Source organism: Kitasatospora sp. NPDC032150 (genome assembly GCF_055579945.1).
Genome location: NZ_JBVIMH010000003.1, coordinates 311438 through 368630 on the forward strand (window position 1 = coordinate 311438; position 57193 = coordinate 368630).

Here is a 57193-nt window from a genome sequence, read left to right on the forward strand (position 1 = left end):
CCCGCGAACTGGGCGCGTATCGCCCGCTGGACGCGCAGTTGGACACCCGCTCCGAGGTGCCGCTTGATGACCGCGTCGACCCCGCCGTCCATCCGGCCCCGGGAGTTGGTGGGGCTGACCCAGGCATCGACGTTCTCATCGAGGATCGAGCCCTTGCGGATCTCGATCTCCGGGGTGTCGGCGAAGGCCGCTCGCCACGCCTCCACCACCGTCGCGTTGATGTCGGTCAGCACCACCTTGAGCGGCGACTGCACGCGGTCGTTGGTCATGGTGCACTCCAATCGAGATACCGTCTCTCTGCTGGTCAGGAAGCTACCGGCGCCCACTGACAAGGCAGGCACGGCCGGCAGGCGCTGATCCGCACCGAATCCGGCGGCGGGAGTTCGTCGCCCGGCTCACCAGGCCGTGCCGGTGGCTGTCAGACCCGGGCGATATGACTACGGGGTCCGCCAGGCAAGCTGACGGGCTCTCATCAGCACGGTTCAATCTGGAGTCCCGCCACAATGAGCGATGCCAACGCCCCCGCCCAGCCCGACCCGACCGACCCGCTGGCGCTCGCGGAACTCTTCAAGGGCGGCGGTGAACCGTGGCTTCCGCTGCTGAAGCCGGTCATCGAGGCGCAGCCCGAAGCGGCCGCGTTCATCGGCCCGGGCCGCAGCCCGGAGGTCGTCCCGGTCCGCGAACTGACCTTCCAGGCGCTCAAGCCCAATGCGCCGCACAAGTGGAAGGTCGTCATCTTCGGCCAGAACCCGTACCCGCGGCCGGAGAGCGCCACCGGCATCGCCATGTTCGACAACACCTTCCACGACTGGAAGGACAGCCAGTTCGGCAGGGTCGTCAGCATCCGCTGCATCATCAAGGCGGCGGCGATGTGGAAGTACGGGATTCCCAAGAAGACCCCGATCGCCGACATACGCGCGCTACTGAAGAAGCAGGACACCGTCCAGCCGCCGGAGTGGTTCCAGGCGATGCTCACGCAGGGTGTGCTGCTGCTGAACGCGGCACTCACAGCCAGCAGCGACGGGGCGACGGGAACCGACCGGCACACCGCGTTCTGGCGTCCGGCGGCCGAGCGGATCGTCGAGGAGATCCTCAAGGCCAAGCAGAACGCAGACGAGGAGGACCGTGGTGTGGTCTTCGCGTGGTGGGGGGCCCACGCGCGGAATCTGAAGAAGGTCGTCCTCCAGCTCCAGAAGAAGTACCCCGAGGTCGAGGTCCGGCATATCGACCACGCCAATCCCGCGGCGCAGGGCGACATCTTCTGCGACGGCGACCACTTCGGGATGGTGAACGACGCCCTCGCATCGCTGGGCGCCGATGAGATCGACTGGCTGCCGAGCAAGGGGTGGAACGCGCACGGGGCGGAGACCGGTGGGACGGACGGCGACCTCGCCGAGCGCATGGGCGCGTTCATCGCGTCCACCATGGAGCTGCACCAGCTGTATCTCGAGCGACTCGCCGGCGTCAAGGACGAGGGGCTCGCCCTCCCCGCGATCACCGGTGTGTTCGACACCCCGCTCATGGAGTTCCGCGACGCCGTGAGCCCGGTCGCCGAGCTGCTGTCCGGTCTGGACGGGCATGTCCAGCGGTCGCACGAGTTCGGCAGGAGGCGGGCGGACGAAGTGGCGGGCGGCCTGTCCGCCGACGCGATTTCCGCCCTCTACCTCTACACCTGCCAGTCCGCGTTCTACCGGGAGATCAACGCGATCCTGCGCTCCCCGGACCGGACCAAGCTCGTCCCGTACCTCCCGTACCTGCGACTGCTGTTCTCGGCGGTCTCGCAGCTTCCCGCCCGCACGGAGCCGCTGTGGCGCGGGGTGCCGCTGGACCTGCGTGCGCAGTACCCGCTCGGACGGACCGTGACCTGGTGGGGCGTGTCCTCGTGCACGTCCGAGCTTGGCGTGGCACGGGCGTTCCTCGGCAGCCGCGGCAAGCGGACGCTCTTCGAGGTGCGTCCCATCCGGGCCACGGGCATCCGCAGCTTCTCCGCGTTCACCGACGAGGAGGAGTTCATCCTCCTGCCGGGCACGCAGCTCAAGGTGACGGACGTGAAGACCGAGCGCGGCGGCCTGTGCACCGTGACGCTGGAGGAACTGGAGGAGCAGACCCTGGTGTCCTGACGAAGCGCCGGCACGGCCGGTCCGCGGCGGAACCTCGCCGGGCGACCACCACGCACCGCGGCATCCGGTAGGGCCCGTAAAAGCCGGGCCGGCCGCCTCGGGGTGACCTGAGAAAACGCCTGGCGCCGATCCGGCCGGAGCGGGACGGTAGTGCCATGCTGATTACCGAATGTCGACAAGCCGATGTCGCGCTGCTCGAGGAGCATCTGCCGTCGCCGGGCCGGACTTCGTTCCACGCACAGCGCTTCGCCCGCCAGGGATCCGGTACCGGCACCTACCTGGTGGCCTGGCTGGAGGACCGCCCGGTCGGAAACGCCGAGATCCGCTGGAACGGGTGCGCGGCCGCCGAGGTACGGCAGGCCGTGCCCGACTGCCCCGAGATCAACGGCCTTTCCATCGCCGAACCACTGCGCGGCGGCGGCATCGGCACCGCGCTGATCCGTCGCGCCGAGCGGCTGGCAGCCGGACGCGGCGTGCGGCGGATCGGCCTCGGCGTCGACGAGGACGGCAACCCGCGGGCCGCGGCGCTCTACGCGCGGCTCGGGTACCGGCCCCTGGTCCGCTACCTCGACCGGTGGTCCTACACCGACCACGCCGGTGAGGTCCACGACATCGAAGACCCCTGCGTCTTTCTGGCGAAGGAGCTTGGCGTCTCCGCTCCGGAACCCGGCCTCGGGGTACGTCCACGGTGATACGGGTGGCGCCGCGGGCGCGCGGCATGGCGGAAGCCGACGCGATGCCGGGCAGCGGTTGTCGGCTGTGCCAACTGTCACGATCTGTAGGGCGGTGAACGCGCGGGTGAGCCGCTCGGGGTCGGTCTCGCCCTGCCAGTCGGCCTGCTCCGTCTCGCGCGAGCAGGCCCAGGCGGACAGGACCCAGTGCCGTTCCCCGGGTTCCCGGCCGGCCGCGATCCCGGCAAGCCGGGGAAGTGCCGCGAAACTTGCCGAGAACGCGGTGTCGAGCTGGGGGCACAGCCGAGACACCCGGAGGATCCGCCTCGAACCGCTCCAGCAGGGCTGGGACGCCTTCGGCGGTGCCGTGCGCGTCGCTGAGCTTCGACCAATCCGTCATGCCCAGATCCAAGCAGACTGCCGGCGCTCACCGATGGGGGTGACTTCGGGGCGCCGCGGAGACGTTCAGCCGCTTGACGGCCTCGCCGAGCTCGATCCGGCTCCTGGGCGCCGAGGATTTCGAGCGGCCTCGTCGCTGTTGGTGCGTTCCCATCACCACTTCTCAGCCGTGCCGTCAGATGTTGGGCCTCGCACGCGAATCTCCCGTCGTGCAGACGTGCTCGATCCGGCGCCGCAGTATTGCTCACAGTTGATCGATATCGCTATAAAGAGATCAGCTTCGAGCAGGCGGCTGGCAGTATTGTGCGCACAGGAGGGTCCGTCATGAGCCACGTCGAGCGGTTCGATCCGGCCGCTGCCGGCATCGCGGTGCCGGGCACCGCCGACGGCGGGGCGGGAAGCTCGGTGCTCGACGCCGATCTCGGCCGGCGGCGGTTACCGGTCCGACGCCAACTCGCCGGACCCCCGGGCCGCCGGGGCGCCTTCGGCCACGACGTCCGCTCCGGCGGTCGGGGTGTGGCGCTGCCTGCCCAGGACCCGCTGAACGGGGAGACCCGAGCGTGATCCTCACCGTCACGCTCAATGCCGCGCTCGACGTCACCTACCGCGTGGACCGACTGCGCCGGCACGACGGCAACCGGGTCCGCGCCGTGGCGGAACGGGCCGGTGGCAAGGGCGTCAACGTCTCCCGGGTCCTGCGCGCGCTCGGACGGCCCACCGTCGTGACCGGCCTGGCCGGCGGCCTCACCGGTGCCGCGCTGCGCCGCGACCTCAGCGAAGCCGGGCTGGCCGACCAGCTGCTGCCGATCGAGGGGGAGAGCCGCCGCACGGTGGCCGTGGTGGAGGAGCAGGCCGGCGACACCACGATCCTGCTGGAGCCCGGGCCGGTGGTCCGGCCCGGGGAATGGGCGCGCTTCCTGGAGCACCTCGACGCGCTGCTGCCCGGTACGGCGGCGGTGGTGTACTCCGGCAGCCTGCCGCGCGGCGTACCCGAGGACGCGTACGCCGTCCTGGTCCGCCGAGCGCACGCCCACGGGGTGCCTGCGGTGGTGGACGCCGACGGCGATGCCCTGCGCGCCGCGCTGCCCGCCGGGCCGGCGCTGATCAAGCCGAACGCGGGAGAGCTGGTCGCCGTCACCGGCCTTGCCGATCCGGTCGCCGCCGCCCGTGCCCTGCGCGCCGCCGGTGCCGGGGCAGTGGTCGCCTCGCTAGGCCCCGGCGGCCTCATCGCCCTTACGCCGCACGGCGGTTGGCGCGCCGAGCCGCCCGAGCTGCTGGCCGGCAATCCGACCGGCGCCGGGGACGCCGCGGTGGCCGCCCTCACCCTCGGGCTGGTCGCCGGTGCTCGCTGGCCGGACCTGCTGGCCGAGGCGGTGGCGCTCTCCACGGCCGCCGTCGCCGCGCCGCTGGCCGGCGAGTTCGACCCCGCCGTCCACCGGCGCCTTCGATCCCTGGTGGACGTCCGCCCCTTTCGTACCTGAGGAGTTCCCCATGCCCCTGACCGGTACCGGCGCCATCGTCACCCCCGCCGCGAGCGCCGCGCGCGGGGTCGGCGCGTTCAACGTCATCCAGCTCGAACACGCCCAGGCCATCGTGGCCGGTGCCGAGACCGCCGGATCGCCGGTGGTGCTGCAGCTGAGCGAGAACGCCGTCCGCTACCACGGCGCGCTCACCCCCGTCGGCTCCGCGGTGCTGGCCGTCGCCCGCGCCGCCGAGGTGCCGGTGGCCGTCCACCTCGACCACGCGACCCGCCCGGAACTCGCGCACCAGGCCGTGGAACTGGGGTTCTCCTCGGTCATGTTCGACGCCTCCGCGCTGGACTACGAGGAGAACGTCCGCACCACCGCCGAGGTGGTCGCGCACTGCCACGCCGCGGGTGTCTGGGTGGAGGCCGAACTCGGGAAGGTCGGCGGCAAGGACGGTGTGCACGCGCCGGGCGTCCGGACCGACCCGGGCGAGGCCGCGGCCTTCGTCGCCGCCACCGGAGTCGACGCACTCGCCGTGGCCGTCGGCACCTCGCACGCCATGCTCACCCGCGACGCCGCGCTCGACTTCGAGCTCATCGCCGTGCTGCGCAAGGCCGTTCCGGTGCCGCTGGTCCTGCACGGATCCTCCGGAGTGGCCGACGAGCACCTGAGCCGCGCCATCGAGCACGGCATGACCAAAGTCAACATCGCCACCCACCTGAACAAGGTCTTCACCACCGCCGTCCGGCGGGCCCTCGCCGAGAACGCGGAACTGGTCGACACCCGCCGGTACCTCGGGGCCGGACGAACGGCCATGGCGGGTGAGGTCACCCGGCTGCTCGGCGTACTGAAGGCGGTGCCTTCCACGCCCTGAGGCTGGTTGGAACACCAGGGGACCGGACACCGGCAGGCCCGGCGGCGCGACGCCGACCTGCCGGTCGATCACCCCGCCGCGTCGCGGTACTTGCGCACCGACAGCCAGGAGAACAGCCCCAGGATCAGCAGCGACCAGAGCGTGGACGCCGCGACCGGATGCCGCATCGGCCAGACGGGCGCGCCGTCGGCCCCGGGGTTGCCGAACAGGTTCCGGCACGCCTGGACGGTGGCGCTGAACGGGTTCCAGTAGGCGATCGCCTGCAGCCAGCCCGGCATGGTGTTCACCGGCACGAAGGCGTTGGAGAGAAAGGTGAGCGGGAAGAGCCAGATCAGGCCCGCCGAGGTGGCGGCCTCCGGGCTGCGCACCGACAGGCCGATCAGCGCCCCGATCCAGGAGAAGGCGTAGCCGAGCAGGAGCAGCAGCAGGAAGGCACCCAGCGCCGCGAGCACCCCGTGGTGCGCCCGCCAGCCGACCAGCAGCGCCACGACAGCCAGCACCAGCAGGATGAAGGCACTCTGCACCACGTCGGCCAGGGTCCGCCCGGCGAGCACCGCCGAGCGCGCCATGGGCAGCGAGCGGAAGCGGTCGACCAGGCCCTTGGTCATGTCCTCCGCGATGCCGGCGGAGGCCCCCGCCACCGCGAAGGTGACCGTCTGGGCGAAGATCCCCGCCATCAGGAACTCCCGGTAGCCGCCGCCCGGTACCTTGATCGCGCCGCCCATCACGTACGAGAAGAGAAGTACGAACATCACCGGCTGCAGCAGCCCGAAGACCACGATCTCGGGAATCCGGGTCATCCGGCGCAGGTTGCGCTTCGCGACCACCCAGGAGTCGCGCGCCATCTGGACGAGTCCGCCGCGCGGCTGCGGGATCCCTTGTCCCCCCGCTCCGTCGGTGACGACCGCCATGGTCACGCGTCCTTTCCGGGGCCGGTCTCCTCGGCCGCGTGGCCGGTGAGGAAGAGGAAGACGTCGTCGAGGGTGGGCCTGCCCAGGCCGATGTCGTCGATGAGGATGTCCCGCCCGTCCAGCTCGCGGATGACGGCGGCGAGCACCCTGGCGCCCCCGCGCACCGGTACGGTGATCCGCCGGGTGTGCTGCTCCACACTGAGCCGGCCCGTCCCGTACGGGGTGAGCGCCGCGACGGCCGCACCGATCAGCTCGCGCTCGTGGACCACCACTTCCACCCGCTCGCCGCCGATCCTGGCCTTGAGGTCGTCGGCGCAGCCGCGTGCGATCACCCGGCCGTGGTCGACCACGGCGATGTCGTGCGCCAGCCGGTCGGCCTCCTCGAGGTACTGGGTGGTGAGCAGCAGGGTGGTGCCCTCGGTCACCAGCGCTTCGATGACCTTCCAGAGCGCCAGCCGGTTGCGCGGATCCAGGCCGGTGGTGGGTTCGTCGAGGAACATCACCGGGGGCCGCACCACCAGTGCGGCCGCCAGGTCGAGCCGGCGGCGCATACCGCCGGAGTAGGTCTTGGCCAGCCGGTCAGCCGCCTCGGCGAGGTCGAACGACTCCAGCAGCTCCCGGGCGCGCGCCTTGGCGTCCCTGGTCCGCATCTGGTAGAGCTCGCCGACCATCTGGAGGTTCTCCCGGCCGGTGAGGTACTCGTCGACCGCCGCGTACTGACCGCAGAGACCCATCAGGCTGCGGACCCGGCCGGGGTGTCTGAGCACGTCCACCCCCGCCACCTGGGCGCGGCCCGCGTCGGGCCGCAACAGGGTGGTGAGCACCCGCACCGCGGTGCTCTTGCCGGCGCCGTTGGGGCCGAGCAGACCCAGCACCGTCCCCTCCGGCACGTCCAGGTCGACCCCGTCCAGGGCCCGTACGTCGCCGAAGGTCTTCACCAGGCCCTCGGCTCGGATGGCTGCCCTCATGTGCCTCTTCCTTCTCCTGGTGAACCACCTGACGGTCAGGGCCTGTCCTCGCACCTGGCAGGACCTCTCATTGTGCTTTCCGGCGGGGGAACGGCCCGGTAGCCCACGCGTCCCGTCGGCCACCCCGGCCGATGACCGGCGGTCCGCTCCCACCGAGCACCCGGGAGGCGGAAGCACCCCGTCCTCGCCCCCCGCCCGGATGCGAGCCACCCGGGTGTGATGAAAGGTTGGAAGAGGACCGGTCCCTGCCCCGGACGAGCCACGGGTCCTCGACGGCCCGGCGCACCGGCCGAGGGCGATGGAGGACCCGCACACAGCGGTGGCGCCGGCGCGGCGCCCGGCCGGAGGTCACCCCGTCGGCCCGTCCTTCTCCGCACCACGTCAACACCGGATGCGTTCCCTGCCGAATCGAGGCGGTACCAGTGGATCTCAGGATGTCGGTCGAAGACCGGGAGGAGTTCCTCGCCGGCCTGCACGTGGGGATCCTGGGAGTGGACGATCCGCGCCACGGCGGTGGGCCGTTGCTGGTACCGCTCTGGTACTCCTACCGGCCCGGTGGGCTGGTGACGATCCAGACCGGGCGGGAAACGCAGAAGGCGCGGCTCATCCACGGCGCGGGTCGGTTCAGCCTCTGCGCGCAGGACGAGACGGCACCCTACCGCTACGTCAGCGTGGAGGGTCCGGTGGTGGCCGTCGAGGACCCGCTGCCGCCGGCCGAACGCGAGGAGCTGGCCCGCCGGTACCTGGACCCGGACACGGCGGAGGCGTACCTGGCGGCCAATCAAGGGCAACTGGCCGACGACATCCTCATCCGCATGAGACCCCGGAGATGGCGGACCGCCGACTTCGCCGCCTTCGCCGAGGAGTTCGAACCGTAGCTTCCCGTGCCAGGTGGTCCGTGCGCGGCAGAGAGCGTGATCTTCCGATGGACACTCAGACACTGACGCATCAGTCGGCGGCCCAGCAGGCCGGGACGGGGTGCTATCCACGCGACCGCTGTCTGCACGAGCTGTTCGACGCCCGGGCGGCGCGCCGCCCGCAGGACACCGCCTCCGTACAGCACGGTCGCAGCATCAGCTACGGCGAACTCAAGATCCGCTCCGATGCGCTGGCCGCCCGGCTGCACGACTCCGGTGTGCGGCACGGTGACAAGGTCGGCGTGTGCGGAGGCCGGTCGCCGGAAGCACTGGTCGCCTTCCTGGGCATCCTCAAGGCCGGCGCGGCGTACGTTCCGCTCGACGACACCTCACCGCCCGCGCGCCTGCAGGCGATGGCCGAGGACGCCGGGGTGCACACCCTCGTCACGCTGCCCGGCAGCGCCCGCCGCATCCGGCGCGTGCGTGCCCGCATCGACCTGGGCGGCCTGGCGGCGACCGCGCCGGTCGCGGTACCGCAGGCCCGGGTGCACCCCGCGGACTGCGCCTATGTGATGTTCACCTCCGGCTCGACCGGTCGCCCCAAACCGGTGGCGATCCCGCACCGCGGCGTCGTCCGGCTGGCCGCCTCCGACCTGGTCGGGCAGCGGCCGCGGCCCGGTGAGCGGGTGCTGCACGCCTACGGCCTCTCCTCGGACGCCTCTTCGATCGAGATCTGGCCCGCGCTGCTGGCCGGAGCCTGCATCGTGATCGCCGAGCAGGAGGAACTGCTGTCACCGGCCGCCCTGGAGTCACTGCTGCTCACCGAGCGGGTCGGCATCGCCTACCTCACCACCGGGGTGTTCCACCACATCGCGCGCACCAGGCCGTCGGCACTGCGGTCGCTGCGGTTCGCCTCCGCCGGCGGGGAGGCGATGGACGCGGAGCTGGCCCGCGCGATACTGGCGGCCTGCCCGGACACCACCGTGGTGAACTTCTACGGTCCGACCGAGAACAGCGTGGTCTCGACCGCACACCTGGTGCACGACCTGCCTCCAGAGGTGACGGCCGTGCCGATCGGCCACCCGTTGGAGAACTCCACCTGCCATGTGCTGCGCGAGGACGGCACGCCCGCAGGCGTGGGCGAGGAAGGTGAACTCCTCGTCGGCGGAGACGGGCTCGCACTCGGGTACCTCGGCGACCCCGAGCTGACCGCCGAGCGCTTCGTCGACGACCTCGTCGAGCCCGGTACGCGGCTCTACCGCACCGGTGACCGGGTGGTCCGGCGCGCGGACGGCGTACTGGAGTACCGGGCCCGGATGGACAGGCAGATCAAACTGCGCGGGCACCGCATCGAGCCGGACGAGGTGGAGACGCGGCTGCGGGCGGACGACGCGGTGGGCGAGGCCGTCGTCGAACGGGACGGCGACGCCCTTATCGGATACGTGACACCGGCCCGCCCCGGCCAGGCGCTGCCCCTGGACCGCATCCGCAGCGCCCTCGCCGGCTGGCTGCCCGCGGCCGCGGTGCCCGCGCGGCTGGTCGAGGTCGCGCGGTTCCCGGTGACCGCGGGGGGCAAGGTCGACCGCCACCGGCTGCGCAGGCTGGCGGCGACCGAGCCGGCCGCCACCCCGGTCGCGGTGGACGGCCCCGGTCCCGGTCCGCAGGACACCCTGGCGCGGGTCTGGCAGCTGGTGCTGGGTGTGCACCCGGCGCCGGGAGACGGCTTCTTCGACATCGGCGGTGACTCCCTGCTTGCGGCCGAGGTCGTCACCCGTACGCTGACCGCCTTCGACCTCGACGCCAGGTACGGCCGCACCCTGGTCCACAGCCTGCTGCGCTACCCCACGCTGGAGGAGTTCACCGCCGCCGTCGCCACCGTCAAGGACCGGCACGGCGGCGAGAGAGCCGACACGGGCCCGGTGGACTTCCGTGCCGAAGCGCGGCTGGGCTTCACCCTGCCGCCGCAGCGCGGACCGCACCCGGACTGGCGGCATCCCGGGGAGGTGCTGCTCACCGGCGCCTCCGGATTCGTCGGCGCCTTCCTGCTGCTCGGGCTGCTGCGCCGGACCGACGCCCGGGTGCACTGCCCGGTGCGCAGCCGGGACGGTGCCCACGCCCGGCAGAAGGTGACGCGGAACCTGGCCCGCTTCGGCCTGGCCACCGCCGAAACCGCCGACCGCACCGTGTGCTTCCCCGCCGACCTCGCCGAGCCCGGCCTCGGTCTGGAACCGGGCCACGCCGAGGAGCTCGCCGACACCCTCGACCTGGTGGTCCACGCGGCCGCGCAGGTCAACTTCCTCTATCCGTACGACGCGCTGCGCCGCGCCAATGTGGAGGGCACCAGGGAGCTGGTACGGCTGGCGGCCGGACGCCGGGTGCCGGTGCACTTCCTCTCCACCGTCGCGGTGCTGGCCGGCTTCGGGACCGCCGGCGTGCGGCACGTCGACGAGGACCTGCCGCTCGACCACGCCGACTGCCTCACCATGGGCTACGCCGAGAGCAAGTGGGTCGCCGAAGAGGTGCTGCGCGACGCCGCGGGTCAGGGCCTGCCGGCGGCGGTCTACCGGCCGTACGAGATCACCGGGGACCGGCGGACCGGCGCCTGCAACACCGACACCGCGATCTGCTCGCTGTTCAAGACGATCAGCGAGACCGGGCTGGCCCCCGACATCCCGCTGCCGCTGGACTTCGTCCCGGTGGACTACCTCGCCGACGCCCTGGTGCACATCGCCACCACGCACCGCACCACCCGCCGGACCTACCACCTGACCAATCCCCGCCCGGCGAGCCTGTGCGACATGCTCGACCGGATGGACGCCGCGGGCCACCGGATCCGCCGGCTCCCCTACGAGGAGTGGGTTGGCGAACTCGTCCGCCATGTCGCACAGCACCCCACGAGCCCCACGGCCCCGTTCGTCTCACTGTGCGTGGACCGCTGCAGGCAGGCCGACATGTCCGTCAAGGAGATGTACTTCGAAGGCACCTTCCCGACCGTGGGGCGGGCCAACGTCGAGCGTGACCTGGCCGCTTCGGGTCTGCGCTGCCCTCCGGTCGACGCGGAACTGCTGGACCGCTACCTGGAGTACTTCTACGCCACCGGCTACATCGAGCGCCCGTAGCCGGAGCAGCCCCGGGAAGGGGAGCGCGCATGACCGCACAACCACCCGGTGCGCGGGGAAGCGGACCCGAGCCGGACGTCCTGGACTTCCCGCTCCCGCCGCCGGGCACCATGGGGCCGCCCGCGGAGGCCGCGTGGCTGCGCGAGAGCTGCCCGCTGGCCAAGGTCAGGATGCCGATGGACGCGACCGCCTGGTACGCCACCCGGTACGAGGACGTCCGGACGCTGCTCGCGGACCCCCGATTGATCAGGCCGACCATCAACGACTGGCCGTCGCGCCCCGGACAGCCCGCGGACGACGGGCCGCGCCTGGTCACGATCGCCGAACTCGACGGCCCCCGGCACGCGGCCCTGCGCCGGGCCCTGGCCCACCCGTTCAGCTCCCGGGCCGTGCGGGACCACCTGCCGCGCATCCGCCGGCTCGCCGAACGACTCCTGCAGGAATTCCAGGAGGACGGCCCACCCGGCGATCTGGTCGCCGGCTTCACCGACCCCTTCCCCCTGCTGGTGCTGTGCGACCTGGTGGGCATCCCCTTCGAGGACCGGGACCGGTTCCTTCCGGTGCTGGAGGCGGCCCTCGGCGGGATGGTGACCTCGCAGGAGGGGCGCCGGGTCACCGATCTGCTGCGCGGGTACGTGGCCGAACTGATCGCCCGCAAGCGGAACCGGCCCGGCGGCGACGTCCTGACGCAGCTGGTCCGCCAGTGCGACGACGGAGCGCTGACCCACGACGACGTGATGGCGTTCGGGCTGTCCATGCTCACCGTCGGCTTCGGCATCAGCAGCTTCTTCCTGGCCGACTCGGTGCACACCCTGCTGGAGCGGCCGGACCTGTGGGCCCGCCTGCGCGACGACCGGGAGTCGATGCCCGGCGCAGTGGAGGAGTTCCTGCGCTACATGCCGGTGATGAACGGCACCGTGATCCTCCTGGCGACCGAGGACATCGAGCTGCACGGGCGGACGATCCGCAAGGGGGACGCCGTCATCCCCGTGCCGGCCTCCGCCAACCGGGACGAGCGGGTCTTCGCCGACGCCGACCGGCTCGACCCGAGCCGGACCGGCGCGATCACGGGCCACGGGGGCCATCTCGCCTTCGGCCGGGGGACCCACAACTGCCTCGGCGCCCATCTGGCACGCGCCGAACTGACCGTGGGTCTGGAGGCGTTGCTCGACGTCTTCCCGCGACTTCACCTGGCCGAAGGACAGGAACCCAGCTGGGACGACGAATCCGTGACCAAGTCACCGCTGACCCTCCCGGTCAGCTGGTGAGGCCGACCCGGCCGCCTCCCACCCGCCCAGGGGAGCACCATCAGTGAGCAGCACACCGCCGGAACCCGCCGTCGAGTGGCCCGTCATCGACCTGCCCCTCCCGCCGCCGGGCACCATGGGGCCGCCCGAGCAGTACGGGTGGCTGCGCCGCCAGTGCCCACTGGCGCAGGTCCGGCTGCCGGCCGGCGCCACCGCCTGGTACGCCACCCGCTACGAGGACGTCCGGGACCTGATCGCGGACCCCCGGCTGATCAGGCCGACCATCAACGACTGGCCGCCCCGGCCCGACCGGGCCGCCGACGACGAGCCGGGCCTGATCACGATGATGGAACTGGACGGCCCCCGGCACGCGGCCCTGCGCCGGGCCCTGGCCGAGCCGTTCAGCGTCCGGTCCGTCCGGCGCCGGCTGCCGCGGCTGCGCCGGTCGGCCGACCGGCTGCTGGACGAGTTCGTGGCCGGCGGGCAGCCCGGTGACCTGGTCGGCGGCTTCCTGGAGCCCTTCCCGCTGCTGGCCATGTGTGAGATGGTGGGCATCCCCTACGAGGACCGCGAGTACTTCCTGCCCAGGGCGGACGCCGCCCTCGGGGCGATTCTCACCCTGGACGAGGGCCGCCAGGTCACCTCCCAACTGCGCGAGTACATCCGGTCGTTGCTCGAACGCAAGCGGCGCGAGCCCGCCGACGACATCCTCACCGAGCTGGTCCGCGCGTGCGGGCGCGGCAGTCTGGACGGGGAGAGCGTGGTCAACTTCGGACTCTCGATGCTGGTCGCCGGCTACCGGACGAGCACCATGTTCCTGGGGGACGCCGTGGTGGCGCTGCTGACCGTGCCCGGCCAGTACGCCCGACTGCGTGACGACCGCGGAGTGATGCCCGATGCGGTGGAGGAACTCCTGCGGTACGTACCGGTGATGAACGGTGTCGTGGTCCTCCAGGCCGTCGAGGACATCGAGTTGCACGGTAGGAGGATCCGCGCGGGCGACGCCGTACTGCCCGTCCTCGCCTCCGCCAACCGCGACGAGCGGGTGTTCGCCGCCGCCGACCGGCTGGACCTGTGCCGAGCGGACAACCCGCACCTCACCTTCGGCCGGGGCGCGCACAACTGCATCGGCGCGCACCTGGCCCGGGCCCAGATGACCGTGGGACTCCAGGCGCTGCTGGACCGCTTCCCGGACCTGCGTGTGCCCGACGGCCACCACCCCACCTGGGACGACGAATCCCCGAGCAAGTCACCGCTCACCCTCCCGGTCAGCTGGTGCGCCACCGACGCCGCCGCGTAGGAGGCAGCCCTGCGGCACGGGCTGGTACGGCCGGAATCCGGCAGATCGCCGCGACGTGTTGGTGGTCTTCGAGAGACCGGCCCTTGTGCCGAGCCCCGGCGCCGTGGCCGCACCCGAGTGGGCCGGTGCCGACGGTGATAAATATGCACAGATATCTGATCTCAGCGGGTTCGCCCGGTAGATTCCGCAGCTCGGAGCGACTGCCGACACGGTGCGGTCCCGGTGGGAGCAGGTGCAGGATGCGCAATCAATCCTTGAGCGGGGCAGGTTCGGTCATGGGGACGGAGCTCGCCCAGGTGCTCCGCTCCGGCCCCTTCGATCTGGCGCTGCGGACGGCGATCCGCGAGCAGGGCCTGAGCCTGGAGGCCGTCCAGCGCCGGTTGGCCCGCCGCGGCATCCAGGTGAGCGTGTCCAGCCTCAGCTACTGGCAGCGCGGCCGCAGCAGACCCGAGCGGGCTGCCTCGCTGGACGCCGTACGCGCGCTGGAGGAGGTCCTGGAGCTGGAGCGCCACTCGTTGATCGTGCTGCTCGGCCCGCGCCGGCCGCGCGGCCGGTGGATCGACCACGTTCCCGGCTCGCTGGACCACCGCCGGACCTACGGCGATCAGGCCGTCGAGCGGGTCCTCGCCGACCTCGACCCGCGGGCCAACACGCGGGTGGAGACTCTCCACACGCGCATCGACGTGCACATCGGGCCCGAGCGCGAGGAGCGCAGGGTCGACGTCCTGCAGATCGTGCGAGCGCTCGACCGGGGCGCGGACCGGCTGATCCTGGTAACCCGGGCCGAGTCGGAGACGTCGGCCGACGCCGATCTGTTCGGACTGGTCGGCTGCCGACTCGGCCGGCGTCGCATCGACCGCGAACACGGCATCACTGCCGCCGAGTTGCTCTTCGACCTCCCGATACCGCCGGGCGGCAGCACGATCGTCGAGTACAGCTATGCGTACCCGTCCTCGCACGTAGCCACGGAGTACGAGCGGAAGGTGTGCGTCCCCGGCCGAAACCTGGCGCTTCGGGTGAACTTCGACGTCGGCATGCTGCCGGCCGGCTGCACCGCGGCCTGGCGGCCGCACCACGACGCGCCGGCCCGGACGGTCCAGGAGGTGCGGATCTCCTCGACGGGTCAGGCGTGCCTGGTCGTCCCCGACGTCGCCCCCGGAGTGCACGGCCTGTACTGGGAGTGGGACGACACCTGCGCGGATCGGCTGGTCAGACCGAACCGGCTGATGAGTGCAGGGAGTTGAGCTCGACGATCGCTGCCGCCACCTCGTCGGCCAGGCCCGCGGCCGTCCCCGGGGGTGGTGGGCCGCCCGTCTCGGCCAGCCGCTCGATCCGACGGCACCGGGCCGCCAGTGAGCGGGCGCCGATGGTGGCCGCAGCCCCTGCCAACCGGTGCGCCGCGGCACCTAGGGCGGGCAGGTCCGCTGCCCGGACGGCGGCGGCCACCGCCTGCGCGAGTCCGGGTGCGGTGATGCCGAACGCCTCTGCCGCGGCTGGGAAGGCCCCGCACTCCGCCAGATCGGCCACCACCTCGCTGTCCCATTCGATCCGCCAGGCCGGTGGCGGAACCGGGAACGGCGAACCGCCGGCCGTCGCAGCGGTGACCGGTGCCCGGTCGCCGCGCTCCGAGGCGCCGGCGCCCCGCAGAGCCCCGACCAGCGCCGGCCAGTCGACCGGCTTGCCCACCACCGCCTGGATGCCGGCCTCCCGGCAGGCCTCGAGCACCTCCGGTTCGCGTTCCCCGGTCACCGCGACCACGGGCGGTGAGGCGTGGTGCCGTCCGGCGCGGATCGCCCGGGTGGCGGCGAGCCCGTCCAGCCCCGGCATCCGCAGGTCCATCAGCACCAGGTCATACTCGGCCCTCCGGATGGCGGCCACCGCCTGCTCACCGTCCGGTACGAGGTCGACGGTGAAGCCGGCCCCCTCCAGCACGTCCCGGGCCACCTGCCGGCAGACCTCGTCGTCATCGGCGACCAGGACGGCCCCGCCCACCGCATCCAGGAAGGGCGGCAACTCGACCCCGCCAGGCCCGGGGACCGGCGCCAGCCCGAGCGTGAACCAGAACCGGCTGCCCTGCCCGGGCGTGCTCTCCACGCCCATGCGCCCGCCCATGGCGGCGACCAGCTCCCTGCTGATGGCCAGCCCCAGTCCCGCGCCCTCCACCGCCTGTCCCGCTCCGGCGCACCGCGTGTAGTGGTCGAAGATCCGCTCCTGCTGGTCCGGCGTCAGCCCGTCCCCGGTGTCGCGGACCTCGAACCGCACCACGTACCCACCCGGCCCGGCTGCATCGGCGACCAGATCGACCAGCACGTCCACCCGCCCGAGCGGAGCGTACTTCACGGCGTTACCCACCAGGTTGACCAGCACCTGCCTGATCCGCCCGGCATCGCCGGCCAGCCGGTCCGGTACCTCGGGCGCAATCCTCGCGTCCAGCCGGAGCCCCTGCTCCGTCGCCTGCGGTGCCATCAGGTCGAGCACCTCGGCGCACAACCACTCGGGATCGAAGGCGACATGACGGAGCGTCAATCTATTTGCCTCGATCCTGGACAGGTCCAACAGGTCATCCACGATGGTGAGCAGGGCCGCGGCCGAGCTCCGAGTGGCAGCGGTATAGCGGCGTTGGAGCTCGTCCAGCCCGGTGGCCTCCAGCAGCCCCGTCATGCCGACGATGCCGTTCATCGGGGTCCTGATCTCGTGGCTCACCTCCGCCAGGAGGGTGGACTTCCGCTCGGAGAGCAGCAGTGCCTCGTCCCGGGCCGCCTGCAGGGCGTCCTCGGCCCGGCTGCGCGCCCAGGCCAGCCTGATCTGGGCGGCCAGGCCGATCAGCAGGACCGTGCCGAGCAACAGGACCGCGCCGACCACGGCCGAGCGCAGCGCGAGCAGCGGGGCCAGGGCCTGCCTCTCGGGCACCGTCGCGGTCGCGATCCAGCCGAAGCCGGGCACCGGCCGGGTCGCGGTCAGGACCTGGCCGTGACCGTCCGAGGGCCGGGCGGACGGCCGGTCGGACGCCGACGACGCGACGGGCGCGCCCGTCTGGTCGGTGATCACCAGGCCGATACCCTGTGCCGCGGCGATCTGGTCGGTGAAGGTCTGCAGCGCGTCCAGGCGATATGCGGCGGCGAGCACGGCGCCGGGCCGGCCCGTCCGGTCGCGCACGGGTGCGGCGATCACCACCGCCCGCCCGGTGCCCCGCGTCTCCGGTGCGTATCCGGCGGACAGATAGGTGCGCGGACTCGCCACCTCGGCCCGGAACCAGTCGGTCGCGGTCGGATCGCGTAGGTAGCCCAGGTCCGCCGAGTCGGCCAGCGGAAGACCGCCGAGGTCGCACAGCAGCACCTCGGCCACCCCCGGCTGGGAACTGCGCAGCTGCTTGACCTCCTGCATCGGCGACTCGCCCTCGGTGATGTGCCTCGGGTCGGACAGGTAGGCGGCCAGTGCCGGGTCGTTCGCCGAAGCGGTGACCAGATCACCGAGTGCTGACAGCCGGTCAGCGGTGACCACGGCGCTGGTGGTCGCGGTGGTGGTGAGCCCGGTGCTGACCTGGTGCCGTACTGCGTCCTGTGCCGACGACAGGCAGAACTGGGCCAGCGTCAGCAGGGGCAGCAGCCCGAACGCCACGTACAGCGCCGCCAGGCTCAGCACCGGCCGCCGGGGGCCCAGCAGCATGGCCGGGCGACCGGTTCGTCTCTCCATCCGCACCTCTCGCCAACCGGCCGGGCCGCGCCCCGTCCGGTGTCGCAGCATTATGGTGGGCCGATGCGGACCGGGCCAGGGCCGGTGGGCATGGACCTGCCAGCCGCTGACCGGCCGAGGTCGGGCTGGGTGGTGCACGTGTTCAGCAGGAGCGGGGCGGACTTGATCGCGACTCTTATCGTCGAGGACGATCCGGTGGCGTCTGCCGCCCTGACCCGCTTCGTCGCACATGTGCCCGGCTTCACCGTGGTGGGCGTCGCCGCCTCGGTTATGGCCGCCCGGGCGGTGGCCGCGCAGCGCCGACCGCAGCTGGCCCTGATCGACATCAGTCTTCCGGACGGCAACGGTCTCGACCTGGCCGCGGAGCTGCGCGGCGGCTGCACCGGCACCGACGTGATCGTGGTGACCAGCAGATCCGACCTGTACGCCGTCCGGGCCGCCATCCGCAGCGGAGCCCTTCACTATTTGGTGAAACCGGTACGGCTGGCGGCGCTGAGCCAGCTGTTGCGCCGGTACCAGGCCCTCCAACGGGACCTGGCCGTGGAAGGGCTGGTCTCGCAGCCGCAGATCGACCGGCTCTTCGGCACCCTGCACGCCCCCGCGGAGCAGTTGCCCAAGGGACTGAGCGAGCCGACCCTGGACGCGGTCCGGGAGACCCTGCGGAGCGGCCCCGACCTGTCGGCCGCCGAACTGGCCGACAGGCTCGGCATCAGCCGGCCCACCGCGGGCCGCTATCTGGAGCACCTGGTCCAGAGCGGCGTTGTCGAGGTGGAGCTGCGCTACGGGCAACGGGGCCGGCCGCAACGCCGGTATCGAGCACTGGACTGAGCGGTGTGGCCGGCCGGAGCAGGTGTCCGGAACGTCGCACGGAGGGCAGGGCGGCACCGGCGCCAACTCTGTGGATTCGCCTACCGCGTGGCGGCCGTCACCGTCCGGCCCAAGTGCTTCTGGCGAATCCACAGAATTGTTCGGCCGGCGGAGCGCCCGACCACGTCGCCGCAGGTCAGAGGATGGGCCAGCGGTTGCCGCGTTGCCAGACAACCCGCCGCTTCCGAAGTTCCGTTGACGTCAGCCCCAGCTCAGGGAACGCTCGGTGGCCAGAACCCGGCGGGTCCCTCCGGATCCCCCTGGCGGCCGGCCCGTCGAAGCCACCGCCCGCCGAAGCGCCCCCACGACAAGGAGACTTCATGCCCGTCATATCCAACTCGCCAGCTGTGCAGGCCCGGAGACCGGTCACCGCGGCCATCGCGGCCGCGGCCCTGCTGGCCCTCGGCGTACAGGTCCCGGCCGCAGCCGCAGCCACCAGCTCCGGGACGGCCGAGTACGCCGGCCGCGACTTCGCGGGTACCGTCTCCGGTAACTGGTCCGGCTACGCCTCCACCGGCTCGACGTACCACAGCGTCGCCGCGACCTGGATCCAGCCCCGGGTGACCTGCGAGCACACCGGCGCGGTGTCCATCTGGGTCGGGCTCGACGGTATGGGCACCTCCACGGTGGAACAGACCGGTACCCAGGCCGACTGCGACACCGTGAACGGCACCCCGCGCTACTTCGCCTGGTACGAGGACTATCCGGACCCGGAGTCGGCCTACCGCGACACCGTGCGGGCCGGCGACACCATGACCGCGTCGGTCGTGTTCGACGCCGCGTCCGACGACTACACCGTCAAGCTCACCGATCAGACCCTCGGTTGGAGCGAGACCCACCAGCTCGCCCACTACAGGGGCGCCACCAACGGCAGCGCCGAGGTGATCGCCGAGGCGCCCAAACGAAGGGGATCCCGCGTACCCCTGGCTGACTTCGGTAGCGTCGCCTTCACCGGCGCCAGCATCGACGGCCGCACACTCGCCGCTGCCGGCGCCAAGCCGGTGACCATGGTGCACGGCGGTGTCACCGATGCGGTCCCGGGCCCGCTCTCCAGCACCGGAAGCGCCTTCACCGACAGCTGGAAGCACTCCTGAGCAGAGGCCGGCCCGCACCGTGACCGACGGCGGGAGTCCGCACAGAACCACAACGAACACATCACCTCCCCCCCGGGGCGTTCGTCTTCCGGACCTGCCGCTGCCCCCGGCACACAAGAGGAACCCCAGCCTCGAACCACGGTCCGCTTTCCCCACAGGAGACAAGTAATGCTCAAGAAGCTCGCCATCGGCCTGATCGCCGGCACAGCCGTGTTCGCCACCGTCCTCGCCCCCGCTGCTCAGGCGTCCTCCAGCCTGCCCGGCAAGAGCCAGTGGGAGTCCGACGTCAACGCCGTCGCCAAGCCCCTCATGAGCTACGTCCAGCAGCGGCTGGCCGGGAGCAAGCCCGGCGACCACCTGGCGCTGGTCCTCGACATCGACAACACGTCCCTCGCCAGCCACTACGACCCCGGAAAGCCCGTCAAGCCCGTCCTTGCCGTCACCCAGTACGCCCATCAGCACGGCGCGGCGGTCCTGTTCGCCACCTACCGCAGCGAAAGTTCCCGCCAGTCCACCACCAAGGAGCTCCGTGACGCCGGGTACACCGTCGACGGCCTGTGCATGAAGACCAAGAGCGGCGCAGGCAAGGCCGACGTCAAGCTCTCGTGCCGAGAGTCCTTCGAGAAGCAGGGCTACACCCTCGTCGCCAACATCGGTAACAACGACACCGACTTCAAGGGCGGCCACTACGAGAAGGGCTTCGAGCTCCCCAACTACGGCGGGGCACTGAGCTGACGACCCTGCCGCCTGCCACCCCACCGGGCGGCTGCTCGTCAGCGGAATCCGACGGTGACGCGGACAGCGTGGAACCGTGAGATCCGCCGAGCCACCAGACCCTCTGACTGCCCATGGGGCCGTCAGGGGGTCCTTCTCGCGCGGCCCGAACCAGACCGGCGCCGGCCCGGCAGGGCCGGTCGACCACCGGGAGTTCGCCTCCGAAGCGACCTCGGTGATCACGGGGTTTCGCCCCTCCTCCCTGGCATCTAGGATCACGCGAGCGTGACCGAAAAGCTGGGGAGGGAAAGTGGGCCAGACGGGCTCGGAGCGATACCGGTCCATCGCCGCCGACACGACGGAGCCGCGCCAGCGGCGGACGGCGCCCGGCCGTGCGTCGCGACGAGGCAGCACTCGGCATGGGTGATCGGCTGGCGAACGTGGCCGCCTATCTCGCCTGCGGACTCGCCATCACCGGAACCGTGTTGAAAGCCCGGCTCGACCGCCACCACCGAAAGGATCCCGCGATGCGCTTCGCCGCTGCCTTCGGCCTGAGCATAGGTACGGCGATGGCGGTCACGGCCCCGGCGACGGCGATGGCGGTCCGTCACTTAGGTCCCCTGCCCGACCTACTCACGCTGGTCGGCGACCAGTTGAAGCTGGTTTCGGCGGGCTCGCTGGCGATGATGGCGCACTCCCTGAACGCCCCTGGGCGGGCGCGGACCGGAGTACGGCGCCAGACCGTGCTGCTCGGCGTCACGGTGGTGCTGGAGATCGTCGCCTACCTCTCCGCCGGCGTCACCCGGGTCGGGGACGAGGTGACGGTGCAGGACACGGGCCGGCTGATCCTGGTCGGGTACATCGTGCTGTTCACCGCGTACGGCATCTGGTGCCTGGGAGTGTTCAGCCTCCTGATCGGCCGCCGCGCGTGGGACGTGCCGCCGGGCCCGCTGCGGCTGGGGTTACTGCTGATGTCGGTGGCATCCGCGGTGGGATTGGCCTGGCTGGCCGACAACGGCCGCGACATGGCGCACGTCCTGACCACCGGTGGCGAGGACGCCGCCGAAAGCCCCTTCTCCGCCCTGGCGGCGCTCGCCTGCGTGACGGTGGGCTTCACCGGCGCGATGCTCTCGTCCTGGGTGGGCGGTCGGTCCAGTGCGGCACTGGTACCTCCCGCCGCGCAGGCCGACCACCGGCCATCCGACCGGACCGGCAGATGATCCCGAGTCGAGGGCCGGGTGGCTATCTGAATTCTCATCAGGACGGCCGTCGGAGCTCTTGGGGTTGCACGGGTGCGGCTGACCCGCATAGCCCCGGACCCACGTCCGGGCCGATGAGGCGCGGGGTTCGGGGTTCGGGGCCCTTCAGCTCAACGTGACCGACGATGACCGATGTCATCCGCCATAACGGCGGTAGCGGCGAGTCAACTTCACGCGGTGTGTACCTGTTGCCGACAACTGGTGGTGACTCGGCGGGCGGCAGGATCGACCGTGTGGTTGCGCTGCAGAGGGTGACCAACGGCGCGGGGGTGCGGATCAGAGCGGCCTATGCGTTCGTCGCGGCCGTGCGGGTGTGCCTCCTGTCCAAGCTCGAGCCGGTAAACGCTGGCAGCGGGCGGAGGATCAGGCGGTGACCCGGAGGACGAGCTTGCCGCGGGTGCGCCCGCCCTCGCCCCGGAGGTGGGCATCGGCGGCCTTCTCCAGCGGGAAGACCTCCTCGACCTCCACCGCCACCTGCCCGGCGTCGATCAGTACCGCGATCCGGCTCAGCGCGGGGCCGTCCGGCTCCACCAGGAAGGGGGTGACCCGGATCCCGCGAGCCCGTGCCGCCTCGGCCAGTTCGGGCGAGACACCGGCCGGGACGGCGACGAGCAGACCATCCGGACGCAGCACCTCCAGCGAGCGCGTCCCCGTCCTGTCGTGGGCGTCGCCGACCAGATCGACGACGACGTCGACGTCCCGCGCGACGTCCTCGAAGCGGACGGCCGTGTAGTCGATGACCTCGTCGGCGCCGAGCCGATTGAGCCACTCGTGGCGGGCACCGCTCGCGGTGGCGATCACGTACGCGCCCAGGTGCTTGGCGAACTGGACCGCGAAGTGGCCGACGCCGCCGGCGGCGGCGGTGATCAGCACCCGCTGCCCGGCGCGGAGATCGGCGGTGTCCACCAGGGCCTGCCAGGCGGTGAGCGCCGCGAGCGGTACGGCGGCGGCCTGCTCGTGGCCCACGGTGGCCGGCTTGCGGGCGAACTGGCGGGCGGGAGCGGTGACGTACTCGCCGTAGCCGCCGGCCGCGCGCGGGAACCACGGCATCCCGTACACCTCGTCGCCCACCTTCAGCGTGGTCACGCCGAAGCCCACCGCCTCCACCACGCCGGAGACGTCCCAGCCCAGCACGAAGGGCGGCTCGCCCAGCACCCCCGCCATGCCGGTCCCGCCCCGGGTCTTCCAGTCCACCGGATTGATGCCGGCCGCGTGCACGCGCACCAGCACCTCAGTCGGCAGCGGCTCGGGCCGCGGCACCTCCTGGACCCGAAGCACCTCCGGGCCGCCGAAACCGTCCTGAACCACCGCGCGCATCATGGGTGCGGACATGCGTCATCTCCTCGAATCGCACCGTACAAAAGGCCTTCGGAGGCCTTCTCGCTGACGGAGCCGAAGCTATCCCCGGGGGTGCAGTTACCATCAAGGGCTACTACTTCCCTTTGGAAAGCAACCTGGTGAGGAGAGTCCGGATGACGACCGGATGCCCGACGGGCCAGCACGCGCACCACGATGTCTACGCTGCTCAGTGCCCCTGCCGGCCCCTGCTCGATCTACTGGCCAACAAGTGGTCCGCCCTGGCCATCGGCGCACTCGAAGAGGGGCCGCAGCGGTTCGGAGAACTCCAGCGCAGACTGCAGGGCATCAGCCCGAAAGTCCTGACCCAGACCCTGCGCCGGCTCGAGGACTTCGGCCTCGTCGACCGCACCGTCTACCCCGCCGTCCCCCTCCACGTCGAGTACTCCCTCACCGCTCTCGGCAGCAGTGCCGCCGTCCCCCTCAACCTCCTGCGGACCTGGGTCGAGGAGAACCTCGACCATGCCGACCCGAGGGAGCCTGCCCCGCGGTAGACGGACGGGCGGTCGGTCGAGAAGCGGCTCCGGTCGGGCAGTCGGCTGAGCGGGGAGGCCCGGCCCGTGCCCGACACCCGCTGAGCGCGGGCCGGGCAATACGTCGCCTGCTCCGGGGCGTGGTGGATGCTGTTGCGGGCGATGCCCAGTGACCCGTACCGACCAGTCCACAGACGGAGATGCCGACCGTGTTGCGAATCCCTGTCCTCGCCGCGTTCCTGGGCCTCGCCTGAATGTGGGGGTTCTTCACCCGGCACCCGCTCAACCGCCCGGCACGCCCGGGCGGATGGTGACGAACGGAGCGAGGCCGCCGCTCGCGCGTTCGCCGGTCTCGTCCTTCCAACGGGGGCGGGCCGGGCCGCGTGCGCCCGGTGGGGAACACGCGGGCAAGATGGGAACCCGGGCCCCGCCCGCGCACCGCATGTTGCGCACAGGGACTTCGGAACAGGCCGGTGGCAGCTCACGGTTCACCGGAGCAGCGGGATCTCGCCCAGCTCATGGACGGAGCACGGTGGGGTAGGGCACACGGCCATCTCGAAGAGCGCCCCTGATCGGTTGCCGCTGACCGTTCTGACCCACCGCCAGCCGTAGGCGCGGTAGTAGGCGTGCAGCCCCGGGTTGTCGCTCCAGGCGTTGGCGCGGACCAGTTCGGCGCCCGCGCCTGCGGCTCGCCACCGCGTCCAGTCGGTCAGGCGTGCGCCGATGTCCCGGCCGGCGTAGCGGCGGTCGACGACGAAACGGCTGAAGTAGCGTGCGGGGTCCGCCAGCTCCCGCGGTGTCCAGAGCAGGCGGCTCCCGGTCGGCCGGTCCGTGACGGTGGCCACCGGCTCACCGTCGGGCTCCAGCAGCGCCACCACGGTGGCGCCCCGCTCGATCCAGACGAGACTGCGGGTGGCGTCGAAGGGATCGGACCACTGGCGCGAGCCGTGCTGCCGGGCGATCCAGGTGGCGGCCTCGGTGCGCAGTGCGGCCAGTCGATCCAGGTCGGTCGGTACGGCCGCGCGGACGTACAGCGGAGGCGGCGCGCTCAGCACGGCTCGAGTGTGAACTGCGCGTGCAGCGCGTCCACCAGTTGGCGTCCGCAGGAGCGGAGAGTCCTCCCGTCGGGTGTGGTCAGTGAGTAGCGGGCGACGAGGCGGGCCAGTGGTGCGCCGGGGTGCAGTACTGTGCCCGCGCTTGGCAGTTGGAGCAGGACGCAGTCGTCCGGTCCGCATTCCAGCAGGCCGAAGCCGTCGCCGCAGCGGTGCAGCTCGCCGTCCTTGAGTCGGTGCACGCCGCCGGTAGGTGCCGCCAGGACCCGGGCGGGAGCTCCGGTGTGCCGGATCACCAGCTGGCAGCCGCCGGCCGGGTCCAGGCCGGCATCGGCCCGGGTGGTGAGGCCGTACCGTTCCAGTATGTGCCGCAGCGAGCTGGGTAGCCCGTTCTCCGCCAGTTCGAGCTCACCCAGCAGCCAGGTCGACCCCTGCATGCGGCAGTTGGCCTCCAGCAGCAGCGGCTGATCCCCGCACAGGACGAAGTCCGCGCCGAACAGGCCCCGGTATCCCAGGCCGGCGAGCTGCCGGCCGATCCGCTCCACCACGTCACGGGCACGGGAGAGCGCGAGCGGGGGCAGCAGCGCGGGCGCCTCGAAGTCGCAGCCGGAGTAGGCGCCGAACGGTGCGCCGATGCCGTCGGTCCGGGTCAGCTGAACGGAGGCGCGCAGTACCGAGACCGCGTCGTCCGCCGAGACCAGCCCGTGGATGTTGACCGGGACTCCCTCGGTGTACTGGCTCACCAGCCAGGGGCCGGTGGAACCGATCCGGCCGAGGTCCTCCGCTCCGGTGACGAGGTACGTGCCCCGGCCGTTGGAACCCCTGGGCGACTGCACGACGTACCTGTGGCCGAACCGGCGGCGCAGCACCAGGTGGTCGAGGTCGCCGACGACGGTGTCGAGCGGCGTCCGCGCTCCGATCGATCGGAACCACTCACGCTGCGCGATCTTGTCGGACAGGACGCGAACGGCGGGCGGGGAGTACGGGAGCACCAGACGGGCGCCCAAGTCCTCCAGTGCGCTCTGCCAGCGCGGCTTCAGAGCCAGATAGGAGATCAGACCGAGTTCGCGTCCCCGCCAGGTGCCGCCGTCGGAGCCGGGGAGCCGGCGCAGCAGGTCGTCGATCCCCGCCGAGGTGACCGTGTTGTCACGGACCCGGGTGAGCTCCTCCAGGGAGTGGAACTCGGCGTGGAACTGGCCCTCCCAGGCCTGATCCGCCGCCTCGACGCTGAGTACGTGCGAAAGGCACCCGGCTCGCAGCAGCGGCAACAACAGGAACGGACGGGCGGCGAGGGCGAGACCGGGCCGGACGGTTAACCGGCGGATCGCTTCGTCGTAGGAGGTGATCACCAGGCGATTATGGGGACCGGCGAGGACGGCCCGTGTCCCGCGCGGTGGCGGTGGCGGCGGCATGGCTGGCGGGCGTTGGACGCAGACACGCACGGCCGTCACCCTTGGGGACACCGTGCCCTGTTGACGCCCCGGACGACGGCGCGGATCAGCGGATCCGTCGGTTGCCACCGGCTGCCGGTCCGCCGACTCCTCGGCGGGGCCCGGTGGGCACGGGACTTCACCCGCCGAGCAGCAGCCGCTCCAACGCCGAGCGGGCGCGGGCGTCGGAGCGGGCCCGGGCGGTGACGGCCGCGGCCGGCTCGCGCGTCCACTCGTTCCTCGTGGGTGGGCCCGGGAGTCGAACTCAGGAGGGGCTGCGGAGGGGTGAGAACGCCCGTGGCCCGCTCCGGTTTCACCCGGTCGGCCGCGCGGGGCGAGTACCTGGTGGCGATGGACGGCAGCTCCGACGAGACTGCCGATTGCGGGTTGACGGGCGCGCCGGCCGTCGTGGTGCGCCAGGCCGCCGGGACGACCGTCCCGCGACGGAGTGCACGGACGGCCCGGGAGTGCTGTCGCCGTACCTCAGGATCCCGGATCGACGCCGAGCGCGGCATGCCTTCGGCATCGCCGGGAGGTGCCGCCACCCCGGTCGGGTGCGGGTGGTGAGGGAACCCAGTTGAAAGGATGGCGCCGATGCATTTCGGGGTCTCGACGTTCGTCACCGACGAGGGCATCGCACCGGTCGCGCTCGGCCGTGCGCTGGAGGAACGCGGGCTGGACTCGCTGTTCCTGGCCGAGCACACCCACATCCCGGCCAGCCGGGAGACGCCGTACCCCGGTGGCGGCGAGCTGCCACGGATGTACTACGGCACGCTGGACCCGTTCCTGACCCTGGCCGCCGTCGCGGCCGTCACCAGCAGGCTGCGGTTGGGTACCGGGATCGCTCTGGTGGTCGAGCGCGACCCGATCACCACCGCCAAGGAGGTCGCCACCCTCGACCTGATCTCCGGTGGGCGGGCCGACTTCGGCATCGGCGCCGGCTGGAACCTGGAGGAGATGCGCAACCACGGCACCGATCCACACACCCGCGGCCAGCTGTTGGACGAACGGGTGCGCGCCATGCGGGAGTTGTGGACCAAGGAGGTGGCCTCCTTCGACGGAGAGCTGGTGCACATCGAACCGTCGTACTGCTGGCCCAAGCCGGTGCAGCAGCCGCACCCGCCGATCTGGGTCGGCGGGAACAGCCCGCACACCTTCCGGCGGATCGTCGAGTACGGTGTCGGCTGGCTGGTGGTCGGCCTGTCACCCGGGCAACTGGCCCAGCGGATCGCGGAGTTGCGAGACGTGGCAGGCCCCGAGAAGCAGGTGCTGGTGTACCTGACGCGACACCAGGAGGAGCAGGTCGACGAGTTCCTGAAACTCGATGTCGCAGGCGTGCTGTTCCAACTCCCGACAGTGCCCGAGGAGCAGACCATGCCGTTGCTCGACCGGTTCGCCGAGCTCGCCGCCGCGCGCCGCTGACCGGCCCGTGCCCGAACTGACGGCAGGGGAGACCCGGCGGCGCTTCGCGGCCGCCAGGGTCGCCGTGCTGGCCACCGTGGACCGGGACGGCCGTCCGCATCTGGTCCCGGTCACCTTCGCCGTCGCCGGCGACCGGGTGGTGACCGCCGTCGACCGCAAGCCCAAACGCACCCCGCGGCTGAAGCGGTTGGCGAACATCGCGGCGAACCCGGCCGTCTGCCTGCTGGTGGAGCACTGGGACGAGGACTGGCGGCTGCTGTGGTGGGCCCGGGCCGACGGCGAGGCCCGCCTGCTGCCGGACCCTGAGGCGGCCGAACACGCCGCCGCTGTCGGCCTGTTGACCGTCAGGTACCCGCAGTACGCGGACCTGCCGCCGGACGGCACCGTCATCGAGGTGGCCGTCCGGCGCTGGCTCGGCTGGTGTGCCGGCCCGGACTGAGCGGGTGCGGCCGCAGGGGGGAACTCGCAGGAGTCATGCTCCGGTGGGGGGCAGGCGATCTCGCCGGCCGTGGCGGTCTCCGCCTCGATCTCCGTCCCGATTTCCGTCCCGATCGCCACTCGCTCGTCTCGCGGTCACCGCCCCGACGCCAGGTACCGGCGGCCCGCTATCTGCTCGAAGATCAGGTTGGTCCGGGTCTGGGCCACCGCCGGGTGGGTGGTGAGGTTGTCCACGACGAAGTCGCGCAGGGCCTCGGGGCCGGCGACGCCGACGTGGAGCAGGTAGTCGTCGGATCCCGCCATGTGGAACACCGCCAGGACGCCGGGCAGCTCGGGGGCCGTGCTCCGGAAGCTCTCGTTCTGCTCCCGGGTGTGCGCCCGGAGCCGGACCGAGATCATCGCCTGCAACGGCAGTCCGATCGCGGCGGGGTCCACCTCCGCCCGGAAACCGCGGATGATCCCGCGGTCCTGCAGCGCGCGCACCCGGGCCAGGCAGGTCGAGGGGGCGATGCCCACCGCCTCGGCGAGCGCGTTGTTCGGCATCCGGGCGTTGTCGGCGAGGGCGCGGATGATCGCCCGGTCCACGTCGTCGATGGACGCCCGCCGGTTCTGCGGATTATTCGGCACGCCCCTCAGGATCCCCGCAGATACCGTCGATTTGCAAGACAACACGCGCCTGCACCGAATTTCGTTCGGAGGACCTTTCGCAGAACGTCGAGAAGTTCCATCCTTGCCGCGAGCGGCGAACGCCCCTCCGCCGTTCCACCGTGCTGTGGACCGGCCGACCAGTGACCCCGGAGTTCCGTGCCCATGAGCCCGACCGCCACCTTCGCCGCCGTGCCCGCCGTCGACCCGGGGTCCGAGCTGGACGACCGCGACTTCGAGCTCCCGGCGAGCGGCCTGGACGACGCCCAGCGGCTGCGCGCCCTCGACACGGTGGACGAGTACTTGACCCGGAAGCGCCGGCACCTGGTCGGCTACCAGGCCACCCAGGACATGCAGGGCTGCGCGCTGGATCTGGCCCGGTTCATGCCGAACAACATCAACAACCTCGGCGACCCGTTCCAGAGCGGCGGCTACAAGCCGAACACCAAGGTCATCGAGCGCTCGGTGCTCGACTACTACGCGAAGCTGTGGAACGCCGAGCGGCGGTACGACCCGGCCGACCCCGAGTCGTACTGGGGCTACATGCTGTCCATGGGCTCGACCGAGGGCAACATGTACGCGCTCTGGAACGCCCGGGACTACCTGAGCGGCAAGGCGCTGATCCAGCCGCCGACAGCCCCGTTCGACGCCCTGCGATACGTCAAGGCCCGCCCCGACCGGAGCAACCCCAACGCCCACCGCCCGGTGGCGTTCTACTCCGAGGACACCCACTACTCCTTCGCCAAGGCGGTCCGGGTGCTGGGCGTCGAGACCTTCCACGCCGTCGGTCTGGAGCTGTACCCGGACGAGTGCCCGCTGGTCGACCCCGCCACGGGGCGCCGCGAGTGGCCCACCGAGGTGCCCTCCAGCCCCGGCCCCTCGGGCTGGTCCTGGGACGGTACGGGCGAGATAGACGTCGACGCCCTCGCGGTGCTGGTCGAGTTCTTCGCCGCGAACGGGCACCCGGTCTTCGTCAACCTCAACCTCGGCAGCACCTTCAAGGGCGCCCACGACGACGTCCGCGGGGTCTGCGAGCGCCTGCTGCCGATCTTCGAGGAGCACGGCCTGATCCAGCGCGAGGTGGTCTACGGCACCGACTCGAAGACCGGTGAGCCGCTGGTGGACCTGCGCCGGGGCTTCTGGATCCACGTGGACGGCGCCCTCGGCGCCGGCTACGCGCCGTTCATGCGGATGGCCTCCCAGGACCCGGCGGCCTTCGGCTGGGCCCCCGAGGCGGAGCTGCCGCAGTACGACTTCGGCCTCACGCTGCCCACCCGGGAGTTCGGCGACCTCGACATGGTCTCCTCGATCGCGATGAGCGGCCACAAGTGGCCCGGTGCGCCGTGGCCGTGCGGCATCTACATGACGAAGGTGAAGTACCAGATCTCGCCGCCGTCCCAGCCGGACTACACGGGCGCTCCGGACACCACCTTCGCCGGCTCCAGGAACGGGTTCTCACCCCTGGTCATCTGGGACCACCTGTCCCGGCACTCCTACCAGGACCAGGTGGACCGGATCCGCAGCGCCCAGGAGCTGGCCGGCTACCTGGAACGGCGTCTGCAGGAGATGGAGCAGGAGCTGGGCGTCGAGCTCTGGCCGGCGCGCACCCCGGGCGCGATCACGGTGCGCTTCCGCAAGCCCAGCCCCGAGTTGGTGGCGAAGTGGTCGCTGTCCTCACAGGACGTGCTGATGGTCCCGGGCGACGAGTCGACCCGCCGCTCTTACGTGCACGTCTTCCTGATGTCCTCGGTCGACCGGACGAAGCTGGACGCCCTGCTGGCGGAACTCGCCGAGGACCCCGCCATCCTGGGCCTGCCCGCCTGACGGTCCTACCCCAGCGCCAGCGCCGCTTCCGCGGCCACCGCCGCGGCGACGGCCGCCAGCGCGGGCGAGTCGAGACGCCACTGCTGCCAGTGGAGCGGGACCTCGACCGTGCGGCCCGGGAGGAACTCGACCAGCGCACCGGTGCGAAGCCGGGGTTCGGCCTGGCCGCGCGGGACGAGGCCCCAGCCCAGGCCGGCCGTCACCGCGTCCGCGAAGCCCTCACTGGACGGAACGTAGTGCCGCAGAAGGCTTGCACTCTGACCGTCGGTCAGCTCGCGGGCGAAGGCGTCCTGCAGCTCGTCGCGACGGTCGAAGCAGACCACGGGGGCGTCCGGCAGCAGCAGGGCCGGGTCCCCGTCGAGCCAGCGGGCGGCGAACTGCGGTGCGGCGACCGGGAGGTAGGCCATCGCTCCGAGCCGGCGCACCGAGCAGCCGGCCACCGGATCGGGTGAGGAGGTGACCGCCGCCATCACCTCGCCGGCGCGCAGCAGGGCGGTGGTGTGCGCCTCGTCCTCGCGGCGCAGGTCGACGTGGATCCGCGCGTCCCGCGCGAGCGAGGCCAGCGCCGGTACGAACCAGGTCGCCAGCGAGTCCGCGTTGACCGCGATCGGCAGCCAGGAGGGCCCCGACGGCTCGCCGCCCTCCCCGCCCTCGGCCATCCCGAGCGCGGTACGCGCATCGCCTTCCAGACGGGTGAGCTGACGGCCGAAGCGCACCACGATCTGCCCGGACTCGGTGGCCCGGACCGGTCGGGTACGGGTCAGCAGCACCCGACCGGTGCGCTGCTCCAGCGCCTTGATCCGCTGGCTCACCGCGGAGGGCGTGACGTGCAGGGCCGCGGCGGCGGCGTCGAAGGTGCCCTCGTCGACCACCGCGAGCAGGGTCCGGACGAGGTCGTGGGGCAGCTCGCTCTTCATGGGTGCTAATGGTACGTAAAAATCTTTAGCTGGCCTTATGCAGAATCCGCTGCCTACGGTGGCGCCCATGGGAAACACGCTCACTGCCGCCGTGGCCGGATTCGGGACCGGCATGTCACTCATAGTCGCCATCGGGGCGCAGAACGCCTTCGTCCTTCGCCAGGGCGTCCGCCGGGAGGCGGTGCTGCCGGTGGTCGTGATCTGCGCGGCATCCGACGCGCTGCTGATCGCCTGCGGCGTGGCCGGACTCGGTGCACTGGTCACGGCGTGGCCGACGGGGCTGACGGCGGTGCGCGTGGTGGGCGCGGCCTTCCTGCTCTGCTACGCCGTGATCGCCGCGCGCCGCGCCCTGAGGGCCTCCACTCTGGAGGGCGGCGGACCGGCCGTCAGCTCCCGGCGCCGCGCGGTGCTCAGCTGTCTCGCGATGACCTGGCTCAACCCGCACGTCTACCTCGACACGGTGCTCCTGCTCGGTGCCGTCGCGGCCACCCACGGCACGCTGCGCTGGCAGTTCGCGCTCGGTGCCGCACTGGCCAGCCTCTGCTGGTTCGCCGCGCTGGGCTTCGGTGCCCGACTGCTCGCGGGCTTCTTCCGCAGGGCCTCCTCCTGGCGGCTCCTGGACGCCCTGGTCGCCGCGACGATGCTGTTCACCGGCCTGTCCCTGGCGGCGGGGGCCTGACGTCTCCGCGGACTCCCGGCGGCCGGGCGGCTCGGGCCGTCCGCCCGGCCACGGGGGAGAGGGAGGGCGCGGCGGCTCGCCGCGCGGTAACCGCGCCGACGGTCGTCCTGCCGTTCTCGCTGTGGGCCTGGCGCGAGTTGGGCCGGGCCGGGGTGCGCCGCAGCGCGGCAGTCGATGGGCCGTGTCCGGCCGGGCGGCGGAGAGCCGGTCGCGAGTCACCCGTCGACCGGCTCCGGCGGCTCAGACGTCCTTGCCGGCCGCTCGTGGCAGGCGGGCGGCGATGGCGTCGAGCAGCAGCTCCAGCGCGAACGGGTAGCCGCTGCGGCGCATGTCGGCGGCCAGCAGGTGGGCGGTGGCCGCGATGTTGGGGTGGGTGCTCGCCTCCAGTCGCCCGTAACTCGCCTGCCAGACCCGATCGTCGGCCGCCTGAGCCGCGGTGGGCAGGGCCAGGGCGGCCGCGTCCAGGGCCGCGAACCCGAGGCTCTGGTCCACGAAGGCGTGGTAGATCCGGACCGCGTCCGGGTCCGGGAAGCCCGCCCTGCGGAGCACGCCGAGAATCGCCTCGACGGCCCGGGCCTCGTGGGTGCGCCCCGTGGTCCGGTGGGCCGCCAGCAGCGCCGCCTGAGGGTGTGCCCGGTACCGGGTGTGGATGCGCAGTCCGATCTCGCGCAGGTCGGTGCGCCAGTCGCCGGTCGGCTGCCAGCCGTGCTGGGCACGCCCGATCAGCTCGTCGGCGAGGGCGAGCAGCAGGTCGTCGGTGTTGCGGAAGTACCGGTAGATCGCACTCGGGTCGGCGCCGAGTGCGGCGCCCAGTCGACGTACCGTCAGCGCCTCGGCGCCGTGCCGGCCGACCAGCCGCAACGCGGTCTCGACGATCAGCTCTTCGGAGAGCACGGTGCCCTGCTTGGTCGGTCTTCTGCGTCGGCGCTGCGGCTCGGTTACCACACGTTCGGCCATGGCCCATCACTTTATGACAACGCCATTGACGTGTGAAGTGCGCGAGGGCTTTCATGGCCAGCCAACCGGCCATTCGGCCGTATCTCCCCCACGAGTACGGTGGTGATCCCTTGGCAACGAGAGTCCAGGACACGGGAAGCGGCCCGAGAGCGACCACCGGGACCGGCCAGGAGGCCATGCGCAGATCGCTCGGGGTCGGCGGCGCGGTGGTGATCGCCGCGTCGAGCACGGCCGCCACGACCAGCATCGGCATCGGACTCGGGCTGATGGCCGGTGTGGTCGGCCTGCACCTGCCGGCGATCATGCTGCTGGCCTTCCTGCCGGTGCTGGCCATCGCCGGTGCGTACGGGCGCCTCAACCTCGTCGAGCCCGACGCAGGCAGCAGCTACCGGTGGGTGGGCCGCTTCCTCAGCCCCTGGCTGGGCTTTCTGACCGGCTGGCTCAACGTCGTCGGCACCGTCGTCTTCATGGCCTACACCACCACGGTGACCGGGTCCGCCGTCATCCAACTCCTCGGCGAGGCAAGCGTCCACCGCATCGGCGGCTTGGAGCTCGACCCGGACTCCACCCTCCAGTCGACCCTGATCGGACTGGCCGTCCTGATCGCCGCCGCGCTGGTCGCCGTCCGCGGACTCGACCTCGCCGCCCGGCTCCAGAAGTACCTGCTGGTCTTCGAGTACGCCGTGCTGCTCGGCTTCTGCGGCTACGGCCTGTTCGCCGGCGACCAGCCGTTCTCGGCGGAGTGGTTCGACCCCTTCGCCATCCCCTCGGCGCACGCCCTCGCCCAGGGCATGGTGCTCGCGGTGTTCTGCTACTGGGGCTTCGAGTCGGTCTTCAGCGTCGGCGAGGAGGTCCGCGACCCGCGCGACGCTTCACGTGGCGGCTTCGTCGCCCTCACGGTCATGATGGCGCTCTTCGTCTTCGCCGGAACGGCCTTCCAACGGGTCCTCCCGATGGGCGAACTGGCCGACAACGGCGCGCAGGGCCTGACCTACTTCGGCGACAAACTCTCCCACCAGCCGCTCGCGGCACTGCCGTTGGTCGCCCTGACCTTCTCGGCGGCGGCCTCGCTCCAGGCCTCCGTCATCCCCACCGCGCGCGGAATGTACGCGATGGGCCGCGACGGCACGCTCGGCCGGGTGTGGACCCGGATCCACCCCCGCTACCTGACCCCCGCGGCGGGCACCCTGCTGATCACCGCGATCGCCGTGCTGCTCGCCCTGCTCTCCCTGGCCATCCCCACCGTCAGCTCGCTGATCTCCGCATCGGTCAACGCCATCGGTATCGCCGTCGCCCTGTACTACGCCCTAACCGCCGCCGCGGCCGCCGTGCGGTTCCGCACGCTGCTGCGCAGCGCACCCGCCGAGGCGCTGCGGGTGGTGGTCGCCCCGGCGCTCGGTGCCCTCGTCCTGCTCGCCGTCGGCGGGTACCTCGCCTGGACCTTCTACCGGTCGGCCGATCACTTCGAACTCTCCGCCGACAACGGCTGGTTCGAGCTGCTGGTGGTCGCGCTGATGATCGCCACCGGCCTGGTGGCCGCCGCCTGGTCCCGCTGGCGGCGCCGCGCGCCGTACTTCACGCGGCAGTCCGGCGAGGGCACCGTGGCAATGACCGACTGACCTGCCGCCCGACACCCGTACCTCCCCGGTCCCCGCCCGGACTGCCGACCCACTCTGGAGCACCACTCTTGACTTCCTCCCCCTCGTGAACGAGGGGGATTCCCCTCAGCCTCGCGGCTGAGCCGCTGCGCGTGAGCGCTGCGGTGGGACGACTTCCTGCTTCGTCGACGACTGCCCGCCCGGAGTGTTCCGTTGAGGTCTTCCACCGTCTCCACAGGCTGCAACCGCCAGTCCGGCGGCCAGGATGTTGCGTGCCGCGTTCACGTCCCGGTCGTGGACCGCGCCGCAGTCGCACGCCCATTCACGGACGTTGAGGGGCATCTTGTCGCGGATCGCTCCGCAGGCCGAGCACAGCTTGGAGCTGGGGAACCACCGGTCGATGGTCACCAGGTCACGGCCGTACCAGCGGCACTTGTACTCCAGCATGGTCCGCAGCTCGCGCCACGAGGCGTCCGAGATGGCGCGGGACAGCTTCCGGTTCCGGAGCAGGTTGCGGACCGTCAGATCCTCGATCACGACCACTTGGTTTTCGCGGACGAGTCGAGTGGTGAGCTTGTGCAGGAAATCCCTGCGCCGGTCGGCGATCCGCGCGTGGACGCGGGCGACCTTCCTCCGGGCCTTCTCCCGATTGGCCGAACCCCCGGCCTTGCGGGACAACTCCCGCTGCGCCCTGGCCAGGCGTTCCCGGTCGCGGCGCTCGTGCTTCGGATTGGTGACCTTCTCCCCGGTGGAGAGAGTCACCAGCGAGGTGATGCCCGCATCGATGCCCACCACCGCATCCACCGGCGCAAGGGGCCTGACCGTCGCATCTTCGCACAGCATCGAGACGAACCAGCGCCCCGCACCATCCCGGGAGACGGTCACCGTAGACGGAGCCTGCCCCTGCGGGAGAGGCCGCGACCAGCGGATGTCCAGCGGCTCCGCCATCTTCGCCAGCGTCAGCGCCCCATCACGGAAACGGAACGCGGACGCGGTGTACTCGGCGGAGTCACGGGACTTCTTCCTCGCCTTGAAGCGGGGATACCCGGCCCGCTTCGCGAAGAAGTTGGTGCAGGCACCTTGCAGGTGACGCAGGGTCTGCTGGAGCGGAACGCAGGAGACCTCGTTGAGGAACGCCAACTCCTCGGTCTTCTTCCACGCCGTCAGCATCGCCGAGGTGGCGTTGTAGTTGATTCGCTCACCCCGAAGCGACCACGCCTCGGTACGGGCCTGCAATGCCAGGTTGTAGACCTTGCGCACACACCCGAACGTGCGCGACAGCTCGGCTGCCTGCGCATCGGTCGGGTAGAAGCGGAACTTGTATGCCCGCTTCACGTAAGTGGCCTGCATGGATCGCAAGATACACCGCCGACTTGTGACCTGGTGCGGGTAAACGCCATACCGCCTAGACGGCGGTCTGGCTCTCCCTGTCCCGCTACGCGGGAGCTTCGTTTCCTCCCCCGGCTGAAGCCGGGGGTATCCACGAAGGAGTCACGATGACCAAGGCCGACCTCGTCTTCACCAACGGCCCCGTCCACACCGGGGACCCCGCTCGTACCCGAGCCAGCAGCCTCGCCGTCACCGGCGAGCGGATCTCGGCCGTCGGCCACGACGAAGTCCGCGAGTCGATCGGCCCGAAGACCGAAGTGGTCGATCTAGCCGGCAAGTTGCTGCTGCCCGGCTTCCAGGACTCGCACGTCCACGCCGTCTACGGTGGCCTGGAGCTGGCCGAGTGCGACCTGACCGGAACGGTCGGCGTCGACGAGTACCTGCGGCGCATCCGGGAGTTCGCCGACAGCCACCCGGAGCGGACCTGGATCACCGGCGGCGGCTGGTCGATGGCGAGCTTCGCCGGCGGGCTGCCGACCCGCCGGCTGCTCGACTCCGTGGTCCCCGACCGCCCGGTCTACCTTCCGAACCGCGACCACCACGGCGCCTGGGTCAACAGCCGCGCGCTCGAACTGGCCGGCATCACCAGGGACACCCCCGACCCGGTCGACGGCCGGATCGAGCGGGAGGACGACGGCTCGCCGAGCGGCGTCCTCCAGGAGGGCGCCACCGGCCTGGTCGCCCGGGTGATGCCGCAGCGCACCGCCGCCGACCGGCTGGCCGGCCTACTGCGCGCCCAGCAACTGCTGCACTCCCTCGGCATCACCGGCTGGCAGGACGCCCTGCTCGGAGTCTTCAACGGCCAGGCCGACCCGTCGGACGCCTACCTGACCGCCGCCCGCGCGGGCAGCCTGACCGCTCGCGTCACCGGCGCGCTCTGGTGGGAGCGCGACCGCGGCGCCGAGCAGATCCCCGAACTGGTCGGCCGGCGCGCCGAGTTGACCCACGGCCGGTTCCGGGTAGGTGCGGTCAAGATCATGCAGGACGGCATCGCGGAGAACTTCACCGCCGCCATGACCAGCCCCTACCTGGACGCCTGCGGCTGCGCGACCAGCAACACCGGTCTGAGCTTCGTCGATCCGATGGCGCTGCGCGGCCATGTAACCCGACTCGACGCACTCGACTTCCAGGTGCACTTCCACGCCCTCGGGGACCGCGCGGTACGCGAGGCGCTGGACGCCGTCGAGGCGGCGCGCACGGCCAACGGCCGCCGCGCCACTCGGCACCACCTCGCCCACCTGCAGGTCGTCCACCCCGACGACCTGCCGAGGTTCGCCCGGCTCGGCGCCATCGCCAACATCCAGCCGCTCTGGGCCGCCCACGAGCCGCAGATGGACGAGCTGACCATCCCCTTCCTCGGCCCGGAACGCGCCGGCTGGCAGTACCCCTTCGCCTCCCTGCTCCGCGCCGGTGCCACTCTCGCGGCCGGCAGCGACTGGCCCGTCAGCAGCCCCGACCCGCTGGCCGGCCTCCACGTCGCCGTCAACCGGATGGAACCCGGAGCCACCGACGGCCGGGTCTTCCTCCCCGAGCAGCGCCTCGACCTCACCACCGCCGTCACCGCCTACACGGCCGGCTCGGCCCACGTCAACGGCCTCGACGACACCGGCACCCTCCAAGTCGGCCACCTCGCCGACCTGGTGGTCCTCGACCGCGACATCTTCACCGCCCCGCCCGAGGAGATCGGCCGGGCCGGCGTGCTCCAGACCTACGTGGGCGGAGAGCGGGTGTACGCGGCCGACTGACCCGGTGACGCACGCGTGGATGCCGTCCTGCCCGATCGGACGGGACGGCATCCCGTGTCCCGCAGTCGAGGTGATCGAGCGTCGGGAACAACCGCCGCCCCCGGGGAGCATCGGAGCGATGTGGCCCATCCGGTCTCCGGGACCACGGCCGTGTCGTCACACCTCGGTTTCGGGGCGGTCGGCTTGCGCCCAGTGGGTGTGGAAGGTGCCAGGGCGGTCGGTGCGTTGGTAGGTGTGGGCGCCGAAGTAGTCGCGCTGGCCCTGGATGAGGGCGGCGGGAAGGCGTTCGGCGCGCAGGGTGTCGTAATAGGCCAGGGCGGCCGAGAAGGCGGGTACGGGGACGCCGCGGTGGGCGGCGGAGGCGACGACCTCCCGCCAGGGAACCTGGGCATCGGCGATCTCCGCGGCGAAGGTCTCCTCCGCCAGCAGGCTCACCAGGCCGGGATTGGCGGCGTGGGCGGCCCGGATCCGGTCGAGGAAGGCGGCACGGATGATGCATCCGCCGCGCCAGATCCTGGCGACCGCGCCGAGGTCGATGTCCCAGCCGTACTCGGCGGCTGCGTCCCTGATCATCGTCCAGCCCTGGTCGTAGGCGATGACCTTGGACGCGTACAGCGCATGCTCGACCTGCGAGACGAAGCGGTCGGCCTCGTCGTGGCGCACCGGCGGGCGGGTTCCTCCGGGCATGGAGCGGTAGGCGGTGCGCAGTTCACCGCGGCTGGAGGCGACGCGGGCGAAGGTGGCCTGGGCGATGGCGGTGACCGGGGAGCCGAGGTCGAGTGCGGTCTGCACGGTCCAGCGGCCGGTGCCCTTCTGGCCGGCGGCGTCCGCGACGACGTCGATGAAGGGCTGCCCGGTGGCCGCGTCGGTGTGGGCGAGGACGTCGGCGGTGATCTCGATCAGGTAGGAGTCCAGCCGCCCCTCGTTCCAGCCGTGGAAGATCTCGGCGATCTCGGCGGGGGTGTGGTCGGTGACCTGGCGCAGCAGGTCGTACGCCTCGGAGATGAGCTGCATGTCGGCGTACTCGATGCCGTTGTGGACCATCTTGACGAAGTGGCCGGCGCCGTCGGAGCCGATGTGGGTGCAGCACGGCTCGCCGTCGACGTGCGCGCTGATGGTCTCCAGCATCGGCCCCAGGACGGCGTACGAGTCCACCGAGCCGCCGGGCATGATCGAGGGGCCGTTGAGGGCTCCCTCCTCGCCGCCGGAGACACCGGTGCCGACGAAGTGGATGCCGCGCTCGCGCAGCGCGGCCTCGCGGCGGCGGGTGTCGGCGAAGTGGGCGTTCCCGCCATCGATGATCATGTCGCCGGGTTCGAGCAGCGGGGCGAACTCGTCGATGACGGCGTCGGTCGCCTCGCCGGCCTTCACCATGATCATCATTCGCCGGGGGCGCTCCAGAGCCGCGACGAACTCCTCGATCGACTCGGCGGGAACGAAGGCCCCCTCGTGGTTGAACTCCTCGATGAGCTCCCGGGTACGGGCGGGTGTGCGGTTGTGGACGGCGACCGTGTATCCGTGGTGGGCGAAGTTCCGGGCCAGGTTACGGCCCATCACCGCCAACCCGGTGACGCCGATCTGGGCACGTGCCTGCATGGTGCCTTCTCCTCCGTCTGTGCTGCGTCGCGAGGCTCCGGGCCGGCAGGTGCGGGCGAGCTCCACGCGCTGGCCGTGTCTCCACAGTGGCTGCTCGCGGTCCGCCCCGCGACCGGGAGCCGGTGACGTCGGGCATACCCGGCCGGCCGTCCTCGGCTGTGCGTGACCGGGAGGCGGCCTTCCGTGCGGTGTGCCGCGAACCCGGCCGTCGTAGGCGGTTGCGCCGAGCCCGTGATCGCCCCGGCCCGCGCCCCCACGCCCTGTCGGCAGCCGGGGCGGCACCCGTGGCCGAGCCGACGACACCCCGCTCCGCTGGACGGGGTACGCGGTGTGAAGACCCGTGGCGGTAGCCGTCCGCAGTGCTCGCGGAGGGACTGGAAGTCGCCGTCCCCGCTCAGGAGTCCACCGCGGTGAGCCGTGCCGGCGTGGTGGTGGCGACCGCGAGGGCCGCGAAGGCGAGCAGGACGGCCGAGGCCGCCACGAAGCCGGAGCCGGCGGGGGCCAGATGGAGGGCCAGAGTGACCGCGGCGACACCGAGGGCGGTGCCCAGGCCGCGGGTCATGTTGACCATGCCGCCGCCGGTTCCGGCGGCGCTGCGCGGCAGCGCGTGCATCACCACGGCGTTGTTGGCCGGGATGAACACCCCGAGCGCCAGGCCGAGCAAAAGGAGCGGCACCGGAAGCAGCGCGGCGTCGACCGGCAGCAGGACGAGCAGCACCAGCGCCGCGACGCATCCCGCCGCGCCCGCTCGGCTGCGCCTGCGGTCGTCCCAGCCCAGTGGCAGCGCACGCTCGGCCAAGGTCGCGGCCAGTGCGAACCCGACCGGCAGGGCGGTGAGGACCAGTCCGGCGGTGATGGACGAGACCTGTCGGCGGGCGAGTTCGACGGGCACGAGCACCAGCGGTCCGAACAGCACCAGGTACCCGCACAGTCCGCCGAGCAGGCCGGATCCGACCGGGCCTCGGCGCAGCACGGCCAGGTCGATCAGCGGATCACGGTGCCGGGCCTGGCGGCGCAGGAAGGCCCAGCCGGCGACGACCGCGGCGGCGCCCAGGGCGGCGGCGGTCCATGCCGGTGTGCCGAGTCCGGAGACGACGGACAGGGCGAGCAGGGCGGAGGTGGTGGCGCCGGCCAGCAGGGCGACGCCGGCGGCGTCGGTACGGGAGATTCGGGCGCGTTCGCGGGTGCGGGGCAGCAGGTACTGCCCGGCGATCAGGGAGAGGACTCCGACCGGGACGTTGATCCAGAACACCCAGCGCCAGCCGAGGGTGGCGACGATGGCACCGCCGACGGTCGGTCCGAGGGCGAGGCCGATCGCCTGGCCGGCGGCCTGGATGCCGAGGGCGGCGCGCATCCTGCCCGGTGGGGCGCTGGTGGTGACCAGGGCGACGCTGTTGGCCTGCATGAGCGCGGCGCCGACGGCCTGCACGAGGCGGAAACCGACCAGGGTCGCCAGGGTCGGAGCCAGGCCGCAGGCGGCGGAGGCGAGGGTGAAGACGGCGAACCCGTACAGGTACATGAGCTTGCGGCCGTGCATGTCGGAGAACCGGCCGATCGGTACCAGCAGGGCGACGAGCGTGAGCAGGTAGGCGAGCGAGACCCACTGCACGGCGGCGAGCGTGGTGTGGAACTCGTCGCGCAGCGCCTGGTAGGTGAGGGTGACGATGCTGGCGTCGAGCTGGCCCATGAAGGCGCCGAAGCAGACGGTGAGCACTGCGAACCGCCACGCTCCCGCATGGCTGCGGACGGCCTCGGGCCGCGGGCGTTCGACGGTGAGAAGCGTACGGATCATCGGCGCGGTCGCTTGGGTGTCGGGGCGGCGTGAGCGGACCGCCATCGGCGTTCCTCTCGGCGAGTGCCCTGTGGGTCGGAGGTCAGGGGGCCTCGGCGGCAGCAGGCTGCCGCCGAGGCATCTCATATCCTGATATTACATCGGCGGCAGACATAATCGGAAGGGGAGGTAGTGGGGTGGGGTCGCCCTGGAGTGACGGACGCCGGGTCGGGCCGCCGCCGGAGCCTGCCGTGGCGCGGTTGCGAGCGGTCTTCGAGCCCGGCGACAGCGGTGGTGGGGACGGGCGCGGCGCCGGGGTCTGCGCGCGCCCAGGACACCGGCGCCAGGCCCGGCCGCCACATCGGTGGCGCGTCCTGCGCGCCGCGGGCCGGCGGTCCAGTCCCGGGGGCGGCCGAGCCGTGGCACGCATCGCCACCCGGGGGAACCCTGGAACCGAAGGGGCGGTACGCCGCCTGCTCGATGGCCGACGGAGGTGATCGGGGCATGAAGGCGCTGACCTATCACGGACCTGGCTGCCGCATCTGGGGCGAGGTGCCCGACCCGGTGGTCCGGGTGCCGGAGGACGCCGTCGTCCGGGTGGACGCGGTCACCATCTGCGGCACCGACCTGCACATCCTCAAGGGCGACGTCCCCGAGGTGACCGACGGCCGGATCCTCGGCCACGAAGCCGTCGGCACCGTCGTCGAGACCGGCCAGGGCGTACGGACCGTGGCCGACGGCGACCGCGTCCTGGTCTCCTGCATCTCCGCCTGCGGCCGCTGCGCCTACTGCCGCCGCGCCGTCTACGGTCAGTGCACCGGCGGTGGAGGCTGGATCCTCGGCCACCGGGTCGACGGCACCCAGGCCGAGTACGTCCGCACCCCGTTCGCCGACAACTCGCTGTACCGGCTCCCCGGCGGCGTCCCCGACGAGAGCGCACTACTGCTCGCCGACATCCTGCCCACGGCCTTCGAGGTCGGTGTCCGCAACGCCGGCGTCGAGCCGGGCGACACGGTCGTGATCGTCGGGGCCGGGCCCATCGGGCTCGCCGTGATCATCACCGCCCGTCTCTACAGCCCGGCCCGGATCATCGCCGTCGACCTCGCCCCGAGCCGCCTCGCCGCCGCCAAACGGGCCGGCGCCGACGCCACCGTGGACGCCGCCAAGGCCGACGAACGCACCATCTTGGCCCTCACCCCCGACGGACTCGGCGCGGACGCGGCCATCGAGGCCGTCGGAAATCCGGAGACCTTCGAACTCTGCACCCGGGTGGTGCGCCCCGGCGGCCGGGTCGCCAACGTGGGCGTCCACGGCAGACCGGCCACGCTCCACCTCGAAGACCTGTGGATCAGGAACATCACCATCACCACCGGACTCGTCGACACCAGCAGCACACCGCTGCTCCTCGACATGCTCGCGGGCCACCGGCTGGATGTGGCGGACCTGGTCACCCACCGCTTCGGGCTGGACGACATACAGGACGCCTACGAGATGTTCGCCGAGGCGGGGCGGCACGACGCTCTGAAGGTCGCCCTGTTCCGGACCTGACCGGCCCCTCCGCGGGGCCGGTGCCGGCTCTGCGGAGGGCCGTCGAGACGGTCGGGACGGCGGCCTCCGCCGCGAGGAGTCAGTTCCCGGAGGCCTTCCTGAGCCGCCGTCGCCGCAGCACGGAGCGGATCAGCGCGGCCTCCACCGCGCCCATCACGCCGTAGAGGACGTATGTGGCCGGGTCGGTGAGCATCGAGGTGTCGCCGGCCGCCCCCGCCACCGCGAAAGCGAGGATGACGCCCCAGACCCAGGCGGCGGCGGTGAACACCGCCAGCATGAAGCGCTGCACCTTGGTGAGGGGCGGTCCGGCCGGTGCGGCCTTCACGGCCTGAGCGGTGGCGCGCCCGGCGGTGGCCGGGCGCTGCTGACGGGGCGGCATCCGGACCAGGGCGTGGGCGGGCACGGCGGCGTCGACCATGGCGAGGGACTGCACGTCGACGTCGAAGCAGCCGGGGTCGAGCTGGATGGTGATGCCGTCGGTGCCGATCAGCCGGCGGCCGCCGTCGGGCCAGTTGAGCACGGCGGCGCAGGCGTCGTACCGCACGGTGACGGCGCCCTCGTCGTCCACCAGGCTGACTCCCTCGGCGCCGAGCACCAGGTCCGGGGCCCCCTTCTCGCGGGAGCGGTGGCGCTTGCCGGCGACGGCCACCGACGAGGTGGTCGGCGCGGCGGTGTACCCGGCCCAGTCCGCGTGACGGCCGTTCGGCACCCGCAACAGCCCTGCCGCGTGGGCCTGTTGGGCGACGGCGTGGACCTCTTCCGCGGTGGCGGACCAGAGTTCGGCGCGCAGGTCCTCGATGGTGCGCGGCGGCAGTCCGCTGAGCAGGTCGGCGGCGAGGCCGGAGAGCCGGCCGGCCTCGGCGTCGGGCTGGGTGTACTCCTCGTCGACCCGCCTGCGCAGCGCGTCGAGCTCGTGCTGCGGCACGCCCACGGCGGCGAGGCGGGCGAGCACGTCGATGAAGCCGCCGAGCACGGCGTCCTGCTGCTCGGGCAGTGCGTCGGCGAGGGCGAGCACGGTGGACCAGCCGTCGCCGCGGTGTGCCTGGGCGGCGGTGGCGGTGTACGAGTAGCCGCCCTCCTGCCGCAGGACGCGGAAGAGCTCGCGGTCGAGGCAGGCCGCGTACAGTGCGGTGGCGGTGGACCGCGGCAGGACGGTCTCGAAGAGCACCTGCCCCTTGCCACCGGAGAAGTACGCGGGCGTGACGGGAAGCGCGGAGGTGGCGGCGGGGACCGGCATCCGCCGGCCGGGCCGCAGCGGCAGGCGCAGCCCCTGGGGCAGCCGCTCGCCGGCCACCCAGAGCGCGGCGTTGCCCTGGGTGAACCAGGTGTCGGCCCAGTGCTGCACGGCCCGGTCGTCGACGCCGTGCAGCCCCCACTCCGGGTAGCTGCACAGGCCGTGGCCCTGCGCGCCGTACCGCCACTGGCCGGTGGCCTCGGCGGCGCCCGGCGAACGGCCGGCCTCCTCGGTGCGCAGGATGTCCTTCTCGGTCTCCAGACGCTCCATCGGAAGGGCGGTCAGGGACTGGCAGACGCTGAGCAGGAAGGAGCTGACGTCCGCTTCGGTGCCCTCCAGGTGGAAGTGGGTGTGCAGCGGGCCGGTGGCGCCGTTGAGGTGGTGGTCGGCGACACCGCTGCGGTACAGCGCGAGGTGCTCCACGAGGTGGGTGACGCCGTGCCGGGCCAGGGTCTCGTCGGCCCAGCCGACCCGGAAGACCAGGCCGGCGGCGAACCGTCCGGGGCGCTGGACGAAGACGGCGGGAACGCCGTCGACCTCGAACTGGTGGATCACGGTGGAGCCTCCGGCAGTGGGGAGCACGTCAGCCCTGTGCCAGGGCGCGGTCGCGGTGTTCGGTGAAGACGGCCTCGGCGTCGCCGCCGAGGAGCGCCCAGGGGTAGGTGTGGCCGTACGGGCCCATGGCGCGGAAGTGCGCCGCGGCGGCCCGCTGGTCGTCGGCGAGCGAGGCGAGCATGGCGAACATGCTGTGGGTGGTGACGAACCCGTGGCGGGCCCGGCAGGCGGGGTGCAGCACCGAGCCGGCGGCGGCTTCGGCGAGCTCCTGGCGCACCTGGGGGCGGCGCAGGTACTCGGGCCGGTCCTTGGCGGCGAAACTGCTCCACCGTTCGACGTGGTACAGCGCGACCATCGCGCCGCCCAGGCTGCCGGCCGGCGCCTCGCGGAAGCACTCCTGGGCGAAGCCGTGCGCCGCCTCCCAGCTGCCGCCCCACTTGGGCAGCAGCTGCTGGAGGCGCCTGCGCTGGCCGCCGTACGGGGAAGGGCTGGCCTTGGCGAGGTTGCGGTAGCGGCGCTCGGACTCGCTCAGGCCCAGCGAGAGGCCCATCGCGGTGGTGATCCGCAGCGTCCAGGCGAGGGCATGGCCCGGATCGTGCGCGACGACCCGGATGAGCAGCTGTTCGGCCTGGTTGAGGTGGGCGTGGAAGGCCTTCCACTGCGCCGGGGTGACGTCCTTGGCCCAGGCGGCCGTCCGGGCGTCCCAGGCGAGGTGGATGTGCCGGCCGGCGAGCAGCGTGGTGGCGAGCAGGTTGTGCGGCTGGTACTCCAGCACCCGGCCGAGCAGCTGCTCGACGCCCGCGATCTCGGTGAGGGTGTCGGCGAGGACGACGGTGCCGTAGGGGTCGGGTTCCTCGGCGAACAGGGTGTCGATGGCCTGCCAGTCACCGGCCACGGCGGCGTGCTGAAGCCGTGTGAGCTCGGGGACGACGGCAGCCGGGTCGAAGACGGGGCGCATGGCGGTGATCGTAGAGGCCCCGGCCCGAAGAATAGTTCGGATGAAATCAGGTCAGAACCGGGCAATAGCGCCGCCTTGTGTCAAGTTTTTACGGAACCGTTCCCTCCGGTTGTGTTTGGTCTGCCTACGCTTCCGACGCCTGATCGGACATCAGTGCGATCACCGACCCAAGGAACAACATGAACAACAAGCGTCGGCAGCAGCTGCTCGAGGTCGTCAACCCCCTGCTCACCGCCGGCGAGCAGGTCGAGCTGGCGACCCTCGTCAAGGTCGGCTCCGTCTCCGTGAAGCGCAAGCTCGCGACCGCCGCGGTGGTCGGCGTCCTCACCGCCGGCACGGTGATCGCGACGGCGAGCCCGCGCCCGATGTACCTGGCGATGACCGATCAGCGCATCCTCTTCTTCGAGGTGGACGGCCTGACCGGCAAGCCGAAGAAGCTGCTGATGGTCCTGCCGCGCGAGCTGGTCACCGCGACCCCGGTCGCCAAGGCGCTGCTCGGCCTCGGCCGGGCCACGCAGCTGGAGATCGACGGCCAGGAGCGGGGTCTGAAGGTGCTCTTCCCGCCGGCCACCAAGGCCGACGCCGCTGGCTTCGTCGCCGCACTCGGTACCGCGGTCTGACCCGGCCCTGCCGCGCCGCCACCGGGCGGCGCGGCGGGTCCACGGCCTGAACGCCGCCGCAGGACGGAGACGTCCAGGACCGGGGATCCCGGTGGACGGAGCCCCGTCCGCATCGGCCGCCGCGGGCCCGCACGATGCACGGGCGGACGGCGGGTGTCCGGTCGACGGATCGCCCTCGATGGCTTCGCCGCGCCGCTACGTAGCACTGCGGAAGCGAATTGGAGCTGAGATTCACGAAGTCACGGGGAATGTAATATCCGCCGGAGCTGGCCATCTTGAAGAACGGGTACTGTCTCGTGGGGTTCGTCCAGGCGATCCTGGTTCCACTCGGTGAAGACCGCGGCCAGGTCCCGGTGCAGGGCGGTCCACTCGAGGGCCGCCCCGAGTACCGACTGACCGAGGCCGGGGCCGAGTTGGAGCCGCTGGTGTGGCAGATCGGCGACTGGGCGCGGCGGCCGGGGCCGGGGCACCGGGACTGAGCGCACCCGTGGGTGAAGGCCGGTGGCCGACCGCCCGGCAGATCGGCGCCCGCTGACCACCGGCGCGGTGCCAACTGCCCGGGGGCCGCGACGGGTTCAGCCGCGGGACACCGCTCTCTTGGTCAGCTCCAAGAGCGATTCGAGGTCGTGCGATGCCTCCGCGGCACACAGGCCGGTGCGATGAGCAGGACGATCAGGGCACTTGAGGACAGCAGGTGCCCGCGGCGGCGCGAGGCGGGCTACCCGCAGGTCAGCGCGGAGAGCCAGGCCGACTACAAGAAGCAGACCACCGGCCAGGTCGACACCGTCCTCTACCTCGTGTACGCCGTGCTCGGCCTCGGCCTCGGACTGGCGTGGGGCATCGCCGGGCAGAAGGTGCTGACGCTGTACGGGATCACCGCACTCAGCATCCCCTGGACCACCATCCTCGCCGTGCTCGCCGGATCGGCGGTGGCGGGGCTCGCCGCGGCCGTCCTGCCCGCGACGAAGGCGGCCCGGATGCCGGTGCTGGAGGCCATCGCCACCTCTTGACCGGGTCGATCCCGGACGGGTGCAGCTGCCGCTGTGGCGGCCGCAGGGGCAGCTGCACCGAGGCTGGCAGGAGGTGGCTCCGGCCTACGCGGGAGTCGCGGTCAAGCGGTGACGTGAGCCCGGCCGGGCCGGGGTCCCCGTCCCCATACCCGGACCCGGACCCGGGGTCGGACGGGCGGGAGGTCGCGGTCGTCCGGGGCCCGTGGTGGGAAACGCCGTCGGTCCGGCTAGAATCGCCGTTCAGCCTGTGGAATCAAGAGGCTCGGTCCAGCAGGTATGCGGGGCTTCACCGGCCTGATACCTCCCCGCATCCGAGGAAGACGTGAGTAGCGAACAGTCCGCCCCCGTCCTGCACGTCCTTAGCGAGGCCGGCCGCCGCCGGACCTTCGCCGTGATCAGCCACCCGGACGCCGGCAAGTCCACGCTCACGGAAGCCCTGGCTCTGCACGCGCGGGCGATCACCTCGGCCGGCGCGGTCCACGCCAAGGGCGGGCGGCGCGGCGTGACCAGCGACTGGATGGAGCTGGAACGCGAGCGAGGCATCTCGGTGACCTCGGCGGCCCTCCAGTTCGACCACCGCGGCCATGTGATGAACCTGGTCGACACGCCCGGTCACGCCGACTTCTCGGAGGACACCTACCGGGTGCTGGCGGCCGTCGACTGCGCGATCATGCTCGTCGACGCAGCCAAGGGCCTCGAGGAGCAGACCCGCAAGCTCTTCGCGGTCTGCCGTCACCGTGGTGTCCCGGTGATCACCTTCATCAACAAGTGGGACCGCCGAGGCCGTGACGCCCTGACCCTGCTGGAGGACATCGAGACCCACCTGGGCATCACCCCGGTGCCGGTGGTATGGCCGGTCGGAAACGCGGGCGACCTGCGCGGTCTGGTCGAGGCTGGGAACACCGAGCAGATGCTCCGCTACACCAAGGTGCCCGCCGGGACGCACGCGGCGATCGAGGAGAAGCTCACCGCCGGGCAGGCCGCCGAGCAGGAGGGCGAGGCGTGGGAGACCGCGCTGGAGGAACTGGAGCTGGTGCTCTCCTCCGGTCCCGGCTACGACCAGCAGGCATTCGAGGAGGGCAAGATCAGCCCGGTCTTCTTCGGTGCGGCGCTGACCAACATCGGTGTGAAGCTCCTCCTGGACGCCGTGGTCGACCTGGCCCCGTCGCCCGGGCCGCGTCCGCTCGCCAACGGCGGCGTCCGCGAGGTCGGAGAGGAGTTCTCGGGCCTCGTGTTCAAGATCCAGGCGAACATGGACCCCGCGCACCGCGACCGGATCGCGTTCATCAGGGTCTGCTCCGGCGTGTTCGAGCGCGGCATGAACGTGACCCGGGCGGCCAGCGGTCGCTCCCTGACCACCAAGTACGCGCACACCGTGTTCGGGGCCGAGCGCACGGTCGTCGACAAGGCGTACCCCGGCGACGTGGTCGGCCTGATCAACGCGAGCGCGCTGCGCGTGGGTGACACCCTCTACACGGGCGGGAAGGCGGAGTTCCCCGGACTGCCGGCCTTCGCCCCCGAGTACTTCGCGGTGGCCCGTCCGAAGGACATCAGTCGCTCCAAGCAGTTCCGCAGGGGCGTCTCGCAGCTGGACGAGGAAGGCGTCGTCCAGGTGTTGGTCTCCGACCGGCGCGGTGACCAGGCGCCGGTGATGGCGGCGGTCGGTCCGATGCAGTTCGACGTCGTGCTGCACAGGATGGAGCACGAGTTCTCCTCCCCGATCACCCTCGACCACCTCCCGTACCGACTGGCCCGCGTCACCGACGCCGCCGGCTCCGACGCGCTGGCCAAGGACCGTCTCACCAACGCCGAAGTCCTCACCCGCCGCTCGGACGGCGTGCTGCTGGCCGTCTTCGCCGACAAGTGGCACCTGAACTCCTTCCAGCGCGCCAAGCCGGACATCCTGCTCCAGCCGCTCATCGCCACCGCGGACTGACCGACAGCCGCCCGCCCCAGTACGCCGTCTCCTGGTGGGTCACCGGGTGGGGCCGAATCGTGCGCGGTAGGCGTCCCAGGGAAGAACGCCGGCCCTCGGCGGTCCGATGACTCACGGACATCGGACCGCCAAGAGGCGCTGTCGTCTCCGGCGAAGTGATCCGGTCGCACACCGGGGAACCTCACGGAGCGCATGGCGTCGGTGGGATTGACCAGCTCCCAGGCGACACCGTACCCCTGGTTGGCCGTGCTGCTCCGCTTGATCACGTCGTACAGCGGGTCGTCGACTTCGATGTCCAGTGTGTGGTGCGGGATCTGTGGGGTTCGGAACGCCTCCGGAAGCCTGCGGCACTCCTTCGAGGCGTCGTTCAGTGGATCGCGGTTCGCCACTCGGGTGTAGTTCCAGTACGGGAGCGCCCAGTTCTCGGGCCCGCCGAGCTTCTTGACGACCGAGCGCACGATGTCCTCGAAGTAGTACGGCGGCGTCATCGTGACGCTCAGTTGCGTCCTCGATGGACCGTCACGCACCGCCGAGCACGGCGACCCGGGCGGTGGGGAGGCGGCTGACCCGTGCCGAGCCCTGGGCAGGGGTGGCCTTGGGACGGATGTGGTGCCGTGGGACAGCGAGCCCGACGGACGGGTCCGGACACGGTTCGGCCTGCCAACTCCATCGCCACGGCACCGAGCCGGGGCGCGGGACGGTCCGTGCGAGGGTGCTACCGCTCCAGCGGGCCGGGCACCTGCTCGCGGAACGCTGCCGTGCACGCCCCGGTGCCGGGCAGTCCGGGCGGCGAACGCGCACCCGGGCTTCGTCACCACCGACTGCGGGGCGGAGTCGGCCAGACGGTGATGGCCTCGGGGGGCAGGTGGATTCGGCAGTCGCCGGTGGCCGCGGGTACGGCCGGTGCGGTGACGGCGATGCTCAGGGAGTGTCCGTTGGCCAGTACGGCGTGCATCTCGGTGACGGCGCCGACCTGCACGGTGTCGAGGATGGTCGCGGGGTGGCCGCCGATGTCGGTGAGGCGGACGTCCTCGGGTCGGATGCACCAGGTGACGGGTGTGCCCGCGGGCAGGTCGGTGGCGGCCACGGTGATGCGGGTGCCGTCGACCATGAGGGTGCGCGGGTCGGCGAGGCGCCCGGTGTGCAGGTTGCGGATGCCGAGCAGATGCGCGGCCTCCGGGGTGGTTGGGTGGGCGAAGACCTCCCGCTGGTCTCCGGCCTGCAGCAGCCGACCGTGGGCGACGATGAGGATCTCGTCTGCGAGGAGGGCTGCGTCCTGCGGATCGTGAGTGATGATCACGGTCGTGGGAGCGGTTCCCTGCTGCAGTCGGCGCAGCTCCCAGCGCAGTTCGTCGCGCACCGGGGTGTCCAGGCCGGTGAACGGCTCGTCGAGCAGGAGCAGCCGCGGGTCCCGCGCGAGGGCGCGGGCCAGGGCGACGCGCCGGCGCTGGCCGCCGGAGAGCTCGTGGGGCAGGCGGTGCTCAAGACCGTCCAGGTGGAGCTGGCGCAGCCAGTAGACGGCCAGGGCGGGGTCCGTGTCGGGGCCGAAGGTGATCTGCTCCCAGACCGCCAGGTGTGGCAGCAGGCTGGCGTCCTGCGGCACGTAGCCGACGCCCCGGCGTTCGGGTGGCAGCGCCGTGAGGTCGTCGTCGTCGAGGCGGACATAGCCGGCCTGGGGAGTGGCGAGTCCGGCCACCAGGCGCAGCGTCAGGGACTTGCCGGCCCCCGACGGGCCGAGGATGGCCAGGTGGCGGCCCTGGGCGGCGTGTGCGATCCGCAGCTGGAAGGTCCCGGCCCGGGCGTGCAGGTCGAAGGTGAGGCGTGAGCTGGTCCGGGCGCGCGGGGCCCGGGGCGGTGGCAGCGTGGCGCTGCTGCGGCGGTGTAACCGCAGGTGCGTGGTGTAGTGGCTGACGGCCAACACGGCCAGAGCGGCGATGAGGCTCACCGCGACGGGCAGCAGGGTGGTGGTGAGCCCGGTGCTGCCGAACTGGACATAGGTGTACACCGGCAGCGAGTAGGGGTGGTAGGCGAGGACCACGGTGGCTCCGAACTCGCCGAAGGCGCGCAGCCAGGCCATCAGCAGCCCGGCCCGGATGCCCGCGGCGGCGCCGGGCAGGGCGACCCGGGCGAACCGGGAGAGGCGTCCGTGGCCGAGAGTGGCGGCCACGTCCGCGAGATCCGGGTCGAGGGCGGCGAAGGCCGAGCGCGCGGCGACGATGAGGAAGGGGGCCGCCACGAAGACCTGTGCCAGCACGATCCCGGCCGCGTGGTCGGTGAGCCGCCCGCCGAAGAGCCGTCCGAGTGGGGCGTAGGGTCCGACGACGTACAGCAGCAGGATGCCGCTCATCAGCGGTGGCAGGGCCAGTGGAAGCTGCACCGCGATCCCCAGCAGGGTGGCGAGCCGGCCGTGGACCTGGGCGAGCAGGTAGGCCAGGGGGACCCCCAGGACGGTGATGATCGCGGTGGCGATGGTCGCGGTCGCCAGTGAGACGGTCAACGCGTCGCCGATGCCGGGCGCGGTCAGCACACCGGGAGGCGCGCTGGTCGCCCGCGCGAGGAAGGCCCCCAGCGGTGCCAGCAGGTACAGCAGGAGGAGGGCGCCGAGCCAGGGGAGTGGTGTGCCCAGGAAGCGCACCTGGTCGCGGGGCTGCGTCGGTCGTGGACTCACCGTCCGGCTCCTTCCTCGGGCCCGCGCGCCGTCAGCCGGTGGTCCCCGGCTGCGCCAGTTCGGAACGCAGCGACGCCGGGACCGCCGCTCGGTCGCCGGAGACGGTGGGCGGTGAGAGGGTCACGCCGTGCGCGGCCAGGCTCGCCCTGCCCCGGTCACCCAGCAGGTACTGAACGAAGGCAGTGGCCCCCGCGGGGTCGGGCGCGCGGTGGACCACCGTCACGGTGAAGTGGGCGGCGACCTTCACCTCGCCGAGGTCGACCGCGGGTACGTGCTGCTCGACCGCTTCGTTGCTGTAGAAGAAGGCGGCGTCCAGCTGTCCCGCCTCCAGTCGTCCGTCGAGTTCTTGTTCCGGGAAGACCTGGGAGGACTTCTCCACCGAGGAGGCCAGGCCGGGATCCCGGTAGATCACGGACGCCTGCTGGAGGGCCTGTACGGCCAGCTCTCCCTTGGGGTCGAGCTCGGGGTCGGTCCGGCCCAGCCGGAAGCCCGGTGCGGTGATCACCTGGTACCAGGGTTTCGTCTTGAGCTCGGCGGCGAACGGGCTGTGCGGGTTGTAGGCGATCATCACCGGTGCGCTGCCGAACGTCACGTACCACGACACCCAGTCGCCGTTGGCCGCTCCCGTCAGGGAGTCGTTGACCTTCGGACTGGCGCTGACGAAGACGTCGGCCCGGCGCACCTTGCCCTTGATCTGGTTGGCGAGCTCGGTGGAGCCCCCGCCGACCCCCTGATACCGGTAGCCCGTCGTGGCACTGAACTTCGGGCCGAGGTCGTGTTCCATCAGGTTCTGCAGCGACCCGCAGTACAGCACCTGAACGGTGCCGTGGCCGCCCCCGGCCGCCTGGCCACCCGTCCGGTCGCCGCCGTCCCCGCTGCAGCCGGCGACCAGGGCCACGGCCGCCGCCAGCACACCCGTCATCCAGGGCCGCGTCCGCCGCCGAGCCGGCACCGCCATCCGCACGAGTCGTCACCCTCTCCGTTCACCGCGAGGGAAGAGCACGCACCGACCGGAACACGTCGGTCCGGCCGGCATGCTCCGGAAGGCGGCTGCCGGACTTGGTGACGCTGCCGCACGCCGACCAGGCTCCGGGGATCGCGCTGGAACGCGCGCTCCGCTCCATGGGTACTGGCCACCCGGACCCGCGGACCTGCGTGGGAGCCCCGGGCGCGTTTCACGTACCTCGGCCCCTGACGGCCCGAAACGGAGCCGACCAGGGAAGATCCGTCGAACACCACCCTATCCGCATCCGGGGTGGACCACCTCGTTCGGACCTGTGGACGCCGCGGCGGGCGGCCGTTGCCCGTTGTGACCGCACCGCGCCGCCCGCCGACCTGCTCGACGGCGGCTGGACCGCGCGGCTGCGCCAGGCGGGCTTCGACCCGGCCGTGCCGACGGCCTGGTTGGCCGAGGGGCTGCTGGTCTACCTGACGGCTGCGGAGGCGGCCGGGCTGCTGGCCGCGGTCGGCGAACTCTCGGCTCCGGGCAGCAGGCTCTCGACGGAGCGCGGTCGCAGTGGGCGCACCGTGGTCGACGACCCGTCCGTCGCGCACATCACCTCGCTGTGGAAGGGCGGTCTCGGACCGGGCACCGCCGACTGGCTTGCCGAGCACGGCTGGCGGACCGAGATCCATCCGCTGGGTGAAGTGGCGGCCCGGTACGGACGGGCGGTCGACGGCCCGGCCCACGCGGGTTTCCTCACGGCCGTGCGGGAGGGGAGCGCCGCCATCGGCCCGGGAACTCATCCGGGCCGGTACTCGGTGAGCAGCAGGGCGATGTCGTCGGAGCGGAGCGGCGAACGCCGGGCCTTGCGCAGCAGGTGGTCGGCGAGTTCATCGAGGCTGCCGGCGCGGGCGTGGGCGAGTGAGGCCCGCAGGTGGTCGATGCCCAGACCGACGTCGCTGCCGCGCTCCTCGACGAGCCCGTCGGTGTAGAGGGCGAGGATCGATCCAGGCGGAAGGTCCAGGCGGGTCTCGGGGTAGGTACTGGCGACGTCGACGCCGAGGAGCGGGCCGCCTGCCAGGTCCAGCACGTCGGTGCCGCCGTCGGGGCGGCGCAGCAGCGGCGGGCAGTGCCCGGCGCGGACGGCGTGGGCACGGTCGGTGCGCGGGTCGATGCGGATGTAGCAGCAGCTGGCCAGCAGCCCGGGGTCGAGGTCGGTCAGCAGTCGGTTGGTCCCGGCCAGGACGGCGCCGGGGGAGTGGCCGGCCGTGGCGAACGCCCTCACCGCGCTGCGGAGTTGGCCCATGGTGCCGGCGGCGGCCACGCTGTGGCCCTCGACGTCCCCGACGACCAGGGCGACCGTGCCCTCGGTGGGGATGACGTCGTACCAGTCGCCGCCGATGTCCATCCCGCTGGTACCGGGCAGGTAGCGGCCGGTGGTCCGGATACCGGGCAGGACGGGTAGCCGGTGCGGCAGCAGTGCGGTCTGCAGGCCGTGGGCGAGGGCGGACTTCGCGTCGTAGAGGCGGGCGCGTTCGAGTGCCTGGGCGATCAGCCCACCGAGCGCGGTGAGCAGGCTCCGGGCCTCGGGGGTGAAGCGGTGGATCTCGTCGAAGCCGAGGATGCAGGTGCCGACGGGACGGTTGGAGGCGATCAGCGGCAGGTACGCCCAGGCCCCGGCGCGGTCCAGGGAGATCGCCGGCGGGCTGCCGGTGAGATCCTGCTGCGACTCGATGAACCGGGGCAGCCCGGAGCCCGGCGTCCGCATCCCGGGCAGTGGGGCGCCGAGCGGACTGCCCTGCAGCCAGTGCAGGAAGTGCTCGTGGCGGCTGGTGTGGAAGAGCAGGCGCAGCCGGCCGTCGTCGATCACGTAGATGGCCAGGTGCTGTCCGCCGAAGGCCGGCAGGAGCTGGTCGGCGACCACATCGCACACCTCGCCGGTGGTGACCGCCTCGGTCAGCGCGCTGCCCAGCTGCAGCACGTGGTAGATGGCGCCCAGCCGCGCGGGTACGGCCTGGGTCGTCGGGGGTGGGGTGTACGCGGTGAACACGGGCGCAGGGACGGACCGGGGTTCCTCTCCGGGCACCACAGCGGGCCCGACCGGGGCCGCCGGCGGGTGGGGCGGCCCCGAGGGCGCCACTCGGCCGGTCACGCCGTTCGCGTCCGGGTGGAGGACGAAGGCGAGCCACCGGTCCGGCGGGCGGCAGGCCAGGAAGGCGGTGGGCAGCTGCGAGACCATCGCGGCCCGGTGCCGGTCCTCGAAGGCCGGATCGGACAGCCAGGGCAGGACGTCCCACAGGCAGTGGCCGAGCAGGTCCCGGCCGGTCACGCCGAGCAACTGCTCCAGGCTGTGGTTGGCGTAGGTGATCCGCCCGTCCGGGGCGAGGGCGAACAGCCCGTCCCGCAGTCGTTCCACCGCGGTGACCGCCGCACCGCCGGGCCCGGCGTCGAGTACGCCGCCGACCAGGTGGGCCCGTGCCTCCTCCCCGGGAGCCTCGGGTACCCGGCCCCAGAGCTCCACGGTGCGGTACCCGTCGCCAGCACGGATGCGCAGCCGCTGAGCGAGGACACGGCCGCACGTGACGGCCGCGCGGGCGGCGGCCCGGAGCGAGGCCCGGTCGCCGGGATGGAGCCGGGAAGCCAGCGTGTCGGCCCGCCCGTCGAAGGTGCCGGGCGCCAGCCCGAAGATCGCGCACAGCTCCTCGTCGGCGGCCACGGTCCCGGTGTCGAGCCGCCAGTCGAACAGACCGACCCGTACCGCCGGTGCGTACGGCGCCGGGATCTCGACCGGGACGGTCCTGGTGCCGCAATCGAGGGTGGCCCCGCGGGCCCGTAGCGCGGCGAGGGCGGTGCCGAGCCGGTTCGCGACGGCCCGCAGGTGGCGGAGCTGGGGTCTGGAGAGCCCCGGGTGCCCGGGTGGTGCCGCCCATACCACCGCCAGCGCTCCCAGGCTCTCCGGCCCCGCCCGCACCGGTACCGACGCCGATCCGAAGGCGTACGGCAGGGCCACCGCGAGCTGGGGGAAGCGGCGCATCGTCTCGTCTGCGTTGGCCAGGTGGACCGTCCGTCCCGACCGGTAGGCCGCCGCCACCGGGATCGGGCTGTTCACCGGGATGAGTCGCCAGCCGCCGATCAGGGAGGGCGGCGTACCGCAGGCGGCGGCCAGCACGATCGAACGGCCGTCCCGGGAGCGGAGGAAGACGCTCCCGGCGTGGGCGCCGGTCTCCCTGACCGCCTTGACGGCGGCCGCCGCCAGCACGTCCTCGCGCTCCGCCGTCATCAGCTCGGCCACCGCGGTCTCGGCAGCCCGTTCGGGACGGCGAGCACCGCTCGCGGCATCCGGGCTCGTCGCCGTACCGCTCCCGACGGGCGGGCCCACCCGCTCCGCCGGCTCGGGCCGACCCATGCTTCTTCCTCTACGTCCGGTTGCTGCCGGTGTCAAGGCGGGCCAGGGCCTGTCCGGGGTGGCGGTGCGGTCGAGGCGGCCGGTCCGGGGTACTGCAGGACAGGACCTACCAGGTCCGAGCCGGCCGCCGCCGGCCGACCGTGGCAGACGGCTGTGGGGCCCGGGCCGATGAGGCCGGCCCGCTCGGCCAGCACGCCGCCCTGGAAGCGGCTCTCGGCCCGCAGGCTCGCTCGCCGTGGCGGCGGCCGTCCGGCGACAGGCAGGCGCGCGTCCTGGCGCGGTCCATCACCGGGGAACTGCGCTGCGACGAGTTCTTCAGCTTCGACACCGGGGCCTGCCAGCGGGTCCACACGACCCTCTGATCCCATAGCGACCGAAGGTCCACGCGGGCCCATGAGCAGGCATCAAACGCTGAGGGGCCCCATCCTTGCCCGGCGGTCAGACGCCGGACCTGGTCCTCGACGGCTGCCTCAACGACGGCCGAGGACCTCGGCGATCCGGCTGAACCCGTCCGCGCCGTGGCCCAGTCCGATGGCGCGGCGGACCATGCCCTCGGCCGCGCGCATCACGCCCGCGTCGATGCCGTGGGTTTCGGAGGTGTGGACGATATGGGCCATGGACGACACCGCCGAGGTGAGCGGGTTGATCGCAGCGGCGAAGCTGCCGTTCTCCAGATCCTCCGCGTCCTGCTCGAAGAGCGTCGGGAGGATCGTGGCGATGCCCTTGGCGAACGGCGCCAGCTCCCGCGCCGTGACACCCTCCGCGCGGGCCACCGCCACGGCGTGCGCATAGCCCGCCATCGCCGTCCAGAAGACGTCGAGCAGCGCGATGTCGTACGCCGCCGCCCGGCCGATCTCCTGACCGAGGTGGGTGTGGGTGCCGCCGAGCGCCTCCAGCACGGGCCGGTGCTCCAGGTAGAGCTCCTTGGGGCCGGCGTGGATGAACACCGCCGCAGGCGTTCCGATGGTCGTGGTCGGCGTCATGATCGCACCGTCCAGGTAGCGGATGCCGTGCTCGGCCGCCCAGTTCGCCGTCTCCCGGGCCCGGCCCGGGGTGTCGGCGGTCAGGTTCACGACGGTGCGTCCCCCCAGCGCATCGGTGACGGCGTCGGGCCGCAGAACGGCGTCCGCCGCGTCGTAGTTCAGCACGCTGACCACGACCAGCCCGCTCGCGGCCACCGCCTCCGCTGCGGATCGAGCGCTGACCGCGCCCCGCTCGATCAACTCCCGGCCCCTGCCCGGCGTCCGGTTCCAGACCGTGGTCCGCAGCCCCGCGTCCAGGAACGCACCGGCCAGGGCGCGGCCCATCGGTCCCAGGCCGATCACGGTGACGGCAGAATGCTCGGAATGCATGGACATGACTCAACTCCCGTACGGGTGTGGGTAAAAAGCAATCGAAAGGACGAAAATGACGCGCAGCCGTGCCCTGGACACGAACGTCTGTGGAGTGACCGCCGCGATCGCC

At 72.1% G+C, this 57193-nt stretch carries 48 protein-coding genes and 1 pseudogene (2 of these 49 cut by a window edge); 30 read left to right on the forward strand and 19 right to left on the reverse strand.

Annotated elements, in window-relative coordinates:
• Positions 1-269 carry the beginning of a macro domain-containing protein gene (locus ACZ5ON_RS05650; protein WP_465585902.1) on the reverse strand. It extends 409 nt beyond the left edge of the window, so only the first 269 of its 678 coding nucleotides appear in the window; it begins with the start codon at positions 267-269; its stop codon lies beyond the left edge, outside the window.
• Positions 270-503: 234 nt separating this feature from the next.
• On the opposite strand from ACZ5ON_RS05650, the gene ACZ5ON_RS05655 reads away from it, so the two are divergent.
• The 5 genes from ACZ5ON_RS05655 (at position 504) to ACZ5ON_RS05675 (ending at position 5530) form a co-directional block, all read left to right on the forward strand.
• Positions 504-2120, forward strand: a complete 1617-nt coding sequence (locus tag ACZ5ON_RS05655; RefSeq protein ID WP_465585904.1) for an ADP-ribosyltransferase domain-containing protein — start codon at positions 504-506, stop codon at positions 2118-2120.
• A 155-nt stretch (positions 2121-2275) separates the two neighbouring features.
• Positions 2276-2812 carry a GNAT family N-acetyltransferase gene (locus ACZ5ON_RS05660; protein WP_465585906.1) on the forward strand — a complete coding sequence of 179 codons (537 nt, stop codon included), beginning with the start codon at positions 2276-2278 and terminating at the stop codon, positions 2810-2812.
• A 702-nt stretch (positions 2813-3514) separates the two neighbouring features.
• Positions 3515-3754 (forward strand): hypothetical protein, encoded by a 240-nt coding sequence (locus tag ACZ5ON_RS05665; RefSeq protein ID WP_465585908.1) that lies wholly within the window; start codon positions 3515-3517, stop codon positions 3752-3754.
• Complete coding sequence (locus tag ACZ5ON_RS05670; protein WP_465585910.1) at positions 3751-4671, forward strand: 1-phosphofructokinase family hexose kinase; 921 nt, start codon at positions 3751-3753, stop codon at positions 4669-4671. Before ACZ5ON_RS05665 ends, ACZ5ON_RS05670 begins: the two co-directional genes overlap by 4 nt.
• A gap of 10 nt (positions 4672-4681) precedes the next feature.
• The gene (locus ACZ5ON_RS05675; protein ID WP_465585912.1) at positions 4682-5530 is read left to right on the forward strand and encodes a class II fructose-bisphosphate aldolase; all 849 of its coding nucleotides are present in this window, start codon (positions 4682-4684) and stop codon (positions 5528-5530) included.
• A gap of 68 nt (positions 5531-5598) precedes the next feature.
• Here the strand turns inward: ACZ5ON_RS05675 and ACZ5ON_RS05680 are convergent, their stop codons facing one another.
• Both ACZ5ON_RS05680 and ACZ5ON_RS05685 read right to left on the reverse strand, forming a co-directional pair.
• Positions 5599-6441, reverse strand: coding sequence for an ABC transporter permease (locus ACZ5ON_RS05680; RefSeq protein ID WP_465585914.1), 843 nt, complete (start codon positions 6439-6441; stop codon positions 5599-5601).
• A 2-nt stretch (positions 6442-6443) separates the two neighbouring features.
• A complete protein-coding gene (locus ACZ5ON_RS05685) occupies positions 6444-7409 on the reverse strand; it encodes an ATP-binding cassette domain-containing protein (protein WP_465585916.1) in 966 nt (321 codons plus the stop codon).
• A 434-nt stretch (positions 7410-7843) separates the two neighbouring features.
• Here ACZ5ON_RS05685 and ACZ5ON_RS05690 point away from each other — a divergent pair, with 434 nt between their 5' ends.
• The 5 genes from ACZ5ON_RS05690 to ACZ5ON_RS05710 all read left to right on the forward strand — a co-directional run bounded on the left by ACZ5ON_RS05690 (position 7844) and on the right by ACZ5ON_RS05710 (position 15176).
• Positions 7844-8287 (forward strand): pyridoxamine 5'-phosphate oxidase family protein, encoded by a 444-nt coding sequence (locus tag ACZ5ON_RS05690; protein WP_465585918.1) that lies wholly within the window; start codon positions 7844-7846, stop codon positions 8285-8287.
• Positions 8288-8334: 47 nt separating this feature from the next.
• Entirely contained in the window at positions 8335-11385 is a 3051-nt protein-coding gene (locus ACZ5ON_RS05695) for an amino acid adenylation domain-containing protein (protein WP_465585920.1), read from the forward strand.
• A gap of 29 nt (positions 11386-11414) precedes the next feature.
• Entirely contained in the window at positions 11415-12653 is a 1239-nt protein-coding gene (locus tag ACZ5ON_RS05700; protein ID WP_465585923.1) for a cytochrome P450, read from the forward strand.
• 43 nt (positions 12654-12696) lie between these two features.
• Positions 12697-13932, forward strand: a complete 1236-nt coding sequence (locus tag ACZ5ON_RS05705) for a cytochrome P450 (RefSeq protein ID WP_465585925.1) — start codon at positions 12697-12699, stop codon at positions 13930-13932.
• Between the two features lie 275 nt (positions 13933-14207).
• Entirely contained in the window at positions 14208-15176 is a 969-nt protein-coding gene (locus ACZ5ON_RS05710; RefSeq protein ID WP_465585927.1) for a helix-turn-helix domain-containing protein, read from the forward strand.
• Here the strand turns inward: ACZ5ON_RS05710 and ACZ5ON_RS05715 are convergent.
• Complete coding sequence (locus tag ACZ5ON_RS05715) at positions 15142-17625, reverse strand: hybrid sensor histidine kinase/response regulator (protein ID WP_465585929.1); 2484 nt, start codon at positions 17623-17625, stop codon at positions 15142-15144. The two genes, ACZ5ON_RS05710 and ACZ5ON_RS05715, sit on opposite strands and share 35 nt — an antisense overlap.
• A 162-nt stretch (positions 17626-17787) precedes the next feature.
• Between ACZ5ON_RS05715 and ACZ5ON_RS05720 the strand changes: the two genes are divergently transcribed.
• From ACZ5ON_RS05720 to ACZ5ON_RS05740, 5 genes are all read left to right on the forward strand, one after another.
• On the forward strand, positions 17788-18453 hold the full coding sequence (locus ACZ5ON_RS05720; protein ID WP_465585932.1) for a response regulator: 666 nt from the start codon (positions 17788-17790) through the stop codon (positions 18451-18453).
• 359 nt (positions 18454-18812) lie between these two features.
• Entirely contained in the window at positions 18813-19586 is a 774-nt protein-coding gene (locus ACZ5ON_RS05725) for a G1 family glutamic endopeptidase (protein ID WP_465585935.1), read from the forward strand.
• 168 nt (positions 19587-19754) lie between these two features.
• A complete protein-coding gene (locus ACZ5ON_RS05730; RefSeq protein WP_465585937.1) occupies positions 19755-20321 on the forward strand; it encodes an HAD family acid phosphatase in 567 nt (188 codons plus the stop codon).
• A 398-nt stretch (positions 20322-20719) separates the two neighbouring features.
• Entirely contained in the window at positions 20720-21520 is an 801-nt protein-coding gene (locus ACZ5ON_RS05735) for a hypothetical protein (RefSeq protein WP_465585939.1), read from the forward strand.
• A gap of 164 nt (positions 21521-21684) precedes the next feature.
• Positions 21685-21933, forward strand: a complete 249-nt coding sequence (locus ACZ5ON_RS05740; RefSeq protein ID WP_465585940.1) for a hypothetical protein — start codon at positions 21685-21687, stop codon at positions 21931-21933.
• Here ACZ5ON_RS05740 and ACZ5ON_RS05745 read toward each other — a convergent pair.
• On the reverse strand, positions 21923-22891 hold the full coding sequence (locus ACZ5ON_RS05745; protein WP_465585942.1) for an NADP-dependent oxidoreductase: 969 nt from the start codon (positions 22889-22891) through the stop codon (positions 21923-21925). The two genes, ACZ5ON_RS05740 and ACZ5ON_RS05745, sit on opposite strands and share 11 nt — an antisense overlap.
• A gap of 140 nt (positions 22892-23031) precedes the next feature.
• Here ACZ5ON_RS05745 and ACZ5ON_RS05750 point away from each other — a divergent pair, with 140 nt between their 5' ends.
• Entirely contained in the window at positions 23032-23409 is a 378-nt protein-coding gene (locus ACZ5ON_RS05750) for a winged helix-turn-helix transcriptional regulator (protein ID WP_465585944.1), read from the forward strand.
• 467 nt (positions 23410-23876) lie between these two features.
• On the opposite strand, the gene ACZ5ON_RS05755 is transcribed toward ACZ5ON_RS05750, so the two are convergent.
• Together ACZ5ON_RS05755 and ACZ5ON_RS05760 are read right to left on the reverse strand one after the other, a co-directional pair.
• Entirely contained in the window at positions 23877-24443 is a 567-nt protein-coding gene (locus ACZ5ON_RS05755) for a GNAT family N-acetyltransferase (RefSeq protein WP_465585946.1), read from the reverse strand.
• Positions 24437-25789, reverse strand: a complete 1353-nt coding sequence (locus tag ACZ5ON_RS05760; RefSeq protein WP_465585948.1) for an ATP-grasp domain-containing protein — start codon at positions 25787-25789, stop codon at positions 24437-24439. Before ACZ5ON_RS05760 ends, ACZ5ON_RS05755 begins: the two co-directional genes overlap by 7 nt.
• Before the next feature lie 675 nt (positions 25790-26464).
• On the opposite strand from ACZ5ON_RS05760, the gene ACZ5ON_RS05765 reads away from it, so the two are divergent.
• Together ACZ5ON_RS05765 and ACZ5ON_RS05770 are read left to right on the forward strand one after the other, a co-directional pair.
• Complete coding sequence (locus tag ACZ5ON_RS05765) at positions 26465-27292, forward strand: LLM class F420-dependent oxidoreductase (protein ID WP_465585950.1); 828 nt, start codon at positions 26465-26467, stop codon at positions 27290-27292.
• Positions 27293-27299: 7 nt separating this feature from the next.
• On the forward strand, positions 27300-27731 hold the full coding sequence (locus ACZ5ON_RS05770; RefSeq protein WP_465585952.1) for a TIGR03668 family PPOX class F420-dependent oxidoreductase: 432 nt from the start codon (positions 27300-27302) through the stop codon (positions 27729-27731).
• Between the two features lie 134 nt (positions 27732-27865).
• On the opposite strand, the gene ACZ5ON_RS05775 is transcribed toward ACZ5ON_RS05770, so the two are convergent.
• Complete coding sequence (locus ACZ5ON_RS05775) at positions 27866-28357, reverse strand: Lrp/AsnC family transcriptional regulator (protein WP_465585954.1); 492 nt, start codon at positions 28355-28357, stop codon at positions 27866-27868.
• A 183-nt stretch (positions 28358-28540) separates the two neighbouring features.
• Between ACZ5ON_RS05775 and ACZ5ON_RS05780 the strand changes: the two genes are divergently transcribed.
• Complete coding sequence (locus ACZ5ON_RS05780) at positions 28541-30199, forward strand: PLP-dependent aminotransferase family protein (RefSeq protein ID WP_465585956.1); 1659 nt, start codon at positions 28541-28543, stop codon at positions 30197-30199.
• A 5-nt stretch (positions 30200-30204) separates the two neighbouring features.
• Here the strand turns inward: ACZ5ON_RS05780 and ACZ5ON_RS05785 are convergent, their stop codons facing one another.
• On the reverse strand, positions 30205-31116 hold the full coding sequence (locus ACZ5ON_RS05785) for a LysR family transcriptional regulator ArgP (RefSeq protein WP_465585958.1): 912 nt from the start codon (positions 31114-31116) through the stop codon (positions 30205-30207).
• A gap of 67 nt (positions 31117-31183) precedes the next feature.
• Between ACZ5ON_RS05785 and ACZ5ON_RS05790 the strand changes: the two genes are divergently transcribed.
• On the forward strand, positions 31184-31795 hold the full coding sequence (locus ACZ5ON_RS05790; protein WP_465585960.1) for a LysE/ArgO family amino acid transporter: 612 nt from the start codon (positions 31184-31186) through the stop codon (positions 31793-31795).
• Between the two features lie 240 nt (positions 31796-32035).
• Here the strand turns inward: ACZ5ON_RS05790 and ACZ5ON_RS05795 are convergent, their stop codons facing one another.
• Positions 32036-32752, reverse strand: coding sequence for a TetR/AcrR family transcriptional regulator (locus ACZ5ON_RS05795; protein WP_465585962.1), 717 nt, complete (start codon positions 32750-32752; stop codon positions 32036-32038).
• Between the two features lie 176 nt (positions 32753-32928).
• On the opposite strand from ACZ5ON_RS05795, the gene ACZ5ON_RS05800 reads away from it, so the two are divergent.
• The gene (locus ACZ5ON_RS05800; RefSeq protein ID WP_465585964.1) at positions 32929-34371 is read left to right on the forward strand and encodes an APC family permease; all 1443 of its coding nucleotides are present in this window, start codon (positions 32929-32931) and stop codon (positions 34369-34371) included.
• Between the two features lie 105 nt (positions 34372-34476).
• On the opposite strand, the gene ACZ5ON_RS05805 is transcribed toward ACZ5ON_RS05800, so the two are convergent.
• On the reverse strand, positions 34477-35700 hold the full coding sequence (locus ACZ5ON_RS05805; protein ID WP_465585967.1) for an RNA-guided endonuclease InsQ/TnpB family protein: 1224 nt from the start codon (positions 35698-35700) through the stop codon (positions 34477-34479).
• A gap of 146 nt (positions 35701-35846) precedes the next feature.
• On the opposite strand from ACZ5ON_RS05805, the gene ACZ5ON_RS05810 reads away from it, so the two are divergent.
• A complete protein-coding gene (locus ACZ5ON_RS05810) occupies positions 35847-37484 on the forward strand; it encodes an amidohydrolase (RefSeq protein WP_465585969.1) in 1638 nt (545 codons plus the stop codon).
• A 156-nt stretch (positions 37485-37640) separates the two neighbouring features.
• Here ACZ5ON_RS05810 and gndA read toward each other — a convergent pair whose 3' ends face one another.
• Positions 37641-39080, reverse strand: a complete 1440-nt coding sequence (gene gndA / locus ACZ5ON_RS05815) for an NADP-dependent phosphogluconate dehydrogenase (protein ID WP_465585971.1) — start codon at positions 39078-39080, stop codon at positions 37641-37643.
• Positions 39081-39474: 394 nt separating this feature from the next.
• Positions 39475-40917 (reverse strand): MFS transporter, encoded by a 1443-nt coding sequence (locus ACZ5ON_RS05820; protein ID WP_465585973.1) that lies wholly within the window; start codon positions 40915-40917, stop codon positions 39475-39477.
• Positions 40918-41355: 438 nt separating this feature from the next.
• On the opposite strand from ACZ5ON_RS05820, the gene ACZ5ON_RS05825 reads away from it, so the two are divergent.
• The gene (locus ACZ5ON_RS05825) at positions 41356-42399 is read left to right on the forward strand and encodes an alcohol dehydrogenase catalytic domain-containing protein (RefSeq protein ID WP_465585975.1); all 1044 of its coding nucleotides are present in this window, start codon (positions 41356-41358) and stop codon (positions 42397-42399) included.
• 79 nt (positions 42400-42478) lie between these two features.
• Here ACZ5ON_RS05825 and ACZ5ON_RS05830 read toward each other — a convergent pair whose 3' ends face one another.
• Together ACZ5ON_RS05830 and ACZ5ON_RS05835 are read right to left on the reverse strand one after the other, a co-directional pair.
• Positions 42479-44188, reverse strand: coding sequence for a peptidase M16 family protein (locus ACZ5ON_RS05830; RefSeq protein WP_465585977.1), 1710 nt, complete (start codon positions 44186-44188; stop codon positions 42479-42481).
• A 28-nt stretch (positions 44189-44216) separates the two neighbouring features.
• On the reverse strand, positions 44217-45146 hold the full coding sequence (locus tag ACZ5ON_RS05835; protein ID WP_465585979.1) for a hypothetical protein: 930 nt from the start codon (positions 45144-45146) through the stop codon (positions 44217-44219).
• Positions 45147-45325: 179 nt separating this feature from the next.
• Here ACZ5ON_RS05835 and ACZ5ON_RS05840 point away from each other — a divergent pair, with 179 nt between their 5' ends.
• The 4 genes from ACZ5ON_RS05840 (at position 45326) to ACZ5ON_RS05855 (ending at position 48712) form a co-directional block, all read left to right on the forward strand.
• Positions 45326-45766 carry a hypothetical protein gene (locus ACZ5ON_RS05840; protein ID WP_465585981.1) on the forward strand — a complete coding sequence of 147 codons (441 nt, stop codon included), beginning with the start codon at positions 45326-45328 and terminating at the stop codon, positions 45764-45766.
• 275 nt (positions 45767-46041) lie between these two features.
• Entirely contained in the window at positions 46042-46245 is a 204-nt protein-coding gene (locus tag ACZ5ON_RS05845) for a hypothetical protein (RefSeq protein WP_465585983.1), read from the forward strand.
• Between the two features lie 180 nt (positions 46246-46425).
• Positions 46426-46776: a hypothetical protein gene (locus tag ACZ5ON_RS05850; RefSeq protein WP_465585985.1), complete on the forward strand. Its 351-nt coding sequence runs from the start codon at positions 46426-46428 to the stop codon at positions 46774-46776.
• Positions 46777-47098: 322 nt separating this feature from the next.
• The gene (locus tag ACZ5ON_RS05855; protein ID WP_465585987.1) at positions 47099-48712 is read left to right on the forward strand and encodes a peptide chain release factor 3; all 1614 of its coding nucleotides are present in this window, start codon (positions 47099-47101) and stop codon (positions 48710-48712) included.
• 811 nt (positions 48713-49523) lie between these two features.
• On the opposite strand, the gene ACZ5ON_RS05860 is transcribed toward ACZ5ON_RS05855, so the two are convergent.
• Entirely contained in the window at positions 49524-51380 is a 1857-nt protein-coding gene (locus ACZ5ON_RS05860; protein ID WP_465585989.1) for an ABC transporter ATP-binding protein/permease, read from the reverse strand.
• 31 nt (positions 51381-51411) lie between these two features.
• The gene (locus ACZ5ON_RS05865; RefSeq protein WP_465585992.1) at positions 51412-52302 is read right to left on the reverse strand and encodes an extracellular solute-binding protein; all 891 of its coding nucleotides are present in this window, start codon (positions 52300-52302) and stop codon (positions 51412-51414) included.
• A 200-nt stretch (positions 52303-52502) separates the two neighbouring features.
• On the opposite strand from ACZ5ON_RS05865, the pseudogene ACZ5ON_RS05870 reads away from it, so the two are divergent.
• Positions 52503-52835 (forward strand): annotated as a pseudogene (locus ACZ5ON_RS05870) (class I SAM-dependent methyltransferase); the annotation flags it as partial.
• A 287-nt stretch (positions 52836-53122) separates the two neighbouring features.
• Here ACZ5ON_RS05870 and ACZ5ON_RS05875 read toward each other — a convergent pair.
• A complete protein-coding gene (locus tag ACZ5ON_RS05875) occupies positions 53123-55729 on the reverse strand; it encodes a SpoIIE family protein phosphatase (protein ID WP_465585994.1) in 2607 nt (868 codons plus the stop codon).
• 140 nt (positions 55730-55869) lie between these two features.
• Between ACZ5ON_RS05875 and ACZ5ON_RS05880 the strand changes: the two genes are divergently transcribed.
• A complete protein-coding gene (locus tag ACZ5ON_RS05880) occupies positions 55870-56091 on the forward strand; it encodes a hypothetical protein (RefSeq protein WP_465585996.1) in 222 nt (73 codons plus the stop codon).
• A 108-nt stretch (positions 56092-56199) separates the two neighbouring features.
• Here ACZ5ON_RS05880 and ACZ5ON_RS05885 read toward each other — a convergent pair whose 3' ends face one another.
• Positions 56200-57087 carry an NAD(P)-dependent oxidoreductase gene (locus ACZ5ON_RS05885; RefSeq protein WP_465585998.1) on the reverse strand — a complete coding sequence of 296 codons (888 nt, stop codon included), beginning with the start codon at positions 57085-57087 and terminating at the stop codon, positions 56200-56202.
• 49 nt (positions 57088-57136) lie between these two features.
• Between ACZ5ON_RS05885 and ACZ5ON_RS05890 the strand changes: the two genes are divergently transcribed.
• Positions 57137-57193 carry the beginning of a winged helix-turn-helix transcriptional regulator gene (locus tag ACZ5ON_RS05890; protein ID WP_465586000.1) on the forward strand. The gene runs 294 nt beyond the window's last position, so 57 of the gene's 351 nt are visible here — the first part of the coding sequence; its start codon is at positions 57137-57139; its stop codon lies off the right edge, out of view.

Coding starts and splice junctions, on each gene's coding strand:
- ACZ5ON_RS05655 (WP_465585904.1), top strand. CDS start 504: ATGAGCGATGCCAACGCCCCCGCCCAGCCCGACCCGACCGACCCGCTG.
- ACZ5ON_RS05660 (WP_465585906.1), top strand. CDS start 2,276: ATGCTGATTACCGAATGTCGACAAGCCGATGTCGCGCTGCTCGAGGAG.
- ACZ5ON_RS05665 (WP_465585908.1), top strand. CDS start 3,515: ATGAGCCACGTCGAGCGGTTCGATCCGGCCGCTGCCGGCATCGCGGTG.
- ACZ5ON_RS05675 (WP_465585912.1), top strand. CDS start 4,682: ATGCCCCTGACCGGTACCGGCGCCATCGTCACCCCCGCCGCGAGCGCC.
- ACZ5ON_RS05680 (WP_465585914.1), bottom strand. CDS start 6,441: ATGGCGGTCGTCACCGACGGAGCGGGGGGACAAGGGATCCCGCAGCCG.
- ACZ5ON_RS05685 (WP_465585916.1), bottom strand. CDS start 7,409: ATGAGGGCAGCCATCCGAGCCGAGGGCCTGGTGAAGACCTTCGGCGAC.
- ACZ5ON_RS05690 (WP_465585918.1), top strand. CDS start 7,844: ATGTCGGTCGAAGACCGGGAGGAGTTCCTCGCCGGCCTGCACGTGGGG.
- ACZ5ON_RS05695 (WP_465585920.1), top strand. CDS start 8,335: ATGGACACTCAGACACTGACGCATCAGTCGGCGGCCCAGCAGGCCGGG.
- ACZ5ON_RS05700 (WP_465585923.1), top strand. CDS start 11,415: ATGACCGCACAACCACCCGGTGCGCGGGGAAGCGGACCCGAGCCGGAC.
- ACZ5ON_RS05710 (WP_465585927.1), top strand. CDS start 14,208: ATGGGGACGGAGCTCGCCCAGGTGCTCCGCTCCGGCCCCTTCGATCTG.
- ACZ5ON_RS05715 (WP_465585929.1), bottom strand. CDS start 17,625: ATGGAGAGACGAACCGGTCGCCCGGCCATGCTGCTGGGCCCCCGGCGG.
- ACZ5ON_RS05725 (WP_465585935.1), top strand. CDS start 18,813: ATGCCCGTCATATCCAACTCGCCAGCTGTGCAGGCCCGGAGACCGGTC.
- ACZ5ON_RS05730 (WP_465585937.1), top strand. CDS start 19,755: ATGCTCAAGAAGCTCGCCATCGGCCTGATCGCCGGCACAGCCGTGTTC.
- ACZ5ON_RS05735 (WP_465585939.1), top strand. CDS start 20,720: ATGGGTGATCGGCTGGCGAACGTGGCCGCCTATCTCGCCTGCGGACTC.
- ACZ5ON_RS05740 (WP_465585940.1), top strand. CDS start 21,685: ATGACCGATGTCATCCGCCATAACGGCGGTAGCGGCGAGTCAACTTCA.
- ACZ5ON_RS05745 (WP_465585942.1), bottom strand. CDS start 22,891: ATGTCCGCACCCATGATGCGCGCGGTGGTTCAGGACGGTTTCGGCGGC.
- ACZ5ON_RS05750 (WP_465585944.1), top strand. CDS start 23,032: ATGACGACCGGATGCCCGACGGGCCAGCACGCGCACCACGATGTCTAC.
- ACZ5ON_RS05765 (WP_465585950.1), top strand. CDS start 26,465: ATGCATTTCGGGGTCTCGACGTTCGTCACCGACGAGGGCATCGCACCG.
- ACZ5ON_RS05780 (WP_465585956.1), top strand. CDS start 28,541: ATGAGCCCGACCGCCACCTTCGCCGCCGTGCCCGCCGTCGACCCGGGG.
- ACZ5ON_RS05785 (WP_465585958.1), bottom strand. CDS start 31,116: ATGAAGAGCGAGCTGCCCCACGACCTCGTCCGGACCCTGCTCGCGGTG.
- ACZ5ON_RS05790 (WP_465585960.1), top strand. CDS start 31,184: ATGGGAAACACGCTCACTGCCGCCGTGGCCGGATTCGGGACCGGCATG.
- ACZ5ON_RS05795 (WP_465585962.1), bottom strand. CDS start 32,752: ATGGCCGAACGTGTGGTAACCGAGCCGCAGCGCCGACGCAGAAGACCG.
- ACZ5ON_RS05800 (WP_465585964.1), top strand. CDS start 32,929: ATGCGCAGATCGCTCGGGGTCGGCGGCGCGGTGGTGATCGCCGCGTCG.
- ACZ5ON_RS05805 (WP_465585967.1), bottom strand. CDS start 35,700: ATGCAGGCCACTTACGTGAAGCGGGCATACAAGTTCCGCTTCTACCCG.
- ACZ5ON_RS05810 (WP_465585969.1), top strand. CDS start 35,847: ATGACCAAGGCCGACCTCGTCTTCACCAACGGCCCCGTCCACACCGGG.
- gndA (WP_465585971.1), bottom strand. CDS start 39,080: ATGCAGGCACGTGCCCAGATCGGCGTCACCGGGTTGGCGGTGATGGGC.
- ACZ5ON_RS05820 (WP_465585973.1), bottom strand. CDS start 40,917: ATGGCGGTCCGCTCACGCCGCCCCGACACCCAAGCGACCGCGCCGATG.
- ACZ5ON_RS05825 (WP_465585975.1), top strand. CDS start 41,356: ATGAAGGCGCTGACCTATCACGGACCTGGCTGCCGCATCTGGGGCGAG.
- ACZ5ON_RS05835 (WP_465585979.1), bottom strand. CDS start 45,146: ATGCGCCCCGTCTTCGACCCGGCTGCCGTCGTCCCCGAGCTCACACGG.
- ACZ5ON_RS05840 (WP_465585981.1), top strand. CDS start 45,326: ATGAACAACAAGCGTCGGCAGCAGCTGCTCGAGGTCGTCAACCCCCTG.
- ACZ5ON_RS05850 (WP_465585985.1), top strand. CDS start 46,426: ATGAGCAGGACGATCAGGGCACTTGAGGACAGCAGGTGCCCGCGGCGG.
- ACZ5ON_RS05865 (WP_465585992.1), bottom strand. CDS start 52,302: ATGACGGGTGTGCTGGCGGCGGCCGTGGCCCTGGTCGCCGGCTGCAGC.
- ACZ5ON_RS05875 (WP_465585994.1), bottom strand. CDS start 55,729: ATGGGTCGGCCCGAGCCGGCGGAGCGGGTGGGCCCGCCCGTCGGGAGC.
- ACZ5ON_RS05885 (WP_465585998.1), bottom strand. CDS start 57,087: ATGTCCATGCATTCCGAGCATTCTGCCGTCACCGTGATCGGCCTGGGA.